This is a genomic window from Pseudomonas sp. Marseille-P9899 (assembly GCF_903166565.1).
Classification (GTDB): Bacteria; Pseudomonadota; Gammaproteobacteria; order Pseudomonadales; family Pseudomonadaceae; genus Aquipseudomonas; species Aquipseudomonas huaxiensis.
In genome coordinates this window covers 1,431,776-1,489,446 of record NZ_CAESCG010000001.1, presented here as the reverse complement: position 1 = coordinate 1,489,446, position 57,671 = coordinate 1,431,776, and the positions used below count along the sequence as shown (strand labels likewise).

The window sequence follows — 57,671 nt, the reverse complement described above, 5'->3', positions numbered from 1 at the left end:
CGCTGGGCATCCACCGCAACAGCCTGCGTTACCGGCTGGAGCGGATTGGCGAGTTGAGCGGCGTGGACCCGTTGCGGCTGGAGGGGATGTTGAGTTTGTATCTGGGGTTGCAGTTGTTGGCGGCGGAGTAAAATCGCGAGCAAGCTCGCTCCTACTTCTCAGGCTGCCCCCTTGTCCAACTGACCAAACAACTCACCCCCAATCTTGTGCACTCGACCGAGGCCCGCCACTGCGGCAACTGGCAGCATGCAGGCATCTGCAAAAGGAGTTCCTCATGAAAATCGTCATCGCCCCTGACTCGTTCAAGGACAGCCTCAGCGCCGAAGGGGTCGCCGCCGCCATTGCCGAGGGCATCGCCGCGGTGCTGCCGGGTTCACAACTGATCTGCTGCCCGATGGCCGACGGCGGCGAAGGCACCATGGAAGCCATCGTTGCCGCCTGCCACGGTGAGCGGCGCGCGCTGAATGTTCGCGGCCCGCTGGGCTTTGAGGTCAGCGCGTACTGGGGCTGGCTGGCCGACAGCCGCACCGCGATCATCGAGATGGCCCAGGCCAGCGGCCTGCAACTGCTGACCCTGGAGCAACGCGACGCTTGCCGCACCAGCACCTTCGGCACCGGCCAGTTGATCGGCGCGGCGCTGGATGCCGGCGCCGAGCGGATCATCCTGGCCATCGGCGGCAGCGCCACCAACGATGCTGGCAGCGGCATGCTCCGCGCCCTCGGCCTGCGCACCTTCGATGCCCAGGGCAGCGAGCTGGAGGAGGGCGGTCTGGCCTTGTCGCAGGTCGCTCGCCTGGACGCCAGCGGTCTTGATTCGCGTCTGGCCGGTGTGCGCCTGGAAGTGGCGGCGGATGTCGATAACCCGCTGTGCGGCAGCAACGGCGCTTCGGCGATCTTCGGTCCGCAAAAGGGCGCGAGTCCCGAACAGGTCGAACTGCTGGACCACGCACTCGGCCATTTCGCCGATCACTGTGCGCAATTGCTGGGTCGCGATGTGCGGGATTTCCCCGGTTGCGGCGCTGCTGGCGGCATGGGTTTCGCCGCCAAGGCCTTTCTCGACGCGCAGTTCCGGCCGGGCATTGAAGTGGTCGCCGAACTGGCGGGCTTGGAGCAGGCGGTGCAGGGCGCCGACCTGGTCATCACCGGTGAAGGCCGTTTCGACGCGCAGACCCTGCGCGGCAAGACGCCGTTCGGCGTGGCCCGCATCGCCCGCCGCCACGGTGTGCCGGTGGTGGTGATCGCCGGGACCCTCGGTGAGGGTTATCAGGAACTGTATGACCACGGCATCGACGCCGCCTTTGCCGTCACCAGCGGTCCGATGACCCTGCAACAAGCTTGCGCCAATGCCGCGCCGCTGCTGGCGGCCCGGGCGGGCGATATCATCCGCTTGTGGAACAGCGCCCGCCGCGGTTGATTCAGTCCGGCAACTGGCTAAGCGCCGGCACCACCGGCGCTGACAGCTCAAGCTCACCGAACGAGGCGCTCGCGTCGATATAACGCAGCGCCGATTTCATGTCCCGCCAGCCCACGTGGCTCATCAGCGCCTTGGTGTCCCAGCCGTTGCTGCTGGCCCAGGTGGCGAAGCCGCGCCGCAACGAGTGGGCGCTGTAGGTTTCGGCGGGCAGCCCGGCGCCTTCGAAGATCCGCCGCAACAGCGCGATCAGGCTGCCGCTGTTCAGCGCCTCTTCGCCGAGGTTGCCCCAGCGGTCGAGCTTGCGGAACACCGGCCCGCGAGCGATCCCCGCCACGCGAATCCATTCCAGGTAAGCCTGCACCGGGCACAGGCTTTTCAGCGCCGGCATGCGGTGGGTCACCCCGCGTCCCTGGCGGTCGCCCTTGCTCTGCGCCAGGTACAACAGCATGCCGCCGCCGGCCTGGGCCTGAATGTGCTCGACGCGCAAGCGGGCCAGCTCATCGCCGCGAAAACCCCGCCAGAAGCCGATCAGCAACAGCGCCGCGTCCCGCCGCGCACGCAGCAGCGCCGGCAACGCCTGCTCGCGCTGGGCCTGTTCGGCGCACTGCTGCAGGTGGCTGATGGTGCGTTGCAGATGGTCCAGGGTCAGCGGCGCGGCCTGGCGCTCCTGCGCCGGGTGCAGGGCACGGATGCCCTTGAGCATCTGCCGCACCAGCGGCGCCTTGGTCGGGTCGGGAAAGCCCTGGCTGACATGCCACTGCCCCAGCGCGGCAAGACGCTGGCGCAGGGTGTTGATGGAGTGCTCGCCGGCGAAGTCCGCCAGGTAGCGGGCGATGCTGTCGGCGGTGGCGGGGAGGAAGCCGCCCCAGGTCACCTCGAAGTGCTCGATGGCCGAGCGGTAGCTGCGACGGGTGTTGTCGCGCACCGCAGCTTGCAGGTACTGGTCGATCGTGTTCATGCGGCAGTCTCGCGGAATTCACGAAGGATAGTCAGGAATGCCTGCAACACCGGCGACAGATCACCCTTGCGGTACAGGCAATTCAACTCGATCAGCGACGGCCGCCGGCAGGCCAGCTCGCGATAGACCACCCCCGGCAAGCGCAGGTTGGTGGCGGCACGCGGCACGATGCTCAGGCCCATGCCGCCGCCGACCAGGGCGATGGCGGTGGTGACGTCGGTGACTTCATGGGCGACGTGCGGCTGCGCGCCGTATTCGCCGAACATGTCGCGGATCTGCAGCGCCAGGCTGCTGCGCACGCCACGCGGGTAGAGAATCATCGGCTGGTCGAGGATCTGCTCCAGGTCGATGCAGCTTTCACCCGCCAGCGGGTGGCCTTCGCCAAGGGCCAACATCAATGGCTCCTGACGTACCTCCTCCTGTTCGATATCCGGCTCGACCGGCACTAGGCGATTGAAACCGATGGTCAGGCGGCGTTCGCGCAGGGCCTGGATCTGCGCGTCCTTGTCCATCGGGTGCAGCGAAATGTGCACGTCCGGGTAGGCCGTGGTGAAGCGCTTGAGCACCTGGGGAATCAGATCGAGGATCGACGAACCGAAGATCCCGATGGCCAGGCTGCCACGCTGGCCGGAGGACAGCAGCCGCGATTCTTCGGCGGCGAACTGCAGATCGCCGAGGATGCGCAAGGCGTGGTGATAGAAGGATTCGCCGGCCTCGGTCAGCGCCACGCGCTTGGAGTTGCGCTCCAGCAACACCGCCGAGACGTCCTCTTCCAGTTGCTGGATCTGCCGGCTCAGGGCCGACTGGGAAATGTGCACGCGCTCGGCCGCACGGTTGAAGTTGAGCGCCTCGGCAACGGCGACGAAGTAACGCAACTGCCTGATTTCCATCGGCAATGTCCCTGACCAACTGAGGTGAAATACAACGATGCGCCAAACGCATCGTTCGGTGACTATACAGTATTGGACTGCATTGTTACCCGGCCGTACCTTGGCTCCACCGCCGCTGACCGCGGCAGGCCCAATACGGCATCCATGGCAGGTACCCATGCAGTCAAATCAATTCGAATCCGTGAGTGACGAGCTGTACCGCGCACTCAAGCACAACCAGCCGATCGAGCCGCTCACCGCGCGCTTCCCGCAGATCACCCTGGAACAGGCCTACGCCCTGCAACTGCGGGTGTTGGCGCGGCGCCAGGAAGAAGATGGCGAGAAGGTCATCGGCAAGAAAATCGGTGTCACCAGCGCGGCCGTGATGGCCCAATTGAAGGTCGATCAGCCGGACTTCGGCCACCTCACCTCGGCGATGCTGCGCGAAGACGGCGCCGCCATCGAAGCCGCCAGCCTGATCGCGCCGAAGGCCGAAGGCGAGATCGCCTTCCTGCTCAAGCACGACCTGTCCGGCCCTGGCCTGACCGTCGCCGATGTCTTGCGCGCCACCGAATGCGTGATGCCGTGCTTCGAGATTGTCGATTCGCGAATCCGTGACTGGAAGATCGCCATCCAGGACACCATCGCCGACAACGCCTCGTCCGGGCTGTTCGTGCTCGGTGACGCGGCGGTGTCGCCCCACGCCATTGACCTGTGCCTGACCGGCATGACCCTGGAACTCAACGGCGAAATCGCCCACACCGGCGCCGGCGCCGCGGCCCTGGGCCATCCGGCCAACGCCGTGGCCTGGCTGGCCAACACCCTCGGGCGCTTCGACATGGGCCTGAAGGCCGGCGAAGTGATCCTCTCCGGCGCGTTGTCGGCCATGGTGCCGGTTAAGGCCGGCGACAACCTGCGCATGAGCCTGGGCGGTATCGGCTCGGCCAGCGTGCGATTCATCTGAGCGACGGGGAACCCTACATGTCACTGAATACCCAGACCATCGAACACCTGGCACGCCACCTGGAAAACGCCGAGCGTTCGGTCAACGCGGTGCACAAGATCACCGACGATTACCCGGACATGGACTGGCAGGACGCCTATGCCATCCAGGACGCCATCCGCGCGATCAAGGAGCAACGCGGCGTGCGCATCGCCGGGCTGAAAATGGGCCTGACCTCCCACGCCAAGATGCGCCAGATGGGCGTGATCGATCCGATCCACGGCTTTATCACCGACTACGGCTCAGTGCCCGAAGGCGGCGTGATCGATACCCGCGAACTGATCCACCCGAAAGTCGAGGCGGAAATCGCCTTCGTCACCAACCGGCCGCTGTCCGGGCCGGGCTGCCATATCGGCACGGTCCTGGCGGCCACCGACTTCGTCCTGCCGGCGGTGGAGGTGATCGACTCGCGCTACGAGAACTTCCGTTTCGACCTCAAGAGCGTGATCGCCGACAACACCTCCTCGGCGCGCTATGTGCTGGGCGGCCAGCCGCTGTCGGTGCAGGCCCTGGACCTGCGCAACCTCGGCGTGGTCATGGAGCGCAACGGGCGCATCGTCGCCACGGCCTCGGCCGCCGCGGTGCTCGGCCATCCGGCGCAGAGCGTGGCGATGCTGGCCAACATGCTCGGCGAACGCGGCCGGGAAATTCCTGCCGGCACCCTGATCCTGACCGGCGGCGTCACCGAAGCGGTAGCGGTGGAAGCCGGCGACAACATCAACGTGCGCTTCCAGCATCTGGGCAGCGTATCCATGCGGTTCGTTTGAATTCACGGGAGAGCATTGACCATGCCCATCATGCAGGTCCACCTCATTGCCGGACGCAGTGAAGAACAGAAGGCGCGCCTGATCGAAGCGCTGTCGGCGGCGGCGGTCGAGGCGCTGGATGCGCCGCTGGAATCGGTGCGGGTGATCATCAACGAGATCCCCGCCAGCGATTTCGGCATCGCCGGGCAGACCGCCAAGCAACGCGGACGCTAGGGTCTGTATGAACAGTCTTGAGACGAAGGTCAGGCAAGGCGAAAACAGCCGAGGAAGCGGAGTTTACGGGTTGTAAATGAGCATTCCGAGGCTGTTTTCAACGCAGCATCACCGAGTATCAAGGCTGTTCATTCAGAGCCTAGGGCTTTGAACTACAGCCTGGCGGCTCCTTAATAATGACAACGACAGGGAATCCCATGAACGCAACCACGACACGCAGCAAAGTGGCGATCATCGGTTCGGGCAATATCGGCACCGACCTGATGATCAAAGTGCTGCGCCACGGGCATCACGTCGAGATGGCCGCGATGGTCGGTATCGATCCGGCCTCCGACGGCCTGGCCCGGGCACGCCGCCTGGGCGTGGCGACCACCGACGGCGGCCTCGACGGGCTGCTGGCGCTGCCGGGTTTCAAGGACATCGACATCGTCTTCGACGCCACCTCGGCCCAGGCCCATGCCCGCCACAATCAGGTGCTGCAGGCCCACGGTGTGCGGGTCATCGACCTGACGCCGGCGGCGCTCGGCCCTTACGTGATCCCGGCGATCAACCTCGACGACCAGCTCGACGCCGGCAACCTGAACATGGTGACCTGCGGCGGCCAGGCGACCATCCCCATCGTCAAGGCGGTGTCGCAGGTGACCCGGGTGCATTACGCCGAAATCGTCGCCTCGATTTCCAGCCGCTCCGCCGGTCCCGGCACCCGGGCCAATATCGATGAATTCACCGAGACCACCAGCCGTGCCATCGAGCAATTGGGCGGAGCGGAGCGGGGCAAGGCGATCATCATCCTCAACCCGGCCGAGCCGCCGCCGATCATGCGCGACAGCGTGTTCGTGCTGTGCGAGCCGGCGGACCGCGAGGCGATCAGCGCCAGTGTCCAGGCCATGGTCGAGCGGGTGCAGGGTTATGTGCCCGGTTACCGGCTCAAGCAGGCGGTGCAGTTCGAGGACCTGGAAGTGCCGGTGAATGTGCCGGGGCAGGGTTGGCGGCAGGGACTGAAAGTTTCAGTTTTCCTCGAAGTGGAGGGGGCGGCGCATTATCTGCCGGCGTATGCCGGGAACCTCGACATCATGACCTCGGCGGCGCTGGCGTGCGCCGAGCGGATTGCCGCCAGTATGTGACGAACCTTGCCCCCCGCTCCTACGGGATTCACAACAATAACGACAACAACAGGTGAAGAAATGAGAAAAGGCGTACTCCGCCCCGGCCACGTGCAGATCCGGGTCATGGACATGACCGAGGCACTCAAGCACTACGTCGAACTGTTGGGCCTGATCGTGACGCATCAGGACAACCTGGGCCGCATCTACCTCAAGGGCTGGACCGAAACCGACCGTTTCTCCGTGGTGCTGGTCCAGGCCGAGGTACCGGGCATGGACTTCATGGGCTTCAAGGTCCGCGACGAGCAGACCCTGCTGTCCCTCACCGAAGACCTCAAGGCCTGGGGCTGCCAGGTCGAGCAGATCCCCGCCGGCGAGCTGGATTTCTGCGGTCGCCGCGTGCGCTTCCTGTGCCCGACCGGCCACTGGATCGAGCTGTACGCCGACAAGGAATACACCGGCAAATGGGGTGTGCGGGAAATCAACCCGGAGGCCTGGCCCCGTGGCCTGCGCGGCATGCGCGTGACCGCCTTCGACCACTGCCAGTTGCACGGCGGCAATCTGCGCGAAAACCGCGAGCTGTTCTGCGAGGTGCTGGGCTTCCACGTCACCGAGCAGGTGGTGGGTGACGACGGCGAGAGCGTGGCCGACTGGCTGTCGCTGTCGATCAAGGCCCACGACATCGCCTTCGTCGGCGACGGCAACACCGGCGCCTTCCACCACGCCGCGTTCCTGCTGGATAGCTGGGAAGGGCTGCTGCGCGCCGGCGACCTGCTGTCGATGACCGACACCTCGCTGGACGTCGGCCCCACCCGCCACGGCATCACCCACGGCCAGTCGATGTATTTCTTCGACCCGTCCGGCAACCGCAACGAAGTGTTCGCCGGGGGCGACGTGCATTACCCGGACCAGAAGCCGGTGATCTGGCGCGAGCAGGATCTGGGCAAGGCGATCTTCTATCACAGCCGCGTGCTCAACGAGCGCTTCCTCACGGTGATGACCTGAGTCGGGAGGCACGGGCATGGACGACGGCTTTCAGGTGCGCCTGGCCAGTGGCGAGAGTTTCCGGGTGCTGCCGCAGGAATCGCTGCTCGGCGCCATGGAGCGCCAGGGCCGGCAGTGCATTGAAGTGGGCTGCCGCGGCGGGGGCTGCGGCGTGTGCAAGATCCGCGTGCTCGAAGGCGAGATCCATCGCGGCCCGACCAGCGCCGCGCGGGTCACCCCCGAAGAACGAGAGCAGGGCTATGCGCTGGCCTGCCGGACTTATCCGCGCAGTGACCTGCTGATTGAAAGAACGGTCGATCCGGTACGTCGGATCGCCGGGTGAATTCATAACAATGACAACAGGTATTCATCATGAAAAAAGGCGTATTGCGTCCCGGCCACGTCCAGTTACGGGTACTGGACATGGCCCAGGCACTGGAGCACTACATCAACCTGCTCGGTCTGATCGAAACCGGGCGTGACGCCCAGGGCCGGGTCTACCTCAAGGCCTGGACCGAGGTGGAGAAATTTTCCGTGGTGCTGGTGGAAGCCGCCGAGGCCGGCATGGACTTCATGGCCTACAAGGTGATCGACGAGCCAACCCTGGAAAGCCTCGAAGGCGAACTGCGCGCCTGGGGCTGCACGGTGCGCAACCTGCCCGCCGGCGACCTGCAGGGCTGCGGGCGGCGGGTGCAGTTCGACCTGCCGTCCGGGCATGTCTTCGAGCTGTACGCAGACAAGGAATACACCGGCAAGTGGGGCGTCTCGGACTTCAACCCGGAAGCCTGGCCGCGTGGCCTGAAAGGCATGCGCGCGGTGCGTTTCGACCACTGCCTGCTGTACGGCGGCGAACTCCAGGCCACTTACGACCTGCTGATCGAGGTGCTCGGTTTCTACCTCGCCGAGCAAGTGGTGGACGACCAGGGCAAGCGCATTGCCCAGTTCATGAGCCTGGCCACCAAGGCCCACGACGTGGCCTTTATCCAGCACGCCGAGCAGGGCCGCCTGCACCACGTGTCGTTCTACCTGGAAACCTGGGACGACGTGCTGCGCGCCGCCGACCTGATTTCCATGACCAACTCCTCGCTGGACATCGGCCCGACCCGTCACGGCCTGACCCACGGCAAGACGGTGTACTTCTTCGACCCGTCCGGCAACCGCAACGAGGTGTTCGCCGGGGGTGACTACAACTACCCGGACCACAAGCCGCAGACCTGGTCGGCGGATGAGCTGGGCAAGGCGATCTTCTACCACGACCGCGCCCTGAACGAACGCTTCCTGACCGTACTGACCTGAGGGCTGTCCCCCATGCAAGAGATCAAGCATTTCATCGACGGCGCCTATGTCGCCTCGGCCAGCGGCCGCACCTTCGACAAGCTCGACCCGAGCACCGGCGAGGTCTTCGCCAAGGTGCATGAAGCCGGCGAGGCGGAAGTCGACGCCGCCGTGCGCGCCGCCCGCGCGGCCCTCAAAGGCCCGTGGGCGCGGATGAGCGTAGCCGAGCGCGGAGCGATCCTGCACAAGGTCGCCGACGGCATCCTCGCCCGTTTCGAAGAATTCCTCGCCGCCGAATGCCGCGACACCGGCAAGCCGCGCTCGCTGGCCAGCCATATCGACATCCCGCGTGGCGCAGCCAACTTCAAGGTATTCGCCGACTCGGTGAAGAACGTCGCCGCCGAGACTTTCGAGATGGACACCCCTGACGGTGCCGGTGCGCTGAACTACGCGGTGCGCCGCCCGCGTGGGGTGATCGGGGTGATCAGCCCGTGGAACCTGCCGCTGTTGCTGATGACCTGGAAAGTCGGCCCGGCGCTGGCCTGCGGCAACACCGTGGTGGTCAAACCGTCGGAAGAAACCCCGAGCACCGCCGCGCTGCTGGGTGAAGTGATGAACGCCGCCGGCGTGCCCAAGGGCGTGTACAACGTGGTCCAGGGCCTGGGCGGCAACTCCGCGGGCGAGTTCCTTACCGCGCATCCGGACGTCGATGCCTTCACCTTCACCGGCGAAACCGGCACCGGCGAAACCATCATGCGCGCTGCCTCCCATGGCGTGCGGCCGGTGTCCCTGGAACTGGGCGGCAAGAACGCCGGCATCGTCTTTGCCGACTGCGACCTGGACAAGGCAGTGGAAGGCACACTGCGTTCGGTGTTTGCCAACAGCGGCCAGGTCTGCCTGGGCACCGAGCGGCTGTATGTGCAGCGGCCGCTGTTCGAAGCCTTTGTTGCGCGCCTCAAGGCCGGCGCCGAAGCGCTGGTGATCGGCGCCCCGGATGATCCGAAAGCCACCCTCGGGCCGTTGGTCAGCCTGACCCACCGAGAGAAGGTTTTGTCCTATTACCAGCAGGCCCGCGACCAGGGCGCGACCGTCGTCACCGGCGGCGGCGTGCCGGACATGCCGAGCGCGCTGGCCGGCGGTGCCTGGGTGCAGCCGACTATCTGGACCGACCTGCCGGACGATTCGTCGGTGGTCACCGAGGAAATCTTCGGTCCGTGCTGCCATATCCGCCCGTTCGACAGCGAAGAAGAAGCTGTCGCCCTGGCCAACGACACCCGCTACGGCCTCTCGGCCACGCTGTGGACGGAGAATCTTGGCCGCGCCCACCGCGTTGCCGGGCAACTGGAGGCGGGGATCATCTGGGTCAACAGCTGGTTCCTGCGGGACCTGCGCACCGCCTTCGGCGGCAGCAAGCAGTCGGGCATCGGCCGCGAAGGCGGGGTCCATTCGCTTGAGTTCTATACCGAGCTCAAGAACATCTGCGTGAAACTCTGAGGCGCCCCATGAACGGCAAGAAACTCTATATCTCCGACGTCACCCTGCGTGACGGCAGCCATGCCATCCGCCACCAGTACACCCTCGACAACGCCCGGGACATCGCCCGGGCGCTGGACACGGCCAAGGTCGATTCCATCGAAGTGGCCCACGGTGACGGCCTGCAAGGCTCCAGCTTCAACTACGGCTTCGGTCGGCATTCTGACCTCGAATACATCGAGGCGGTGGCCGATGTGGTCCGCCACGCGAAGATCGCCACGCTGCTATTGCCGGGGATCGGCACCGTCCACGACCTGAAAGCCGCCTACGACGCTGGTGCGCGGGTGGTCCGCGTCGCCACCCACTGCACCGAGGCGGACGTGTCCCGCCAGCACATCGAATACGCCCGCGAACTGGGCATGGACACCGTCGGTTTCCTGATGATGAGCCACATGATTCCGGCCGAGCAGTTGGCAGCCCAGGGCAAATTGATGGAGAGCTACGGCGCCCAGTGCATCTACATGGCCGACTCGGGCGGCGCGATGAGCATGCAGGACATCCGCGAGCGCATGCGCGCCTTCAAGGCAGTGCTCGACCCGCACACCCAGACCGGCATGCACGCCCACCACAACCTCAGCCTCGGCGTTGCCAACTCCATCGTTGCCGTGGAGGAGGGCTGTGATCGCATCGACGCCAGCCTCGCCGGCATGGGCGCCGGCGCCGGTAATGCGCCGCTGGAAGTGTTTATCGCCGCCGCCGAACGCCTCGGCTGGAACCACGGCACGGACCTCTACACCTTGATGGACGCCGCCGACGATATCGTCCGGCCGCTGCAGGACCGCCCGGTGCGGGTCGACCGGGAAACCCTCGGCCTGGGTTACGCCGGGGTCTATTCCAGCTTCCTCCGGCATGCCGAGGCCGCCGCCGCGCGCCACGGCCTGAAGACCCTGGACATCCTGGTGGAGCTGGGCAAGCGGCGCATGGTGGGCGGTCAGGAAGACATGATCGTCGACGTGGCGCTGGATCTATTGAAAAAGGCCGGTTGAGGCCAACGGGAAACGCACATGAACAACAAGAACAATATCGATGTGGCCGTTGTCGAAAACCCCGGGGCGGCCGCCGTGCCGTCCCGCCAGCCGCTGACCGGCCTGCTCGGTCTGGCGCTGGTGGTGCTGGTGTCGTGGGCGGCGATCGGCAGTGTCAGCGCCAGATTTTTCGCCACCTGGGCGACGTTTTTCCTGGTCTGTTGCGTGCCGCCGCAAATCGTTTTGGCGATGGTCTGGCGCAACCAGTACCCAGGCTGGCTGAACGGGCTGGGCCAGCCGTGGCGGGGGCTCGCGCAACTGGCGTTGACCTTGCTCGCTGCGGCGCTGATCGCCAGCCTGGTATTTGTCACCCAGGCGCAACAGGTCGGGCCGCCGACGCCGTTCACCCTGATGTACGTGATCTTCTGCGTGCTGGTGACTTTCTGGTTGGTGCTTGTCTGGGAATGCTGGCCGCTGGCGGCGTGGGTGCGGCAGCCGTTGGCGTTGGGGCTGGGCATTCTGGCCGTGGCGTACTTGCTGGGCTACGGGCTGTTCAGCCTGCTGTTCGACTTCTCGGCCCTGGCCGGGGCGCCGTTCTACCTTGATCGCCTCGACCCGCACGGCGCGTTGCCGGCGCTGGAGATACTGGCGTTCTCGGTGACCACCGTGGCCGTGACCTTCGCCTGCCTGTTGCTGGATTTCTGGCCGGTGTCGCGGATCAGCGGCCAACCCTGGGCCGGGCTTGCCCGGAGCGCCTGGGTGTTGCTGGTCAGCGCCGTGTTCTACTTCGCCGGCACTCGCGGCCTGGGCATCGAGCCGGTGCCGTTCATGGCCCGCGGGGCGATTGCCTTGCTGTTCGGGGTGCTGGTGCCGCTGCTGATGTTCGAAGGGCAGTTGTTCGCCGGCCGGGCCGGGCGCGGCGTGCTGCAACTGCTGGTGGCGATTGTCGCCGGGGCGCTGCTGTCGTCGCTGTACTGGGTGCTTGCGCCATGGATCAGCGGGCCGATGGACGCCGGCGCGCCGGGATACACCCGGGAGTTCTGGCTGGCCTCGGCCTTGCTGGCGATGACCTTCCCGCTGCTGGTGGTGCTCAGCCAGTTCTTCGATTTCTGGCCGCTGCGCCGCCGCTGATTCCGCGCTTTCCCATTTCCTCCTGAACGCCGTGGTGCACAGCCGCGCGGCTTGCGCGTGGGCGGCGTTCACCCTGAACAAAGGACTTACCTGATGAACAACAAGATCCTGATCGCTGTTTCTGCATCACTGCTGAGCGTCATGACGCCGGGCTGGGCTACCGAGGGCGGTGGTTCGTCGTACCCGATGGGCGCGGAGAACTACATGTCCGGCGCCTTGCCGCCACCGGGCTGGTACGCCCAGGTGTATGCCCAGCACTACGCGGCGGACGACCTGATGGGTAACGACGGCCATGCGCTGCCGCTGGACTTTCGCCTGCGCGCCAACGTCGTTGCGCCGCGCCTGGTGTGGGTGACCCAGCAAACGGTGCTCGGCGGCAGCCTGGCGTTCCAGGCCATCGCCCCGCTGGTGGACCTGAGCGTGACCGTCAACGGCAACCGCGACCACCGTCGCGGCCTCGGCGATGTGATCTTCGGCCCGGCGCTGGGCTACCACTACAGCGACAAGTTCCATGCCGTGTACGCGCTGGACATCATCGCCCCGACCGGCAGCTACGACCGCGACCGCCAGACCAATATCGGCCGCAACTACTGGGCTGCCGAACCGGTGGCAGCGTTCAGCTACGTGGACCCGAACGGGCCGAACCTGGACCTGAAACTGATGTACGACTTCAACGGCCGCAACCGCGATACCGACTACCGCTCCGGGCAGGAGGCGCATGCCGACTATGCACTGGGCTGGGGTTTGGGCAATGGCTGGGTGGTGGGGGTTGGCGGGTATATCTACCAGCAGGTCACCGATGACCGGCAGCACGGTGATCGGGTCGAGGACAACAAGGGCAAGGCGTTCGCGATCGGGCCGTCGATCAAGTACAGCGACGCCTCGGGGTGGTTCATCACCGCCAAGTGGCAGCATGAAACCGATGTGCGCAATCGGCCGGAGGGGGATGCGTACTGGTTGAAGTTGACGATGCCGTTGTAGGGAACCGAGGCTTTCGCGACGGTTCGGAGCGCCGAACCGTCGCGAAGGCGTCAGTGTATGCCAACCGTCCAGGGTGCATATTCCAGCGAAAACATCCCCTGTGCTTTCCCCGGCTCAAACCCCGGCATCTGGCTCAGGTCCAGCTTCATGCAGGCGCTGTTGAGCCGGCTTTGCAGGTCGCCGTCCAGCTTGAAGTCGTTGGGCCGCACTTCAGCGGGGATCAGGTACACCAGGCAACCGGTGGTCTTGCCCTTGGCGTCGGCCTGGTAGCTGGCCACCGCCACGCCAACGCTGTTCACCCGCTCGTTGCCGAGCAATTGCTTGCGGAAGAACGCGCGTTGCGCATTTTGCTGCAACCATGGCGCAGGCTGTGTGCTGCTGAAAGACACGCCTACCGGGGCAACCACTTCGACCTGGCCTTTCTCGTCGTACAGCGCGTCCGGCGCTGGGGGGGAAGATCGCCCGCGAGCATTGCTGCTCGATGAACTGATCAAACGCCGCGCGGTTGGTGAACGGTATTTGCCCGGACATGCCTTGCGCCACTTGGGGACTGGCCGGCAAGGTCTTGCAGGCGACCGCGCGCCCTTCGCGGTTGACGATCAGACGCAGGCGCGTGGTGCCCACCTGATCCTGCAGAACGTTGTTGGCGATGGTCCGGCGCAGCGCGGTCTGGAAATCGCTCTGAAACTGCTGCATGACCTTGGGATCGACCGGAGCCTTGCGTTTCTCGGGAGCGGTGCTGCAAGCGCTGAGCAGGGTCAGGCCAAGAGCGAGGGGAATGAGGGCGGGGCGGTAGAAGCGGGACAGGCTGTTCGACACGAAACGTCCTTGATAAGTGCGCGGAAACGGTTGCGCAGGATACCTGTTTTTGCGGCCCATGGCTGGCCATGGACCGCTGACCGATCCTTCACGCCTCCAGCACCTGCGGGCTGCCGCTTTCCACCACGAAGCGCTTGAGGGTCGAAACGCTGGCATGCGGGTCGAGCCGGTCCGAAATCGCCTGCATCTTCACCTCCAGCCGCTCGCGGTTCAGGTCCAGTGACAGGTAGCCTCGCGGCCGACTGTCGTAGAAGCGAATCTGCGGATTGGCCGGCAGGATCGACTGGATTGCTTCGTAGCTTGGTCCGTTGGAGGTGATGGAGGTGCCGACGAATTCCGCCGCCACCAGCCGCGACGCCGGGTCTTCCGGGCGCTCGTACAGATGGTTGGCCCAGAACGAGTGATAGTCGCCGCTAAGTACCACCGGGTTGGCCACGCGGCTGTCGCGCAGGTTTTCGATCAGGCGGCCACGGGCAGCCTGATAGCCGTCCCAGTTGTCGGTCCAGTAGCGTGCTTCGCCGCTGTCCGGGCGCTGCGCGCGCAATGGCGCCACCAACAGGTTCTGCGCCAGCAGGTTCCAGCGCGCATCGCTGCGCTTGAGGCCGTCGTACAGCCAGCGCTCCTGCTCGAAGCCGAGCAAGGTACGTTTGGGGTCGGCGAGGTCGAGGCAGCTTTCCACTTCCATATGGCCCTTGCCGAAGGCCGGCGCCTGATAGCACGGCTGTTTCGAGCGGTACTGGCGGCCGTCCAGCACCGGCAGGCTGGCCAGGTCGCCCCAGGCGAAGCGGCGGTAGATCAGCGGGCTGCCATTGCTGCCCAGCCGTGGCCGGCGCAGCGGCAGGTTTTCCAGGAACGCCTGATAGGCCGCGGCGCGACGTTGCTGAAAACGCGCGACGTTGATGGCCGGGTCTTTGGAGTAGACCGACGAATAATCGTCCTGCACTTCATGGTCATCCCACGTGGCGATCCACGGCGCGGCCGCGTGCAATTGCTGCAGGTCCGGGTCGCTGTGGTGCAGGGCGTAGCGGTAGCGATAGCCGGCAAGGTCGGTGGCTTCCGGCGCGTTGTACGAGCGGGCCAGCCCCGACGTGCCGGGCGCGTTGCTGTACTCGTAGATGTAGTCGCCGAGAAACAGCACCAGGTCCGGCCGTTCCTCGGCCATGTGCCGGTAGGCGCTGAACAGGCCGCGCTCGTAGTGGGCGCAGGAGGCCACGCCGATGCGCAAGCGCTCGGCCGGCGCACCCAGCGCCGGCAGGGTCAGCGCCCGGCCGCTCGGGCCGCGTTCGCCCAGGGCGATAAAGCGGTACCAGTACTCGCGGCCGGGGGCCAGCCCACGCAGTTCGACATGCACGGCATGGCCGTTTAGCGCCAGGGCGTGAGTGCGACCGCGCTGGGCGATACGGCGGAACTCCGGGTCGAGCGCGACTTCCCAGTCCACTGGAATGCTCGACGGCAGCGCCTGCTCGTTGCCGGGAACGGGCAGCCCCGCACTGAGACGGGTCCAGATGACGAAGCCGTCCGGCCAGGGATCGCCGCTGGCGACCCCCAGGCTGAAAGGCGTGCTCACGCCGGCCAAAGCCCGGCCATAACGCAGCAGCAAAGGCGCCGCGGCGACGCCGGCCAGCAGGCGCAAGGCCTGCCGGCGGTGCAGATCACGGGTCATGAATACTCCTCAGAAGCTGTAGCCGGCCTGGACACCGACCGAGCGCGGATCGCCGGGGGTGGCCATTTGCGCGTTGGAGAGGAACGAGCCGTGGTACAGGTCGTATTTCTTGTCGAACAGGTTGCGTGCCCACAGCGCCACCGACCAGTTGCCGCCCACCGGTTTCAGGCCGAGGCGGGCGTTGGCCAGCCAATACGCCTCGGTGGTGGTGCCGTTACTGCCGGCGATGCTGTCGTGGTACGAGTAATCGCTCTGGGCGCTGAGGATGAAGCCGGGAATTTCCCAGACGTACGCCACCTGTCCGCCGTAGCTGGTTTCAGGGAAGTTGCTCAGGCTGGAGCCGGAAAAGTCGGTGAACACCGGGTAGGCGAAGTTGACCGCGCGGGTGGCGGTGCTGTTGAGCCCTTCGTAATCGATGTACTTGCCTTTCTTGGTGCCGAAGTACTGACCGATGGTCAGGCCCGCCAGCGGTTCCCATTGCAGCTCCAGCTCGTAGCCGTAGATCTTCGACTTGGGAATGTTCACCAGGCGGCCGACGTTACCCACCTGCTGGCTGATCCACACCTGCGACTGGTATTGCTGGTCGCGGTAGTCGTAATAGAAGGCCGCCGCGTTGAGCCGCAGGGTGTTGCTCAGGTCGCTCTTGAAGCCCACTTCATAGGCCAGCAGTTTCTCCGGTTTGACCGGGGCGATCTGCTCGACATAGCTGGAGTTGTAGGCGGTGAAGCCACCGGACTTGATGCCGCGGCTGACGGTGGAATAGACCAGGGTCGAGGGCGTCAGTTGATATTCCAGGCCGAGCTTCCACGAGGTGGAGTTGCTGTCCAGGTCGCTGTCGGCGGCGGGGAAGGTGCTCGGGCCGTAGCTGTAGGCGCCGTTGTTGACCAGGATGCGCCGCGTGCTGAAGTCGTTCAGTTCGCGGTGTTCCTTTTCCTGGCGCAGGCCGACGATGAGCTTGAGGTCCTCGGTCAGGCGGTAGTCGCCTTGGGCGAACACGCCGTAGGTGCGCGAGCGCTGGCCGTAGGAGGTGAAGGTGCCATAGCCGAGGTTGGCGCTGAAGTCGGAGTAGAACTCTTCGTCCAGGCGGTCCTTGGCGAAGTACAGGCCGGTCTGCCAGTTGAAGCGCTCGTTGTCGTGGGAGGCCAGGCGCAGTTCCTGGGAGAACACCTCGACCTGGGAATCGAAGAACTCGTCGGATTGCGGAATCTCCGACGCGTCCCAGTCGATGTACTCGCGGCGGCTGAACCTGTCCGACGCGGTGACGCTGGTGAGGGTCAGGTGGTCGTCAAGGTCGAAGGTGCCGGTCAGGGCGAAGCCGGTGTTGTCGTTGTCGCGGTGCGGCTTGTCTTTCACCGACAGCCCGGTCAGTCCGGCGAACCCCGGGGTCAGGCCCCAGCCGGTTTTCTTGCCATTGTTTTCCGGGGCGATGGTCGCGTAGCGCCCGCCGTAGGTGGCGTTGGGTTTGAGGCCCTGATACAGGTACGAGCCGCGGCTGTCGGATTTGTCCTGGCCGCCGTGCACGCTGAGGTTGAAATTGACGCTGTCACTGGCGTCCCAGTCCAGTTGCCCGCGCAGCGAGGTGGTGTTCTTGTCGCCGAGGCTCTGCCCGGTGACGCGGTTGTCCTGCCAGGCGCCGCCCTGTTCGGTGATGAACGACAGGCGCCCGCGTAGGGTGTCGCTGAACGGCCCGGAAATGAAGCCCTCGACGCTGCCGGCATCGTACGAGCCGTAGTTGCCGGTCAGGCCGCCGTGCAGTTCGCGGGTCGGCTTGTTGGTGATGAAGTTGATCGCCCCGGCGGTGCTGTTGCGGCCGTACAGCGTGCCTTGCGGACCGCGCAGGACTTCCACCCGCTCCAGGTCGAAGAGCTGGCCTTGCGTCTGGATCGGGTAGGGCAGCGCCACTTGGTCGAGGTAAACACCGACGGTGGAGGTGTTGTTGCTGCCGTAGTCCTTGAGGCCGACGCCGCGGATGCGGAACAGCGGGTTGCCGCTGCCGTATTGCGGGGCGATGTCGAGGTTAGGCACGTAGTTCTGCAACTGGTTGACTGCGGTGACGCCCTTGTCCTGCAGGTCCTGGCCGCTGAGGGCGGTCAGGGCGATGCCGATGTCCTGGGCGGATTCTTCGTGGCGCTGGGCGGTGACGGTGACGCTCGGCAAGGCGGTGGTGGTTTCGGCATCAGTCTGCTGGCCGAAGACATCGCTGGCTAGCAGCGACAGCAGCGGCGCGCTGGCGAGCAGCAACGGGCGACGGCCGAGCGGGCGAAGTGGATGACGGTTGCGTAGCAGTGTGGGCATGGCGGGTATCCCTTGAAAAATGCGAGGCGAACGCCGGCTTCAGGGCCGGATCGCGTAAGGGCCGCTCTGTGAAGAGTAAGCAGACGAGCCAATAGCAAGCGCTATGCCATCATCGTTTTGTCATGATTCTGAAAGAATTTTTGCCAATTGGCGGGGCGTGGAGCGGGGCGCGCGGTTGATTAGCAACAGCGCCCGGCGCAGGTTGTTGCGGAATCAGCAGGTTGTTCAAGCGGTTATTTTCTAATGCTTTTTTAATCTTTCTGGCTATAAGCAAGCGCCAGTAGAGTACAGCCCTACCCACCAGACGCTGACACCGGGACGTATTTGCCATGAGCGGTTCTCAGGGACATCTGAACCCCATCCTGACCTTGCCCCAGGGTGAGAAGGACCCGTTGTCGATCCGCGCCAAGGCGCTGGTATTCGCCGATCCGCGCTCGCGCCAGTTGCTGGAATACCTGCAACGAGTCGGCCCGAGCGACGCGCCGGTGCTGATCAATGGCGAGACGGGCACCGGCAAGGAGTTGGTGGCGCGGTATATCCATGCCGCCAGCGGGCGCAAGGGCGCGTTCATTGCCGTCAACTGCGGTGCCATCAGCGAAAACCTGGCCGAGAGCGAGTTCTTCGGCCACGAGGCCGGCTCCTTCTCCGGGGCCACCGGCCGGCGTGCCGGCTGGTTCGAAGAGGCCGATGGCGGCACATTGTTCCTTGATGAAATCGGCGACCTGCCTCTGCCGCTTCAGGTGAAACTGCTGCGGGTGTTGCAGGAGCAGGAAGTGGTGCGGGTCGGCTCGCGCAAGCCGGTGAAGATCGACATCCGCCTGGTGACCGCCACCAACGTCAACCTGGAACAGGCGGTGGAGGCGGGCAACTTCCGTCTCGACCTGTTCTACCGCATCAATGTCGCCCAGGTCGCGGTGCTGGCGCTGCGTGAGCGGCCGCTGGACATCCTGCCGCTGGTGGAGCACTTCCGGAAGCTGTACAGCGCGCGGCTGAAGATCAACGAACCGATGCTGTCGGAATCGGCAGCGCAGGCGCTGCTGGATTATCCATGGCCGGGGAATATTCGCGAGCTGGAGAATGTCGTGCACCTGGCCTTGCTGGTGGCCGGCGACAAACCGATCCGCCCCGAGCACCTGAAATTCTCGGCGGGGCTCAGCGCCCTGCAGGCAGGACCGTCGGGCGCGCCGAAACTGCCGCAGGAAGTGATTCGCGAACAACTGCTGCGCCTGTTCGAAACCCCGGGGGACTCGTTGCTGCACGATATCGAGGACCTGATCGTGCGCGAGGCGTTTGCCCATTGCGGTTTCAACCAATTGCGCACGGCAGAATTGCTAGGGATTACCCGCAATGCCATGCGGACCTTGTTGGTGAATCATGGGATGTTGAAAGGGCGTAATCAGTAGGCCGGGCGTATGCCTGAATCCTTGACCGGGGTTCTTCACGGAATACCGGGGATCATGATCTTTGGGACGTTGGAACGTTGGTTTGGGTGCTGGGGGGCTTATCCATTCGATGTGGCGAGGCTGCCGGCGCCGCATCGAATGGATAAGCTCGCAAAGCCAAAGCCAAAGCCCATAAAAAAAGGCCACCGAGGGAATCCCCCCGGCGGCCTTTCTGTTTACCGCGCTACAACTTACTTGTTGTAAGTCATCACGCCATCTTCACCTTCGACAAAGCCACGGAACGGGCTGACCTGCGAAGCATTCAACAGACCGGTATCGAACAGTTTCTCCGGACCGGTTTGCTGAACCACCGCCGGCTGCAGCAGCGCTTCCATGAAGCGACGGCTTTCAGCCAGGCTGCCACCGATCACGCGGTTGCCCAGGTCCACCTGCGACGAGTCCATGACGTCGCCCATCAGTTCCTGGATCAGCGCGTTGGTGCCGTTGTCCGCCGTGAGCGATACCGACCAGGCACGGACGTTGGCGACGCCCGGCATGTTGTCCAGTACCTGCGGCGCGACGAACACCACGCGACCGCCACCGACATTGTTGGACGTCTGGATCGACGCAACCTTGATGCTGCTACCGCCGGTGTAGCTGACGGTACCGGTATCGGTGCTGGTGGTGGAGGTCGGCGCCATGACCACGTTGCCGCTGCCGTTGACGCTGACGTTGCCGCGACCACTGGTGGTGATGTTGGCGTTCTGGTTGATGTTGCCGCCGTTGAGGGTGATGTTTCCACCGCCGGTGTGCGAAACACCGCCGTTGACGTTCAGGTCACCCGCGCTGTTCAGGACGATATCGCCCTGGCCAGCAGTCAGCGAGGTTAGGTTCAGCGCCGAGGTCGAGGTGCTGTTCAGCACCGCGCCGCCGTTGCCGCCGTTGGACGCCAGGTTACGCACGTTGACGTCGAAGGCATTGCCGACCTGGCCGACGCCATTGGTGGCGGTCAGGTTGACGCTCTGCGCGTTGACGTTGCTCACCGTGTTGTTGTTGACATCACGGATCGCGCCGGTGTTGGCGTTCAGGCTGACGGTGTGGCCATTGGCATTGATCACGTCGACGTTGAGGTTGCCGGTCGCACTGTTGACGGCAACGTCGCCATTGGCGCTGTTGACGGTCAGGCGATCCAGGCCATCCGCTTCGTTGATGGCGATGTTGCCGCTGTTGCTGACCTGGGCGTTGATGCTGCCTGCCTTGGTCTGCAGGGCACCATTGGCGCCGATGCCGTCGGTGGCGGTCAGGTTCAGGGCGTTGCCCTGGATGCGGGTGTTGCTGTTGCCATCGTCGACCAGTTGGCCGTTTTCAGCAGACAGCGCCACCGAACCGGTGCCGCTGACGTTGCCAACCACGGCGTTGCCGTCGGCGACCGCAACCTGCACGTTACCGTTGCCGGTGCTGACGTTTTCCAGGGTGACCGCCTGCGACTGAGCCAGGTTCACGTCGCCGCTGGTGGTGCTGGCGTCGAGGGTGTTGCCGGTCAATTTCAGTGCGCCTTGCGAGCCGTTGCCCAGACCGGTGGCCGCGTCGAGTTCGATGCGATCGCCGGTGATGCCGGTGGCTTGGGCCACGCGAGACAGCATGCGAGCGAAGAAGCTCGGCTGCTGGGTCACGATGGCGCCGCCGGTGGAGGTCAGGCTGACATTCTGGCTGCCGGCGTTCACGGTGTTCACGCCGATGTCGCCGCCAGCGGTCACGCGGATGTTGCCGTCCGCAGTGTTCAGGCGGGTGAGGGTGATGGCGTCGTCTTCGGTCAGCGCGATATTGCCGCTGCCGTTGACCCATACCGTGGCGCTGTCGACAGCGGTGTGCAGGTTGACGCCGGTTTCAGCGTCGACGTTCAGGTCGCCGCCTTTGACCAGACCGCCGGCCAGGGTTTCGACCTTGCCGCTGGAGGTCAGCGCGATGCTGTCGCCCTGCAGTTGCTTGATGGCGATATCGCCCGCGCTCACCCACACCTGGCCGTTGGCGGCCGCGACGTTGTCGAGGGTGATGGCGTTGGCTTCGTCGACCGCGATCGAGCCGTTGGTAGCAGTGGCCACCAGGGTATCAACGTTGGTGCGCAGTGCATCGTTGCTGCCGATGTCACCCGAAGCGGTGGCGGTCAGTTGCTTGGCGGTGACGTTACGCGCCGCGGTGCCCTGGACCTGGATGTCGCCGGCCTTGGCCGTCAGCGTGGCGTTACCGTCGGCGGTGCTGATCTGGTCGATCAGCAGGTTGCCGCCAGCGGTGTAGGCCACGTTGCCCTGGCTATTGACGTTGGTCAGCGCGCCGACGCTCATGGTCAGGTCGCCTTTGGCATCTGCCGAGACGTTGCCGTTGTTGACCCCGATGGTGCCGTTCTGCACCAGGTTGCCCTGGGCGGTCACATTCACGTTGCCGCTGTCGACGCCGATTTCCTGCACGGTGGCGTTGCCTGCCGCGCTGTAGTCGACATTGCCGGTGGTCGTGGTGGTGCTGGCGACGGAGGTCATCAGCAGGTCACGGCCGGCCTTGGCGACGACATTGCCTTGGGTGGCGTTGACCAGTGCGTTCTGGGTCAGGTCGCGACCTGCGGTCAGGTTCACATTGCCGTTGAAGGAGCTGGTCACGCCGTTGAGGGCGATATCGCTGCCCGCGGTGGTGGTGACGTCGCCTGCATTGGTGTGCACCAGCGCATTCTGGGTCAGGTTCTGGCCAGCGCTCAGCTTGATATTGCCTTGGGCGGTGCTGGTTTCGCCGTTGAGGGTGACGTCGCTACCTGCGGAGGTAGTGATGTTGCCCGCGCCGGAGTGAACCAGGCCGTTCTGGGTCAGGTTGCCCTGTGCGGCGTCGAGCGTGATGGTGCCGCTGCCGGTCGACAGGTTTTCCAGGTTGGCGTTGTGCGCCGCGCTGTAGGCGATGTCGCCGTTGCCGGTGACCACGCTGTGAACGCCGGACGCCATCAGCAGGTCACGACCCGCCTTGGCGGTGATGTTGCCAGCACCGGTCTGCACCAGAGCGTTCTGGGTCAGGTTGCCGATGGCCGCCAGGTCGATAGTGCCGTTGCCGGTGGTCACCTGCTGCAGGTTGGCGTTGCCGCCAGCGCTGTAGTTGATGTTGCCGGCGCCGATCACGGTGGTGTCAGCCAGGGTAGTGAGGTCAGCACCGGCCTTGGCGGTGATGTTGCCAGCACCAGTCTGCACCAGAGCGTTCTGGGTCAGGTTGCCGGTGGCTTTCAGGTCGACGTTGCCGTTGCCGGTGGTCACCTGCTGCAGGTCGGCGTTGCCGCCAGCGCTGTAGTCGATGTTGCCGGCGCCGACCACGGTGGTGTCAGCCAGGGTGGTCAGGTCGGCACCGGCCTTGGCGGTGATGTTGCCTGCGCCGGTCTGTACCAGAGCGTTCTGGGTCAGGTTGCCGGTGGCTTTCAGGTCGACGTTGCCGTTGCCGGTGGTCACCTGCTGCAGGTTGGCGTTGCCGCCAGCGCTGTAGTCGATGTTGCCGGTACCCACCACGGTGGTATCACCCTGGGTGGTCAGGTCGCCATCGGCGTGCGCAGTGATGTTGCCCGCTGCCGTCAGCACCTGTTGATGCTGAGTCAGGTCACCGCCTGCGTTCAGTTTGATGTTGCCGCCGTTGGTGCCCACGGTCTGCAGGCTGATGTTGCCGCCAGCGCTGAGGTCGATGTTGCCTGCGAACATTGCGCCTGTCAGGGCCAGGGTGGTCAGGTCGCGGCCGGCGTGAGCGGTGACGTTGCCCGTGCCGGTCAGCAACTGGCCGTTCTGTACCAGGTTGCCCTGTTGCGCGCTCACATTGACGTCGCCAGCGTAGGCGCCCACGTCTTGCAGCGTGGCATTGCCGCCTGCGGCGACGGTGACGTTGCCGGAAACCGACGAGACGGTCTGGGTATCGGCGTCCATCTGGATGTCGCCGTCGGCGGTTACCGCGATGTTGCCGGCCTTGGTCTTGGTATCGGCGTTTTGTTGAATGTTGCCGCCAGCCTTCACCGCAATGTTGCCGGTGTCCGCGACGATCTGCTCGTCCTGCTGGACGTTGCCGCCAGCGCTGACCGAAATATCGCCGTTCTCGGTTTCGATCTGGGCGTTCTGCTGGACGTCACCGCCCGCGCTCAGACGTACCGCGCCAGAGGTAGTGGCCGTCACGGAGTTGTTGACGGTCAGGTTACCGGCGGTGCCGATTTCAATAGCGCCGTCGGTGCTGTTCAGACCGGAGAGCGTGCCGAGGCCCAGGTTCTGGGCGAGGGTGCCGATGACCAGGTCACCGTCCAGATCGTTGAGCTTGATGCTGCCCGTTGTGGTTTTGCCGGCGAGGTTGGCGACCTTGACGTTCAGCGCGTTGGTGGCGCCGATACCGTTCTCTGCACGCAGGGTCAGGTTGGCGGCATCGATGTTGCTGGTGCCGTCGGTCTTGGTGCTGGTGATCTGGTTGCCCGCGACCAGGGTCACGGTGTCGCTGGTGGTGCCGGTGCTCAGGGTGCCGACGTTCAGCGAACCGCCAGTGGTGACGGTGACGTTGCCGTGGTCGGTTTCCAGGGTGCCGATGGTCAGATCATCGACGTCGGCCAGGTTGACCTCGCCGGCGGCGGTGACGTTGACGGTGTTGACCTGGGTGTCCAGTGCGCGGTTGGCGTTGCTGCCGGTGGCACCGACGCTGCCTGCGGCATTGATGTTCAGGGTGTCGGCGACGATCAGGGTGCTGTTGTCCTGGTCATCGTCTACTGCGCCATCGGCCCGCAGGTTGATGGTGCCGGTGCCGGCGTCCAGGCTGCGGACCACCACTGCACCACCGGCCGTCAGGTCGATGTTGCCGCTGGCGGTTTTCAGGCGGTTCGCGGTCACGGCGTTGGCTTCACGCAGGGTGATGTTGCCCGCGTTGGTGACTTCGGCGTTGAGGGTGTCGACTTCGGTGTCCAGGTCGATCGCACCGGTAGCCTTGGCCACCAGGGTACCGCCCTGTACGTTGCGCTCGACGGTGTTGCCGTCAATGATCGAGCCGTTGGTGCTGGTCAGGCTCACGGTGTGGGTGTGAGTGCTGTCTTTTACCAGTTGGTCGATTTTCAGCGAGCCGTCGGTGGTGACGCTGATGTCGCCCGCGCCGGTGATGCCTTTGACTGCGCCTTCGGTGCCGATGGTCAGCAGGGCGCCGCCGTTGGCGTTGACGATGGCCACGCCGCCGTTGCCGGCGTCAGCCGCCACGCGGTCGGTCTTGGTGTTGACCGCTTGCAGTGCGCCGATGCCGTTGCCGGCGACCATTTTCAGGTCTGGCGTTGCCAGCGTGCCGCCCTGGCCGAGGATGGCCTGGCCAGCCTTGAGGCTGATGGAGGTGTCGCTGTTGACGCTGCCGACTACACCGATGTTGTTGTTGGCTTCGGCGACGATTTTCTGGCCGGCGGCGACGGTGATGTTACCCAGGCCCAGGCTGCCCGCGGAGTCCAGGTACAGGCTGGAGTCGATGACGCCGCCGTTGTTGATGTCCAGACGGTTGGCGGTGATGCCCAGCGGCTTGTCGGCGGAGCTGTCGATCTGCTGGTTCAGGTTGTACGCGGCCACGGCTTGTTTGCGCACTTGCAAGGAGGCGTCGCGGGCGGTGTTGGCCTTGAACACAGCCAGGTCGGCGGTGGCCTTGGAGGTGGCGGTGGTGTCGCGGATCGCGGTGGTGGTCGCAAGGTTGGTCGCGGCGGTGTAGACCGCGGCGTTGGCCACGTCCAGGGTGTTGTTCAGCTCGACCAGGAGGTCTTGCTGCGGTGCCAGGCTGTAGCGCTCGTAGCTGTCCAGCGCCAGGGTGGCGGCGGACAACACCAGGTCGACCACGGCGAAGGCTGCATCGGCACCGGCGTCACCGGAGAACGGAATGGCCTGGGCGGCGCCGGCGATGACCGCGGCGGCGTTGCGCACCACGCTGGCAGCGTTGAGTGCGGTGTTCAGGCCGTCGGCGACCTTGGACATGCTGTCCACTTTGTTCGACTGCGCGGTAGCGCTGATATCCGCCAGACGCTGGGTCAGCTCGGCCAGGCTGTTCTGCACGGTGGCAGAGGTGACCAGGGCCTCGTAGTCCTTGAGTTGCTGGATCAGGATGTTCAGTTGCAGCAGCTTGGCCGCGGCCTCGGCATCGCGCGCCGAGTATTCGGCGATGGCGGTGTCGCGGGTCAGCTCGGCGGTGTACTTGCTCGGGGTGCTGGCGGTCAGGCTGACGTTGTTGCCGCGGATGTTCTGCGCGGTACCGTTGCCGTCGAGGATCACGCCGCCGGCCGAAGCGACGGTGACGTTACCGGTGGTGCCGGCATCGAGCATGCCGATGGTGATGTTCGACTGCGCCTGCAGGGTGATGTCGCCGCCGTCGGTCTTCAGGTTGCCGGCGATGATCACACCGTCGTAGCCCGGAACCGAAGAGCTGGCCTTGTTCATCGCGGTCAGGGTGATGCTGCCGCCACCTGGCAGGTAGATGGTGTCGGTCTGGTTGAGGAAGACGATGTTGCCCGAGGTCGCGGTCAGGGTCAGCGAGCCGCCATCCATGGTGATGGTGCCGCCGCTGTTGTCCAGCACGGTAATGGCGGTGGCGACGATGGTGATCGCGCTGGCGCCTTTGCCGGTCAGCGAGCTGCGGTTCACCGCTACAGCGCCGGCGTTGGTGGCGGTCACGCCACCGCTGCCGCCTGCGGCGGAGAGGAAGCTGACGTCCAGGTCCAGTTGACCCTGTTTGCCGATGCCGCCGGGTGCGCTGATGTCCAGCTCGCGGGCGACCACGTTGGCCTTGGTCTTGTTGCTGCGGCCATCTTCGATGGTGCCGCCGGCGCTCAGCTTGACGTTGTTGCCGCCTGCGTCGACGTTGCCCAGCTTGATGCTGCCGTCGGCGGCGATCTGGATGTCGCTGCCGGTGCCGCCGCTGGTGGCTTGCACCAGGGACAGCAGGTTGCCGTTGCTCTGACGGGCGTAGATACCGCCGTTGGCGGCGTCGATCACCAGTTCGTCGACCTGGATTTCAACGGCGTCGCTGCTGCTGCCGAACGACTTCACTGCTGCGGTCAGGCCGCTGGTGATGAAGTTGGCGGCCGAGCCGTTGCCGTCGGTGACGTTGCCGGACACCTTGAAATTGACAGTGCCGCCGGCCTTGACCTGGCCCACGACCACGTCGCCGGAGTTCTGGAAGGCGACCTTGCCGTTGGTGGCCAGGACGTCCAGCAGGCTGATAGCGCCGATGTTGCTGTAGTTGATGTCACCGCTGGTGGCGGTCAGGTTGACCGCGCCGGCGGCTACCTGGCTCGACAGTGCCTTGGTGCTGGTGCCGATCGAGGCGCCAGTGACTTTCAGCGAACCTGCGGAAATGGCAGTGCCTACGGCATTGGCAGAGGTGGTGACAGCACCGCCAGCGCTCAGGTCGGCGGCAGTTTTGGTCACCAGCGAGTTGACCGCCAGGTTGCCGGTCTGAGTCACGGTGACCGCGCCGTTGGTGGAGCTGGCCTTGGCGGTCAGTTCGAGGTCGGCGGAGGTGTTGGCGACGTTGGCGATGCCGTTGCGGCTGGTCAGGTTCAGGCTGCTGGCCTGGGTCTGCAGCGCGGTGTCGGCGGCGCCGATGTTGCCGGAGGCGTCGATGACCACATCTTTACCGATGATGGCGCCGCTGCCCTGGGTGATGTTGCCGGCGGCGGTCAGCGAGACGCTCTTGTCAGCGCCGGCGTTGATGTCGTTGACCTTGAAGCCGCTGGCGGTGTTGGTGAACGACAGGTCAAGGGCCTGGAAGCGGTTCAGGGTCAGGGCGCTGAGGTTGCGGCTGTAGACCAGCGAGCCACCGCTGAAGTTGATGGTGGCGTCGCCGTTCGGCGTGGTCACCGACAGGCCGGTCAGTGCCTTGGTATTGTTCATGTACACGGCGGACTGGGCCGCGGTGGTGGTGGCGGTGATCTTGTTGACGGTGGTCGCCAGCGCTTTGTTTGCTGCGCCAGTGGCCAATTTGCTCGACGTGGTCAGGGTGCCGGCGGTGACGTTGGTGCCGGAACCGGTGGCCGTGATGCCGCCATTGCCGGCCGTCAGGGTGACGTCGGCGCCGGTGGCGGTGATGCTGCCGACGGTGATGTTGCCCTGGGTGGCGTTGAGCACGACGTTGTTGTCGGTGCCCGCAGCGGTGAGGGTGCCGATGGTCAGACCCTGGCTTTCGCTCAGGTACACGCCACCGTTGCCGGCTGCGGCGTTGACGGTGTTGCTCTGGGTGCTCAGGGCCTGGGACGCGTCACCGATTTCGGTGCCGGCGGACAGGTTGACGGTGCGGCCGACCAGCGAGGTACCGGCCTGGGCGGCCAGGATGCTGCCGGTGTCGGAGGTCACGGTCAGGTTGTTGGTGGCCGAAACGGTGCCGGTGAGGACCACACCGTCGGTAGCCTGAACCTTGACGTTCTTGGTGCCGGCGTTGCCGTTGCTCAGGGTGATCGTGCCGCTGTTGTCGATGGCGCCGGAAACCGAAGGCTGGCCATTGATGGTGATCTGCTCGCGCGCAACTACATCGCCGAGAATCACGGCGCCCTGGTTCTTGACGTTGATGCCACCGTTCTGGGTCGAAGCGGAGAGTACGCCGACCTTGGTGTTGACCGCATCGCTGTCGGTGCCCACGGCGCCGTCAGTGACGAACTTGGCCGAGTAGCCGGAAACGTTGGTCTTGCTGGTGTCGGCGGAGGTGATGCTGCCGTTCTGCGCGGTGATCACCACGCTGCCGCCTTCGGTGGCGGTGCCGGCGTTGACTTCACCCAGTGCCACACCGCCGCTGACGTCGGTGACCAGCACGTGGCCGTTGGCGGCATTGGCGTTGAGCACGTCGGCGTCGACGCGCAGGGCTGCACCTTCGGCACCGATGGAGGCACCGGCGCCGGTGACCGACAGGTTCAGGGTGGTGGCGCGGGTGGAGCTGTTGTCGGCGGTGGTGATGGTGTTGGTTGCCGCCAGGGTCGCGGTGGTGGCTGCGACGGCGGTGTCGATACCCTTGATGGTGCCGGCCTGGGCGATATCGCCGGCGTTGATGGTCAGGTCGGTGGCTTCGATGATACCGGTGTTGTTGACCACCGAGCTCATCAGGCCGCTGGCGGAGTTGCCCTGCAGCAGGACGGTATCGCCCTTGACGGTACCGCTGTTGTTGACGCCGGTCAGGTCGTTGCCGGTAGCGGCAGCCAGGGTGTCGGCCGACACGCTGAAGTTGATCAGGTTGCTGCCTTGCAGGTTGACGGTGAAGCGGTCACCGGCAGCCATGGTCACGCGACCGACGTTGGCGATCACGAAGCCAGAGTTGTCGACCTTCGGCGCCACCAGGTAGACGAAGCCACCGGTGTCGGCGGTGATCTGGCCCTGGTTGGAAATGCTCGCCAGGTCCTTGCCGGCAACCTGGGTGAAGTTCAGCTGGCCGCCGTTGAGGAAGCTCTGGTCGGTGACGTCGAAGGTGGTCGCCAGCAGGCCGGCCACGTCGACCTGGGAACCTGCGCCGAAGACGATGCCGTTGGGGTTGATCAGGAAGATGTTGCCGTTGGCCTGCAGGGCGCCCTGGATTTGCGAGACCTGGTTGCCCAGCACCCGGTTCAGGGTGATCGAGTCGTTACCGGCGTTCTGTGCGAAACGCACCAGCTCGCCAGCGTCGATGCTGAAGTCGGTCCAGTTGATGATGCCTTTCTGCAACGCCTGGGTAATGACCAGTTCGTTGTTGTTCATGCTGCCGATGGAGATGCCACCCGACACTGCTACGCCGCCTGTGGGCGCTGCGAATGCAACCGAGCTGCTGGCGCCGATCACGGAAACCGAGACCGCCTTGATGAATGTCTTCGTGCCTTTTTTCTTGCGGGACATGAGTACTTACCTGTGCGAATTGGGTGTGGTTTCCGTGGCTCAGAAGCGATAGCGGGCCTGGGCGTAGACGTAGGTGCTGTCCTCGGTTTTCTCACTGAGGGGCACACCGATGTCTACGCGCAGGTCGACGCTGTCGATCGGACGGGCCAGCAGGCCGATGGCGGCGCCGGTCAGGTCCTGGTGATCGTCCTGGCCAACCAGGGTTTCCTTCAGCCAGACCTGGCCGTGGTCGATACGCGCGGTGGCCTGGTAGCGGTCGTTGTCCTTGAACAACGAGTAGCGACCTTCCAGGCTGGCGGTGAAACCGTGGTCACCCGACCAGGTCGACGGCGCGTGGCCGACCACCGAGTTGAAACCGCCGACACCCCACTGCTCGCTGGATACCAGCGAATCGAGGGAGTACTGGCCGGCGATGCGCGGGATCACCAGGAAACGCGGGGTGATCTGTTGCAGGCGAGCGATGTCGAAGGTGAATTTGGTGAACTTGTTGTCCGCCTTGGCGGCGGCGCGGCTGGACATGAACGACTCGTCGTCCATGCCGCCGAGGGCTTCGCCCAGGCCGTAGTGCATGCCGGCGGTGGCCAGGGTGCGGCCGTACAGGTCGGAGTTGTCCAGGTTCAGACTGAAGCGCAGTTTGCGGATCTTGTCTTCGGCGGTACGCACACCAAGGATGCTTTGCTCCAGGTCCTGCGATTCCAGCCAGGCTTCGGCGGTGATGATGCTGCGCGCCGAGCGCACGAAGTCTTGCGACACGCCCAGGCCCCAGCTCTGGTTGTCACCTTCGATTTCCAGCACGCGGTAGGTGTTGCCGACGTCGACGTTACCTTTCGAGAAGTAGGCGCGGGCTTTGGTGCCTTGAGCGTTGAGCGGCAGGCTGTAGTCGACGTAGCCGTACCAGAGGTCGCCGGCGCCGATCGAGGTCAGCGCCATGACATTGGCTTCGTCGCCGTGGCCGGTCAGGTTGGCGAACTTCAGGCTCGGGATCACGCGGGTTTCGCCGGTGTCCTTGCTGCCGTAGTTGTTGACTTCCAGGGCGCCCTGAACACGGGCTGCCTCGGTGACATCGACCACCAGGTCGGTGGAACCGGTTTCCACGCCTGGCTGCAAGGTCGAGCTGACCTCGATGCCGGACAGGCGGTTGAGGGGGGTCAGCGAACGCTCGACCTGTTCCAGGGTGAACGGCTTGCCGGCGACCACGCCGCCCGCAGTCAGGGCGTCAAGCACCTGCTCGTTGGAGAAACGTTTGGCACCCGTGACTTGCACGTTGCCCAGCCAGCCTTCGAGAACCACCAGCTTGAGAGCGTTCTGGTCGGCGAAGTTCTGGGCGGGCACCACCACCTTGACCAGGCGGTAGCCGGAGGCCTGGTAGTAGGCCTCGACCTTGGCGGCCAGGGCTTTCATTTCGACCAGGCTCATCGGGCGGCCGATATCGCCGGCGATCTGCGCGGAGAGCTGCTCGGTGGTGAAGGTGCGGTTACCGCTGAATTCCACGGCCTTGACCATCACCTGGGCTTGCGAAGCCTGGGATTGTGGGGCTTGGGTGGCGGATTCGTTGGCCAATGCTGCGTTGGCGGTCATCACGGCAAAACCGAGGGCGCACAGCAGCGCCTTCGCCGGTACGTGGGAATAGAGCATGGGAACCTTGCTGTCAGTGATTGGCGAGGAGGTTTTTAGAGGCAGGTCATTGGGTCGTCGGGATACATCCAGCATCTTTGTTTCTCTAAGCGATTGAGCACACTCGAGCCGGCGTCCTGACGGAGCCGAACATCCTTGGTAAACCGTTGGCATTTTTCAGGCGCAAGGGCGCCCGGGCCGAAAAAAGATCAGCCAAAAAAGTTTTACGCAGGCACAGACAAGCTGCCTCGGTTGAGGCGCATGCGCAGGCGTGTAATTAGTTTGATTCGCGGAAAAATAGAACAGCATTCAGCGGCGTGATGCCGAAGTGCTTAGTCGAGCAGATGAACTGCGTCAACACCCCATCGCGCCTGTTCTTCGCCAGGCTGCAGAATGGATGGTTTTCTATTTTTTCTTGATATCTGCTCCTCTGCTCGAAGGAGCGCTCCCCTATATCTGCTGGGCTTGAAAAGCCCCCCCGGTCTGCGTGGCGCGTTTTAAAAAACGGATTCTGTAATGGTGGAAAACCATCGTCCGTTTGATTTTATGCTCCCCCCCGCATTCCGTCGCAGCGATGACCCATAGTAGGGTCAGAGGTAGTACGACCGCATTAATAGCGCTGTTGCGATCAACGGTCAATGGCAATGTGACATCATTTTTTTTGACGCGGTTTAATTGACGTCAATAGATGTAAGTTTTGTAAGTGCACAAACGTTAAGGGGTGGGGGCGGTGCTTGCCTGATTGCCTGCAGAGCAGGGGTGGCGTGCCGTGCGTGCGATTTGTTAACGCGCTAACTATTTGTAAAGCGTCAACTTTTCTGTGGTCATGGGCTGGTTGGGGGGGATTGGGGGAGCACAAAAAGTTTGCGCGATTGTCTTTTGTTTGCAAGAAATAATCTGTAGAGGCGGAAGAGTTATTGCGGGGTTATTGTTTGGAATGGGTGGGTTAGTTGGGTTATTGTTTTTGTAAGTTGTTTTTAGTTGGCGGGATCTTGTGAGGGCTTCTTGGGGTTGTTGTTCGGTGTATTTGGTCGTAGTTAATTTTATGAGTTTTAAGTTTTATGGGGTTTATTTGTTTTTACTTTGATTGATTTGTTTCTGGTCACGAAAGGGAGTGCGATAGCCGTCGTAGTGCACTTATTTGAAATGCCTTGCCTGAGTAAGTTGCGAGAGAGTATTCCGTTAAAGTGCGTGAGAAATACCCGTCGTAGGAATGGCTATTTCAGGCTCTTAATAGTCGCGAAAAGGCGAAAGCCCCGAAAATACGGAGTGGCGTTGGGGTGTGGTAGCGGTGCGAGTGCATATCTCCGAACGGAATAAAGTACTCGTACTTCAGCGGGAAGTGAGCGGTGAGCAGCTCATGAAAAATGAAGACTAAAGGTCGTTTATCAGCCCGCGATCGCGCCCAAATGGACCTTGGAATAGTGGCCGGTCAACCGTTCAAATGAGGTGGCTGGCATCTAAATGAGTGACAAGTTATTACCGCTTATGACTACGCTGACAAGCGCCCGGATATTTCTTTTCCTGCCTGCGAGTCCATCAGAAAAAATGTGACATGGTCGACATTTTACAACTGCGTGGGATGTATACCGTATGCACCGGATTTCAACAGGAGAGTCATTACACAGGCTGACAGATAATACGTTTTGTGTGTTTCAACCTGCCGCCGAGCGACGTCTTTTTACCTGGTACATCTCGCTGTCCGCATGGCTGAGCAGCGTATCGGCATCCTCGCCGTCGGCGGGATAACAGGCCACACCGATGCTGCAGGATGGCATGTCCAGCCCGTCGAACTCGTCACCCAGCGGCTCGGCCATGATCGCGAGAATCTGCGCCACTTTCTCGGCAACCGCTTCTTCCGACGCGATATCGCTCAACAGCATGGTGAACTCGTCACCGCCCATCCGCGCCACCGTGTCCGTGTCGCGCACGCAGCGTTCCAGGCGTCGGGCAATGGCGCACAGCACGCGATCGCCCGCGGCATGGCCGTGGACATCGTTGATCAGCTTGAAGTCATTGATGTCGAGGAACAGCAACGCAACTTTGGTGTTATGCCGCCGCGCCGAGTGCAGCGCCGATTCCAGGCGGTCGTTGAACACTGAGCGATTGGTCAGTTTGGTCAGCGGGTCGTGGTGGGCAAGGAAGCGCAGCTCGTCCTCGGCCCGGGTCAGGGCCGTCACATTGCGCGCAACACCGATGCGCGCCCCCACCTCGTCGGACCAGAAGGCCGCCCACAGGATGTTCACCACGCCGCCGTCCTTGCGGATATAGCGGTTGCGGAAGTCGAAGTGGGGTTGCCCGTTCATGACCCGAATGATCGAAGCCCGCGTGGCCGGCAGGTCATCAGGGTGCATGTAGTGGGTGATCAAGGTGCCGGTCAGCTCGTCGGCACGGTAGCCCAACAGGGCTTCGCAGGCGTCGCTGACAAAAACGATCTGGTTGTCGCTGTCGACCACGAAGACCGTGTCCAGCATCAGGTGGATCAGTTTGGGGTACAGCGTTTTCAGGTCAACGGGCATGGTTCGTGGCGTCCGGTGGATACAACTTGATCATGGCCCGGCCGTGCAATCAGGCCCCGAGCGGTGTTGCAGACGTCCATGAAGTGGGGAGTGTCGCCTATCGGCTGGCCATTTGGAATGGGTCGCGTTTTGGCGGTTATGGCCTGTGATCAACGATAAACCACCACCGGACATTTGAAATACCCGGCATTGCTCGACAGAATTGCGCCCCGAACCGGCCAAGCGCGCCGGACGCTTGTGCTGAAAAAGGGGCTGTAGGTGAACAAACAGACATTGTCCAGGCGCCTGGAACGTGTGGCGGCGCAGGTGCCTGCCGGGGCGCGGCTGGCGGATATCGGCTCGGATCACGCGTACCTGCCGGTCGCCTTGATGCGCCGTGGCATCATTGTGGCGGCGGTGGCCGGCGAGGTGGCGTTGACGCCGTTCCGCGCAGCCGAGCGCACGGTTCGCGAGAACGACCTGGCGCATTGCATCACCGTGCGCCTGGCCGATGGCCTGGCGGCGATCGAGGCGGGGGACGGGATTACGGTGGTCAGCCTGTGCGGCATGGGCGGCGAGACGATTCGCGGCATCCTCGACAGCGGCAAGGCCCACCTGAGCGGCGAGGAACGCCTGGTCCTGCAGCCCAACGGCGGCGAACAGCCCCTGCGCCACTGGTTGATGGACAACGGCTACCGAATCCTCAGCGAAGAAGTCCTGCGGGAAAACCGCTTCGACTACGAAATCATCGTCGCCGAGCGCAGCGGGCCGGTGCGGTACAGCGCCGAGGAACTGTACTTCGGGCCCTTGCAGATGCAGGCGCGCAGCCCGGCGTTCCTGGCCAAGTGGCAGCGGTTGTTGCGGCTGAAGCAGCGCACCTTGGTCAACTTCGCCCAGGCCCGGCAAGCCGTGCCGGAAGACAAGGTGCGGGATCTGGCCCGGCAGGTGCAGTGGATTACTGAATTACTGAGGTGAAACCAAGGGCGGTGTATACGCTGCTCACACCGTGACCAACTGCACAAATGCCGTAAAAGCATTGCGCACTAATTGCCGTCCTTGCGTTCCAAAACGGCTACTCCACCTGCAAAGGCACCCGGTAATGAATGCAACGATGGACCGTCTCGATCAGTGGCTTGAAACCCATCTTCCCGAGCTGTACGCAGACCTGGCCCCTGGCGCGACGGATGCCGCGATTGCCGAGTTCGAGCAACAAGTGGGCCGGGCGTTTCCGGAAAGTCTGAAGGCGCTTTACCGCTGGCACGACGGCCAGCGGGTGGAGGTCAACACCGGGCCGTTCTATGGCCTGATCTTTCTGTCCCTGGCCGATGCCCGGAAACACTGGGCGTCGTGGCTTGAGATCATCGAAGAGTCGTCGGCCGAGGACCTGGCGGACCTGAGCGCCTTTTCCAAATCGGTGAAACCGGGGATGGTCAAAGCGCTTTATGCGAGCCGGTACTGGATTCCGTTTGCCTACGATTACGGCGGCAACCACCTCGGTGTGGATCTGGACCCGGGGGAGCACGGAACGGTAGGGCAGGTGATCAATTTCGGCCGGGATGAGGACGACAAATTCGTGCTGGCGGATTCTCTGGCGGCGTTTCTGGAGTGGCTGGTCGATCAGCTCGAGTCCGGCAACGTCGTGATCAGAGAGGAAGATGATGGCGGGCGCAGCCTGAACACCCGGGAGCCGGATGCGTTTCATTTCCTCGATGCCGCGAAGGTGCTGTTCGCGTCGTAGGGGGGGAGGCGAACCCACAGGCAAGACGCGGAACTTGTGGGAGCGGCCGGTTAGCCGCGATGGGCCGCAAAGCGGCCCCAAAACCATCCCGCACGAGGTGGCTGTCTATTTCCGTCCTTTCTGTCGACGCTCAGGCTCCCTGAATGTGAGATCCCAATCCGCCAGAAACAATGTGCTGGATGGACTTAGGGCCGCTTTGCGGCCCATCGCGGCTAATGGCCGCTCCTACAGGACCGCAAGGGGCAGACATTTTGCGAATGCCTTCGAGATTTCAAACCTCTAGCGAATCTTCGACGTATCGGATTCCAGCCCCCAGTCACTGCGCTTCGACGCCAACTGTGCTTCGAGAATCGAAACCCCGCGATCCCTCAACGACGCCCGTTCCTGAGTGAACGCGTCATTGAGCAGACCCAGCAGGTTACGCGACTCGGACGTCGAGGTCGGCGTGCTCACATCCGCTTCCACCGCACCATTGATAAAGGTACGAACACGCTCGTTCTGGCTAGCCTGCTGAGTCGCGCTAGCCTCGATCAGCCGGTCTTTCTTGTCGTAGGCCAGGCGAGTGCTGCTGCTCGATTGATCGTTGATCTCGTGATAGCGGTAGTTCTGCGAGGCGTTATCAGCGCTGAGCGCGAGCGCCACTTCCGGGTTGAGGCTTGCGTGGTAGGCGGCTTTCAGGCTGGCCTGCTGGTCCTGCTGTACCGAGCGGGCGGCCTCGGCAGTGCCACGAACCGTGGTCGACTGGGAAACCTTGTAGTCGAAGTAGTCAGTCTCCGACAGCCGCATCGGGTTGACCTGCTTGACTTCCTGGCTGATCGACGCGCTGAAGTCGGCCAGGCCGCTGAGGAGCACGCGGTCGTTCTTGCCCAGCACCGAGGTGCGTTCGGTGGAGGTCTTGCTGCCATCGTCGGCGCTGTTGAGCTGAACGAAGGCGTCCTTGAACAGGTTCGTCAGGTTTTCGTCACCCTTGCCCCGACGCTGCGCAGCGTCGAACTGGGTCAGGTAGTTCTGGATCGCCGCCTGGCGCTGGGCGTCGTTACCCAGCAGCGTTTTGTCGCGGGTATCGAGGTTCAACTGCACGTTGCCGGACGGGCCTTGCAGGCTCAGGGTGCGAGCGCTGTCGTCCAGGCTCAGGTTGAAGCGCTGCGCTTCGCCGCTGGCGGTTTCCAGTTGGGCGCTCATCTGCAATGAGCTGAACAGGTTCGGGTCGAGCTTGACCAGGTTGCCGAGGTCCAGACGCGGCGGCTCTTCGGTCAGGCCGTTGATGGCGCCCTGGAAACTTTCAGCCAGGGCTGCCAGGCCCTTGAGTTCATTGTCAGTGAGCTGGCCGCCCTCAACCTGGGCGCTGACCGCCAGGCCTTTCTCGTTGCTGGCCAGGGACAGGGTGATGGTGGCACCGGAGGCGCTGGTCAGGGTCAGGCTGACGGCGTTGGCCGGGTTCTCGCGCAGGCCGTTGCCTTGCAGCTTCAGCGCCTCGGCGCTGGGCTGGGTGCCTTCGGTAAAGGTGAACACCGATTGCGAAACGGATTGCCCACCGTTGGCCGCCAGTTGCTCCAACAAGGCCGCGCCGATGCCCTGGAAGCGGGCGCCGATGGAGGATGACTGGATGCTGCTGATCAGGCTGATGCTGAGTTTGTCGAGGTTGTCTTGCTCCAGCGCGTAGCGGACCTGCGACGCGCCGAGGGTGCCTCGCGAGGTGTAGAGGCGTGCGTCCTCGTTGCTGTTGGGACTTTGCCCAAGGCTGACAGTGGTGCTGGGGATGGCCGTGACCGCCTCGACCGCGTTGATGCTCTCGGTACTGACGGGTGCCGGCTGGGGCGCAATGTACACGGGGGAAATGCGCAATCCCGCGATGGTTGGGCTCATGATCGGTAGCCTTTAGTTTCCATACTGGTTCAGGCTGTATCGGCGGCGATCCCCAGAGCTTGAAGAAATTCGTCGATCTGCCGGTTGCCGCGCAGGTGCACCACCGGCACCTGCGGGCCGACGGCCAGGCGCACGCGTTCGATGCCGGGCCGGTAGCCGCGATCGAATTGCCAGATGAACTTGAGGAAAGTGAGGAATTCCCGGTCGAGCTTTTCGCTGCAGCCTTTCGGAAGGTCGGGGCGCGGACGATTCATCAGGCTGCGCAGGAGCACTCGCGGCAAGCAGGTGAGGCGCGGCGTATCGAGCCAGATGATCAGGTCGGCGCGGGGCAGACGCAGGTCGAAGGTGCGTCGGGCGTAGTTGCCTTCGCAGACCCAGCTATCGGATGCGACGGCGTTGCGCACCCGCTCGCGGAACTGCTCGGCATCGGGCTCGACCCAGCCGGGCTCCCAGAACAGTTTGTCCAGGTGCACCACCGGCAGGTCGAGGCGTTTGCCCAGGGCGCGGGCGAGGGTGGATTTGCCACTGCCGGCATTGCCGAGAATCACAATCCGTTGCATGGGAGCCGTCCTGTCACGAAAAAGGCCGGCGATTCTGCCGTTTTCTGCGGGACTGTCAACGGCGCTGAACGTTATTAGCGCATGGCCGCCAGCTTGATCCCGAACCCCACCAGGCAGGCGCCCGCCGCGCGTTCGAACAGGTTGCTGATGCGCGGGTTGGCGCGCATGCGTTCGGCCAGTTTGTGGGTCAGGACCACGGCGATCAGGCCGTAGAGGAAGGTCACCACCGCGACGGTCGCGGCGAGGAAGCCGAAGGTCACCAGGCCCTGGTGTTTCACCGGGTCGACGAACAGCGGGAAGAACGCCATGTAGAACATGATCGCCTTGGGGTTGAGCAGGGTGATCATCATGGTCTGGCGCAGGTAGTGGCCGTTGTCCATGCGGCTCTTGCGCGGCGCGCCGCCGGGTTTGCTCAGCAGCATGCGCAGGCCCAGGTACGCCAGATAGGCGGCGCCCACCCATTGCACCAGGTGGAACGCGGCCGGATACGCGGCCAGCAGCGTCGCGACGCCGGCGACCGCCAGCCACAACAGCACCTGATCGCCGAGAATCACCCCGCAGGTCGCCGCCATGCCCGCCTTGATCCCGCCCTTGCCGGTGGCTGTGATCAGCGCGAAGTTGCCGGGGCCGGGAATGGCCAGGACGATGATGAACGCGATCACGAAAGCGCCGTAGTCGGTCACGCCGAGCATGGGGGAATCTCCTGTAGCGGATGGAAAAAGCCGAGTGGGGCGTAGCCTATCATCCGCTGCAGGTATCGAGGGGGCCCAGTGTGTGTGGCACGCCACTGGCGATATACTCCGCGCCCTTCATTCACCTTCGAGGGCCGTCCATGCGCCAGGTGCTACTCATCGTCGACATCCAGTCCACCTTCAGCCCGCCCGAGTGGCTGGTCGACCGGGCGCGCTGGCTGTCGGCACGGTTGCCGGCGATCGCCTCGGTCGAACTGCATGATGAGCAGGTCACGCCATTTCAACGCCAGCTTGGCTGGCACCCGGCAGTGGAAGACGAGTGCCTGGTCGAGGTTGACCGGGTGTTCGTCAAGCATGGCTACGGCCAGACCGCCGAAACCCTCGACTACATCAAGCAGCTTGGGGTGGAGCGGGTGCTGGTCTGCGGCATGCAGACCGAAACCTGCGTGCTCGCTGCCGGCTTCGCGCTGTTCGATGCCGGCTTGAGCCCGACGCTGGTCACCGACCTGACCGTGGGTTCCTCGCTGGACCGCTCGGGACGGTTAGGGATTGACCTTTGGACGCATCATTTTCGTGAGGTCACCACGACCGAAGAGGTGATGGCGGAATTGGGTGGCTGAGGCAGCTCAGGCGATATTGATCAATGCCCCACAACCACCCCGGCCTCAGCCCGCCTTGGCCCCGGCGTAAACCCATGGGCCCGGGCCCCGCGGGCGATGGCGAAGCTCAGCCCGATCAGTACCAGCATCGCCCAGGGAAACGCCTCGACACCCCAGCGATCCAGCAACACCCCGCCCACCACGCCACTCCCGGCAATGGCGCTGTTCCACGCCACCACATTGAGTGACAACGCCACATCCGCGCCGTCGCCCGCAGCATCCGCCAGGGCGGTTTGCAGTAGTGTCGCCGCGCCGCCGAAGCTCAGGCCCCAGACCGCCACGCCGATGTAGATCACTTCCGGCACATTGCCGAGCACACCAAACACCAGCGACACCAGCGCGAAAGTCGCCAGGCTGGCCAGGGTAGTCACCCGCAGCAGCGGCTCGACCAGCCGGGCGGTCATCCAGATGCCGGCGAGCGCGGCGACGCCAAACACCAGCAACACCAGGTCCACGCGCTCCGCCAGTCCTGCCGGTGCCACGAACGGGGCGATGTAGGTGTAGAGAATGTTGTGCGCGAGCATCCAGCTGATCACCACCGCCAGCACCGGCCGTACCCCTGGCGTGGTCAGCACGGCGCGTAGCGACTGGCGCTGGTGCGCCGGCTGCGGCGGATAGTCGGGGACTTTCACCAGCACCCAGACGATCAGCGCCAGGGTCAATGCCGAAATCAGGCCGAAGGTGCTGCGCCAGCCCACCAGCCCGCCGAGCCAGGTGCCAAGCGGCACGCCCAGCGACAAGGCGATCGGCGTGCCGACCATCGCTAGCGCCAGCGCCTTGCCCTGTTGCTGCGGCGCAACCATGCGCCGGGCATAACCGGCCAGCAGGCTCCAGGCCAGGCCCGCCGAGACACCGGCGAAGAAGCGCGCCACCAGGGTCACGCCATAGTGGGACGACAGCGCGGTGATCGAGTTGAACAGCAGAAAGCCAACGATGGTCAGCAACAGCACATTGCGCCGGCGCCAGCCACGGGTGGCGATGGTCATGGGGATGACCGCCAGCACCGAACCCAGTGCGTAGGCGGTGACCATCTGCCCGGCCATCGACGGGGAAATCGCCAGGCCCTCGCTGATCAGCGGCAACAGGCCGGCGGGCAAGGTTTCGGTGACGATACAGAGGAAGCCGGGCATGGCCAGGGCGAGCAGGGCGCCGATGGGCAAGCGTTCGGGCGCTGCCGATGAGGAAAGTGAGGTGGTCACGCAGGACTCCTTGAGCAAGAAAGTTTGATTTAGATACCAATCGATACAAATGTTGGCGTCCGCGCCTGCTCGTTGTCAACGATTTATGTATCGAATAGTATCTATCTCGTTTTCCAGAGGATTTCCGACATGGCGAAAATGGGCCGACCCCGCACCTTCGATCGCGATCAGGCGGTGGAGCAGGCGCTGCACCTGTTCTGGCAGCACGGCTATGACGCCACCTCGCTCACCCAGTTGAAGGCCGGGCTCGGCGGCGGCATTTCTGCACCAAGCTTCTACGCGGCGTTCGGTTCCAAGGAGGCGTTGTTCAACGAGTGCGTGCAGCGTTACCTGACCACCTTCGCCCGGGTCACCGAATGCCTGTGGGATGAATGCCCGCCGCCACGCGAGGCCATCGAGACGGCGCTGCGCCGCTCGGCGTGCATGCAGTGCGAGGACGGTCACCCCAAGGGCTGCATGGTGGCGCTCGGCGTGATGAGTGCGCCGAGCCCGGAAAATGCGCGGGTGGCGGATGCGCTGACGCAGTCGCGGGTACGCACGCGGGCGGGGTTCGTGGCCTGTGTCGAACGAGGGATTCGCGCCGGGGAGCTGCCGGAGGGTACTGACGCGAGGGTGATGGCGGCGGTGTTCGACAGTTTTCTGCAGGGCGTTTCGATCCTCGCCCGGGACGAGGTGCCGCATGCGGTGATCGACGCGGCGATCACCCAGGTGATGACCACCTGGGACGCGGCGGCGGGTTCCGGTCAGGGCCTGCAAGGCAGGCCCCGCCCAGCCTGACTTCAGCGCCGGTCAGCCATCTCGTCCACCAGCTGCCGCTGGAATGCCGTCACGGTGGCGCTCGGCTGCTGCAACTGCACGAACTCCAGCATCGGGTCGTTGACCTCGGTCCTGATGCCCGCCAGTTCCTCGATCGTCGCCAGTCCGCAGAACGGCACATAGGCTTCCGAATACCCCCCTTCATGCACCAGCACCAGCCGCCCGTGGCACAGCCGCTCGGCGGCTTCGCGCACTTGCCGGGTCATCTCGCGGAACGAGTCGCTGTGCAGCAGCATCCGCGCCAGCGGGTCGACGGCGTTGGCGTCATAGCCGCAGGCGACGATGATCAGTTCCGGCTCGAAACGCTCCAGTGCCGGGATCACCATGCGCTGCATGGCATGCAGGTAGGCGTCATGGCCGCTGCCCGGTGGCAGCGGGATGTTGATGTTCGCTCCCAGCCCGGCGCCGCGACCGCGGTCTTCTTCGCCGCTGTAGCCGGCTGGGAAGCAGCCGTCCTGATGCAGGGAAATGGTCAGCACATCGCCGCGGTCCTCGAAGATGGACTGGGTGCCGTTGCCGTGGTGCACGTCCCAGTCGATCACCGCGACCTTGCCCAGCCCGCGCCGGGCTTTGGCCGCCTCGACGGCGATGGCGATGTTCGCCAGGAAGCAGAAGCCCATGGCGCTGTCGGCCAGGCAGTGGTGCCCCGGTGGCCGCGACAGCGAGTAAGCGTTGTTCGCTTCACCGGCCAGCACGGCGTCGACCGCGGCCATGGCCAGGCCGGCGGACAGTTGGGCGATCTCGTAGCTGCCCGGGCCAATGGGCGCATGCGGCCCGAGTTCGCCGCCACCGGCGTCGCTCATGGCTTTGAAGCGTTGCAGGTACTCGGCGCTGTGGACGCGCAAAAGATCCTCGTCGGTGGCGCTGGCGGCGCTGCGCACCTGCAACTGGCGGGTCAGGCCGGAGACGTCCAGCAGGCTTTTCAGGCGGCGCTTGGTTTCCGGTGATTCGGCATGGCCCGCAGCGGCGGGCGGCTGCACCCAGCCGCCGACCGGCAGGGTCAGGGCGTGCAGGCCGGCGCTGTGCCAGAGGCTGAGTTCATCGGAGAAAAAAGCAGTGGTTCGGCTCATGGTCTTTCCGTTCTTTCAGGGTAATGGGGCGGCTCAGGCGCTGGTGCGGCAGCCGAGAATCAGCAACAGGGAGGCGAGGGTGACAACGGCGGCGCTGATCAGCAGCGGCTGGAAACCGCCGCTGCTTTCGATCAGGCGTCCGGCGATGGCCGGGCCTATCGCCAGGCCGCCGCCGATCACCAGGTTGGAGGCGTTCATCAGTTTTCCGGAGCGGTCCAGGTCCGCCAGGCAGGCGAGGATCAGCGGCAGGATGAAGGTCCAGGTGAACTTGAAGGCCAACGCGGCCAGGGCGAGCCGGGCCAGCGGTGGCTGACCGAGCAGCAACAGCACCGAACCTGCCATCAGGCCGTAACCCAGCAGCAACAGCAGCACGCGCGGCAGGCGGTCGCCGATCAGCGAGGCGCAGCCGGCGCCGACGATGCCCATCACGGTGGCGATGGCGAGCACTTCGCCGCTCGCTTCGGCGGAGATGCCGGCGTTGGCGCTGATGGCGCCGATAAAGGTCCAGACTCCGCTCAGGCTGATGTAGAAGCTGAGGATGCCGAGAATGCCCAGCGCGACCTTCCACTTCGCCGCCCGTGGACGCTCATCGACGTTCTGCTGCGCGCCCGGCGCCCCCTGCGGGAAGAAGCGCGCCAGCGGCAGGAACAGCGTCATCAGTACGGCCAGGATCAGGTAGCAGGCCGCCAGACCGTAGTGTTCGAACAGCCGTGGCAGCACGCTAAGGCCGATGGCGCCGACCACCAGTTGGCCCATCACCCACAAGCCATAGACCCGGCTCGGATTGGCCGTGGACGCGGCGCTCGACAGGCAGATGATCATCAGCGAGCCGCCGGCCAGCGCACTGCAGAAACGCAGCGCCAGCAGGGTGCTGTAGTCCTGGGCCCAGATCGACAGCAGGTTGGCGCCGATGAACAACAGGCCGGCGAGCACCGCCGCCGTGCGCCAGTTGACCCGTTTCAGCCACCAGAACGCGGGCAGGGTGGCCAGGCTCATGGCGCCCAGTTCGGTGGAAAACAGGTCGCCGATCTGTGACGGGCTCAGTTGCCATTGCGTGGCCAGTTGCGCGGCGACGGCCGGCGCGGTCATGAGGATGGTCGGGGTGATCGCGGCAAACAGCACGATGGCCGCGAGCAGCGCCAATTGCGAGGAGGCGAACAGGTTGCCGCCGGACAGCGGCCGGGTCTGGGTAGTCATGGGCAAGCTCCGGGACAGTCGATCAGAACACATGGACCAGACGCAGCAAGGCGTCCGCACCGTGGTAGCCGTTATCGGTGGCGACGTTCTGCGAGAGGCTGAACATCAGTTGGTTCTGTTGGTCGAGCCAGTGGCCGACTTCGAAACCGACCTGGGTGTAGCGCTTGTGGGTGTCGTCGATGCGCTGGTCGTTGATCCGCAGTTCGCCGCCATCGGCATGGATCAGGCGCAGCGCGCCGTAGGTGGCGGGGGTGAAGTCGTAGGAGGCGAAGGCTTGCAGGCGGTAGAGCGGATCCTGTTTCAGCTCGGCGCCGAAATAGTCGTCGTTCTTGCCGTAGAGCTGGGCTTCGAGGTTGGCTTCCAGCACCCACTTTTCGCCGATGCCCTGGGTGTAGTTGTAAACGAAGGTGGTGCCCCAGCGGTTGGCGCCGGGCGAGACATCGGGGTTCTGCCCGTGGTACTCGCCCACCGGCAGGGTGACCAAGGTCAGCAGGCCGCTGTAGGTGCGCGAGGCCGGGTCATTGATGAAAAACAGCGTGCCGCCCACTTGCGGGTCGCCGAAACCGCTTTCACCGGTATGACCGCTGGCGCCGGGCAGGCGGGCGTCGATATCGGCGAAGGGCACGATGAACTGCGGTGTGCACAGGGTGCCGCAGAGGTCGGTGAAGAACACCTGACGATAAGCCACGGCGTTGACCTTCAGCTCGGCCTTGCCGGTGCTGTCGGCCGGGCCGTGGAAGTCATTGGCGCGGGTCGCCGGCAGGTACAGCACGCCCAGCGTGGTGCCCGAGGGCGCACCGAAAAAGTCCCGGGCGTTGAGGTCGGCGGCGCTGGCCTGAAGGCTCAACAGGCCGCCGGTGACAGCGGCGAGGGTGCGGTGAAGGTGGTTGCTCATGCTCTTTTCGTCTCTTCTTCGAGTTGTTGTGTGGCGAACGGCTCGCCGGTACCGGGCAGTGGCAAAAAAAAGGCAAAGGGATCCCGTCGCCGGTAAAACCGGCGAATCGGTCAGTGCGGGTCAGCGCTGGGGATCAGTCAGGCGGCGTGTGCAGCAGGTGGGCGATGCGGGTTTTGTCGTTGACCCCGAGCTTGCTGTAGATGGCGCGGATGTGATGGCGCACGGTGTTGGGCGACATGCCCAGGTCGCGGGCGATTTCCTTGTAGGTCTTGCCCTCGCCGAAGCCCAGGGCCACGGCGTTTTCCCGCGGGCTGAGCTGATCGAAGGCATTGCGCCCGCGCGCGGCCAGCAGAAACAGATCACCGACCGCCGAGGCTTCGACCTGCAAGCGCTTGCCGTCATAGCCGCGGGCGTCCATCGGCACCGGCAGCAAGGGGCCGGTCCAGTCCGGCCACTCGTTGAGCAGCAGGTCGACAAAGCCGCGTTCGGCGCAGTGCAAGGTGCCGCGCTGGTCGCACACGGCCAGCGCGAGGTTGCGCGAGGGCGTGAGCATTTCGCGTTTGGCGACCAGCGTGCGGATATGGTTGGCCGACACCGCCGCCACCAGGTGCAGCATGAGGTTGTCGAGGATTCGGCAGTCCTGTTCGGTGAAACGCGGCGCGCCAGGGGCGCGGTACAGGGCGAGATGGTCGCTGAGGTGGGTTTGCGGGTCGATGTAGACCACGCACAGCAGCTCGCCGATGCCGTAGGTCTCCCCGAGCCAGTTGAGCCCGGCGCCGTTGGCCGGGTCGCGCATGTCGACGATGACGGTTTGCCCCGGGCGTTCGTGGACGCGGTGGATGGTCACGTCGGTGTGGCGAATGGATTGCCAGTCCGGCAGGTAGCTGGGCGCCAGATTGTAGAGGTACGAGCTGTGCTCTTCCGGCATCCCGTCGATCAGCGCCGCGCGGCCCCACCAGGCGCTGGTGAAGGGCAGTACCTGGCTGATGCTCGCCAGGGCGGGCTGGTGGAAATGTTCGATGTCGTTGTTTTGCGCAAGGCGCTGCAGTTCAAGGGTCGTGGCGCTGAACGCCGCGAGAAGGCTGGCAAGGCTGTGTTCATGACCGCTCATGGGTTGGATACCTCTGTGCGACTTTTCTTATTGGTTTCGTCACGGGTTCAACAAGGACCGGAGCGTCGTGGCGACGTTGGCAGGGCCTGGGGGAGAGTGTCGGTGGATTGGGGCGGGATCACTATCCTACAGATGCAGGATGGAGGGGGAAGGTTGTTGGTCGGGGCGGGGATTGTTGTGGGGCGGAGGGCCTCATCGCTGCATGGGTATTCACACATCTCGTCGGCAATCGCAAACCGTCAGCCGCCTGCGATCCTGTGGGAGCGGATTCACCGGACGCCGGACCGCCGCGAAGGGCCGGCGTCCGGTGAATCCCCACATTTTGCGATGACCTGAAGCTCTGGGCTTGCCGTCGAGATATGCAGATACCGATGCAGCGATGAGGCCCTTCAGCCCATCACCAACGCTGAATCACAACACCGAAAGCGGATAACTCACAATCACCCGATGCTCATCGAACTCATTGCTGCTGAAGTCCCGGCGCAAGGTCGAGCTGCGCCATTTGATGGTCAGGTCGCGCAGGGACCCGCTCTGGAGGGTGTAGGCCAGCTCGGTTTCCCGGCCCCATTCCTTGCCGTCGCGCACCGCGCCGATGTGCACGTTGTCGCCGCTGATGTAGCGGGTCATCAGTTGCAGCCCCGGCAAGCCTTCGGCAGCGAAGTCGTGGTCGTAGCGCAGCTGCCAAGAGCGCTCGCGGGCGTTGTCGTAGCTGGAGTTGAAGCTGTCGTTGGCCAGGCTGGTGCCCGCCGTGCCGTTGACCCGCATCCAGCCGGTATCGCCGCTGACCCGTTGCAGGCCGACATAAAAGGTGTGCGCGCCGGTCCGTGCCGACAACATGAGCGAGCCGGTGCGGTTGTCCATGTCGCCGGCCAGTGAGCGACCGCTGTCCTTGCCGACGAACCAGCCGAGGTTGGCGCCCAGGGTCCAGTTGCCCACGGCCTGGCGGTAAATCAGGTTGTAGTACTGCTGGCGGTAGATGTCTTCAAGGTCCGAGTGCCAGACCCCGACCTGGGTCGCCTTGTCGTTGAACAGGTATTCCGCACCGACAATGTCCAGCTGGTCCGAGGTCGCGCCCGGCCGGCCGCCCATGAACATGTCGTCCATGCTCGCGTCGTTGCGCGGGCTGTTGCCGCGGAAACGCGCGCCGTACAGCGTCAGGTCGGTGATCTCGCGGGAGGTGATCTGCGCGCCCTGGAAGGTCTGCGGCAGCGAGCGGCCGTCGTCGGAGCGCAGCACCGGCAGCATCGGCGACCATTCGCCGACCTTCAGTTCAGTCGCGGAAACCTTGGCCTTGAGCGCCACGCCCAGGCGGCCGAAGTCATCGGCCGGGCGGCCATCGTCATGCACTGGCAGCAATTGCGTATTGGCCGTGCCGCGGCCGCCGTCCAGCTTGACCGAATACAGCCCCAGCACGTCCACGCCGAAGCCGACGGTGCCCTGGGTGAAGCCGGACTTGGCGTCGAGGATGAAGCTCTGGGTCCATTCCTCGGCCTTGCCTTGCGGGAACGCCGGGTCGACGAAGTTACGGTTGATGTAGAAGTTGCGCAGGGTGAGGCCGGCCTTGGCGTCTTCGACGAAGCCCTGGGCCTGGACGGCGCCGGTAGTCAGCAGCAGGCAGGCGCAGGCAGCCGGCACGCGGCGAGGGGTGCAAAGGATATTCATTGTTGTTGTTCCTTTTTTGCGGGCGAGTGAAACCACGCAGCCGGCCCGGGCTGCGTGGGGTAACGAGGGAAAATCAGGTCAGGCGAACAGTGCGACGATGGCCGGCACGCTGAGCACGGCGGTGTAGTAGCCCATGAACTGCACACCGATGTTGAAGCCGATAAAGCGGTAGAGGAATCCGCCCAGCAGGCCGATGGTGAGGATCACCAGCAAGCCGAGCAGGCCGCCTTCCCACAAGCCGATCACCAGGATCAGGCCGACGAAGGTGGCGATCACCGCCTCGTGGCTGATGCGCCGCGACACGAACGAGGCGGCGCGGTGGGCGAAGTTCATCGAGAACGGGTAGGCGATGAGGATGGCGATGACCACCGCAAGCATGCCGAAGGCGAGGAATTCGCCCGCGCTGAGCAGGTTGTGCAGGTTGTTCACCTGGCCGGTGGCGGTGTCCACGGTGAACCGCGGTGGTGCGTTGAACAGCGGCGCCGCAGGGCCGGCGGCCACCGGGCTCAGCGGTAGACCGAAGGCGATCAGCGGGATCAGCGCCTCGGCGATGTAGGTGGATTCGGTGACGCCGTTGCGCACGGTGATTACCGAGGTCAGGCGGTGATAGGCGTGCTTGATGCGCGCACCGACCACTTCACCGAGGATCACCGTCATCGCTACCGGGCTGAACACGAAGGTGGCGCTCGACACGGTGGCGGTGGCCAGGGTCCAGCCGGCCTGACGGCGGTCGAGGACTTTCAGCGGGTTGGGGAACCAGCCGCCCCAGCCTTTCACGTCCGGCGACAGCGAAAAAGTCCGTGGTTCGTTGCGCTTCATCCGCGCCCGTTCCGCCGGGGCGAGCATGGCGAACAGCGCCGCAATCAACGGGCCGATGGCGATGCCGAGGAAGTAGCTGACGCTGAGTTTGACCCCGTGCTGACCGGTGAGGGTCTGCAGGGCGATGATCACCAGCACGAACGGTAGCAGCGCCAGCACCGAGGCCCAGCGGCCCGCCGAGAAGTAGGCAATGGTGGTGGCGGCAGCGAGGAACACCCAGGGCGCGGCCTGTTTGATCGCGCTGCCGAACGGCGCCAGCAGCACGGCGAACAGCACCGCCAACGGCACCGCGACCAGTGCGGCGATCACCGCGCCGGAAATCATCTTGCGCAGGGCAATGTGCGGCACACCCAGGTTGCGCAGGAAATTCGCCTCGCGCATCAGCGGCGTGGCCATGGTGTCGCCAGGAATCCCCAGCAACGCCGTCGGCACCGCGTGGGTCATGTGCTTGGCCACCGCGCCGGCAAGGAAGAAGGTGAACACCCCGGCGGCGGGCACGCCCAGCAGCACTACAAGCAAGGTCAGCGGTGCCAGAGTGGTGGTTTCGTCGCTGCCGGAAATCAGGCCGATGGCGGAGAACACCACGGCGCCAATCACGCCCATCAGGGCGGCAATCAGGATCTGGTCGAACAGGGCGTCCATCAGGCGACACCTCCCTTCAGGGTCGCGCCGTGCGGGCGCGATTGGGGTTGCTGCGGCGCAGGGGTTTCGGCGTCTGCGAAGAGGCGATCCAGGCCCAGTTCACGCAACTCGGCGAGCACTTCCGGGGGCAGGTCGGACATCTGGCCGAGGCCGCCGTATTCGGCGCGCAGTTCTTCGATGACCTGCAGGCGCCACGCCGGGTCGGTGACGTGTTCCACCACATTGCGTTTGGGCTTGAACAGGCAGGCGCTGACGGCGCCGCCGACGAGCGAGCCGAGGATGCCCAGCAACATGGCGTAGGCGCGGGCCATCTGGTCGGACTCGACCCAGCCGGTCAGCAGGTGCTCAGCCAGAAAGAACGCACCCAGGCTGCACGCGGCGCCGACGGCGATGGACGCCATCAGGTGGCGGCTGTCGACGGTGTCGCCCCAGACTTCATAGAGGTTGTCGTCAGCCATGGTTGGCCTCCGGGCGGAGGCGGTGCAGGCGGCATTCAGGTTTCATTGGAATTCTCCTGCCCTTGCGGGCTTGTTGTTTTTGTTCGGGAGCAACGTCGGTTCAGGGCTGGCGAGCGCTCCTCGCAGCCAGGGCCAGGCCGACACGGGAGCGCGACGGCTGGCCCAGTTCGGCGCTGATCCGCGCGCCAACCCGGGCCACGGCATCCAGGTCGATGCCGGTTTCAAAGCCCATGCCGTGCAGCAGGTACAGCACGTCTTCGGTGGCCACGTTGCCGCTGGCGCCGGGTGAGTAGGGGCAACCGCCAAGGCCTGCCACCGAGCTGTCGAAGGTGCGCATGCCCAGGCTCAATGCCGTGTGGATATTGGCGATGGCCATGCCATAGGTGTCATGGAAATGGCCGGCCAGCGCGGTTATCGGCAGCGCCTGGGCGCAGTGTTCGATCAGTCGCGCCGTCTCGTCCGGCCGGCCCGCACCGATGGTGTCGCCCAGGCTGATTTCATGGCAGCCCATCTGGTACAGGCGGCTGGCGACCCGCACCACGGCATCCGTGGCGACCGGGCCGCTGAACGGGCAGCCGAGCACGCAGGATACATAGCCGCGCACGTGCACGCCCGCTTCACGCGCGGTGTGCAGCACCGGCGCGAAGCGTTCGAAACTCTCGTCGATGGAGCAATTGATGTTGCTGCGCGAGAACGCCTCGGAGGCGGCGGCGAACACCGCCACCTCGCGACAGCCCGCCCGCAGCGCGGCTTCCAGGCCCTGGAGGTTAGGCACCAGGGCGGAATAGGTGACGCCATCGTCGCTCGGCAACTGCCGGAACAGTTCCTCGGCGCCGGCCATTTGCGGCACCCAGCGCGGCGACACGAAGGCGCCGCCCTCGATGTGCCGCAGGCCGGTGGTCGCCAGCTCGCGGATCAGGCTCAGGCGAGCCGCCACCGACAGGTGCCGGGGCTCGTTCTGCAGACCGTCGCGGGCCGCCATTTCGACGATTTTCACCTTCTCGGACGCGGCCATGATCACTCGCCGCGCTTTTCTTTTAGCAGCTCGACGGCGCGGTCGGTGCGCACGTCATGGGCCTGCACCAGGCGTTGCGCGACCCAGTCCACTTCGTCACCGCGCGCGCCGGCCACCAGGGCGATATTGCGCGCGTGCAGCGCCATGTGGCCGCGCTGGATGCCTTCGGTCGCCAGGGCGCGCATGGCCCCGAGGTTCTGCGCCAGGCCCACGGCCACGGCAATTTCCGCCAGTTCCTGGGCGGTCTTGACGCCGAGGATGCGCAGCGACAGTTGGGCCAGCGGGTGAGTCTTGGTGGCGCCGCCGACCAGACCCACCGGCATCGGCATTTCCAGGGTGCCGACCAGATGGCCGTTGCCGTCTTTTTCCCAGGTGGTCAGCGAACCGTAATGGCCGCTGCGGCAGGCGTAGGCGTGGGCGCCGGCTTCCACGGCGCGCCAGTCGTTGCCGGTGGCGACGATCAGCGGGTCGATGCCGTTCATGATCCCTTTGTTGTGGGTGGCGGCGCGGTAGGGGTCGATGGCGGCGAAGGAGTAGGCGTCGAGGATACCTTCGATCACCTCTTCACCGCTAAACGCGGCGGATTTCAACTGCTCCGGGGTAATCCGCACCTGGGCACGGGCCAGACGCAGGTCGGCGAGGTTGGAGAGGATGCGCAGGCGTACCTTGCCGCCGGTGATCTCTTCCATCAGCGGCGCCACGGCTTCGGCCATGGTGTTGACCGTGTTGGCGCCCATTGCGTCGCGCACGTCGACGATCAGGTGGGCCACCAGCATCGGGCCGCGCGGGGTGTCGGCGAAAGTGTGCACTTCAATATCGCGGCAGCCGCCACCGAGCTTGTTCAGCACCTGATCCTTGCGGTTGGCCAGTTCGATGATTTCGTCTTTGCGGCGCAGCAGGCTAAGGCGCGCATTGAGCGGGTCCTGCACGCCGACAATCTGCACCTGGGCGCGCATCAGCGGGGCGCTGCTGGAGGTGATGAAGCCGCCGTTGGCTCGGGCCAGCTTGGCCATGTACGACGCGGCGGCGACGATCGAGGGTTCTTCCACCACCAGCGGCACCAGTACGTCGCGGCCGTTGAGCTGAAAATTGCTGGCCACGGCATAGGGCAGTTCGAATTTGCCGATGACGTTTTCAATCATGCCGTTGGCGATATCCATCGGCAGGGCGCCGGTTTCGGCGAGCAGGCGCACGTCGTCGCTGCTCAGGTTCAACAGTTTGCCGATATGGTCCAGGCGGGCTTCAGGGGACAGGTTGCGGAAATCGGGCAGGCGCGAGTCGAGGCTCATGGGGGCTCCGTTGGAGTCATTGTTGTTGGGGCGGCGGCTTGAGCGCGTCGCCGGCGTGGTGCTAAATGTGCAGCCACTGTGCCCTTGAATAAAGGTACAGTTTCACCCAACAGTACCCAGACTGTACCCAAGACAGGAGCGCGACGATGGCCCGTATCACCCTTGCCCAGCAGGTCGCCGACGCGGTGGAACAGCAGATCCGCGCCGGCGTGCTCAAGGCCGGCGAGCGTTTGCCGTCGCTGCGCGAGTACATGCGCCTGCACGGGCATTCGAAAAACACGGTGATCACTGCCTACGAAATTCTTGCCTCCAAGGGCCTGGTGGAAGCGCGCCACGGCCAGGGCTTTTTTGTCGGCGCCTTGCTCCAGACGGCGGAAGTGGATGAAACCCCGCCCTACACCCGGGCCATGGACACCATCTGGATGATGCGCCAGCAGTTCGTCCGCGAGCCTGGCCTGGCACCGCTGGGCGAAGGCTTTGCGCCGGTGTCGTGGCTGCAGGACATGCGCCTCGACAAATTCACCCGGCAAGTGATGCGCAGCGGCGCCGGCAACCTGTTCCGCTACGGCAACCGCCTGGGCAACCCGGCGCTGCGCCAGAGCCTGGTGCGCAAGCTGGCCAGCTACGCGATCAGTGCCACGCCGCGGCAGATCGTCACCACCCATGGCGCCAACCACGCGCTGGATTTGATCATCCGCCGCTTCGTCGTCCCCGGTGACGCGGTGCTGGTGGAAAACCCCGGTTACTACCCACTGTTCGGCAAGCTGCAATTGCAGGGTGCGCGCCTGCTCAGCGTGCCGCGCCTGGCTGACGGCCCGGACATGGTCGCCCTCGAAGCGCTTTTGCGCAGCGAGCGGCCCAGGCTGTTCTTCATCCAGTCCATCAGCCACAACCCCACCGGCTCCGATATCTCACCGGCCAAGGCCCACCAGTTGCTGCAACTGGCCGAGCGCCACGACCTGATCCTGGTGGAAGACGACGCCCTGGCCGACTTCAAGCCCAGCTCCGCGCTCAAGGTCGCGGCGCTCGATCAACTGCGCCGCTCGCTGTATATCGGCAGCTTCTCCAAATCGGTGTCGGCGGCGCTGCGGGTCGGCTACATCGCCGGCAGCAAGGACATGATCGATGAGCTGGCCGACCTGAAAATGATGCTGCACACCAGTTGCTCCGAACTCTGCGAGCGCACCGTGGACGTGATTCTCGGCGAGGGGCATTTCCTGCGGCACCTGATGCGCCTGCAGGACCGGGCCCGCGAAGCGACGTTCCGTGGCCTGGAGGTGCTCGATGAGCTGGGCGCCGAGGTGTTCTGCCGGCCCGAGCAGAGCTTGTATCTGTGGGCGCGTTTTCCGGGGATCGACGACACGGCGTCGTTCACCCGCGAGGTGCAAGGCAAGGGCGTGATGCTCGCGCCGGGGGCGATCTTCCAGACCAACCAGAAAGGCGTGACGCCGTGGACGCGGTTGAATGTGGCGTATCTGCAAGATCCGGTGTTTGCCGACTGCATTCGCCGTGGGATCGACGCCGCCAGGAATTAAGGGAGTTGCGCCGCGCTTGGGCGAATCGCTAAGATTGCGAATCGTTATCATCTACTCAGGCATTCTGTCCCATGGGCACCCACAACTCATTCGAGCAGGATGTCGAAGTCCTTTATCTGCAGCATCACAGTTGGCTCAAAGGCTGGTTGCAGCGGCGCCTCGGCGAGGCGGCGGATGCCGATGACCTGGCTCACGACACCTTCGTGCGCATCATCCGCGCCCGCAGCCCGGTCAATGAGCTCAAGCAGCCCCTGGCGTACCTCGCCACCATCGCCAACAGCCTGCTGATCAACCGCTGGCGCCGCCTCGCGGTGGAGCGGGCCTACGCCGAGGCCCTGGCCGCGCAGCCGGAGCACGTCGAGCTGTCTGCCGAGGCGCGTTACCTGCTGATCGAAACCCTGACCGAAATCGACGCGCTGCTTCACGGGCTGTCGCCGCGGGTGCGGGAGATCTTCTTGCTCTCGCAGCTCGATGGCCTGACCTACAAACAGATCGCCGTCCAGTTGGGCTTGAGCGTCAATCAGGTGCAGAAGGCCATGCTCAAGGCCTTCAGCCGCTGCTACGCCAGCCTGTTCGAGTGATCGCCATGTCCTCCGCCAAACACGCCGAACCCCCGATCAGCGCCCGCGTCCGCGACCAGGCGCTGGCCTGGCTGAGCCTGACGCAGTCCGGCGAGATCAGCGAGGCCGAGTTGCAGCAATTGCAGCGCTGGCGCCAGAGCGACAGCGAGCACGAGCGCGCCTGGCAACGCATGGCCCGGCTGCCGGGAATGCTGCACAACCACGCGCAGGTGCTGGACAACCCGGTGGCCCGCAGCGCCTTGCAGCACACCCGTTACGTCAGCGGCGACCGCCGCCAGGTGTTGAAACTGCTGTTCGGCGTCGGCGTGCTCGGCGCCGCGGCCTGGCACGGCAAGGACAGTCATTGGGTCCAGAGTGAACTGGCCGACCTCAGCACCGCCACCGGTGAACGCCTGTACCAGACCCTGGCGGACGGCACCCAGGTGTGGCTAAACACCGGCAGCGCGGTGGACATCCGCTTCAGTGCCAATGAGCGGCTGATCGTGCTGCGCTTTGGCGAAGTGGACATCCTCACCGGCAACGATCCTGCGCACCGGCCACTTCGGGTGCAGACCCACGACGCGCTGTTGCAGCCGCTGGGCACGCGTTTCTGCGTGCGCTGCGACGAGGCCGGCAGCGGCACGCGGCTGTCGGTGAGCAGCGGGCGGGTGGCGGTGTCGGTGCCGGGCCGCCCGGCACAGCAGGTGGTCGAGGCGGGGACCCAGGCGTTTATCGACGCCCGGGGCGTGTCACGGGTGCGCCCGGCGAATCCCGGCAGCACCGCGTGGATCGACGGCTTCATCGTTGCCGAGCGCATGCGCCTGGGGGATTTCGTCGCGCAACTGGCGCGTTATCGCCGCGGCATTTTGCGCTGCGACCCGGCGGTGGCCGACCTGCAACTGACTGGCTCCTACCCGCTGGACGACCCCGAACGGATCTTCTCGCTGCTCCAGGACAGCCTGCCGGTGAGCGTCCAGCGCCGTACCCGCTACTGGGTCACGGTGACGCCGCGCCGGGTCGGATAATTATTTTTTCGCCTGGCCGGCAGATTTTTCACGCTCGATTGGCTTAGGGGTAATCCCGCTGCTGACGCGGCCCCTTGACCCTCTCGGAAGTTGCTCATGACGTATCGCCTCCACCCACTGGCCCGTGCCATTCACGACACGCGCGCCTCGGCCTTGCACCTCACCCTCGCGGGCAGCCTGCTGCTCGGCTTCAACCTGACTGCGCAGGCCGAGAGCACGGTGCAGGCGGCCAGCGCGGTGCGCGCGTTCAGCGTAGCCGCCGGGCCGCTGGACCAGGCGCTCAGCCAGTTTGGCCGGCAGGCGGCGATCCCGCTGTCCACCGACGCGCGACTGACCACCGGCAAGACCAGCGCCGGCCTGCAAGGCCAGTACAGCGTGGAACAGGGTTTCGTGCGGATCCTCGCCGGCACCGGCCTGAGCGTGGTGAAAAACGCCCAGAGCAACTACTTGCTGGTGCCCGTCGCCGACAAAAGCGACGCCCTGCAACTGGCGCCCACCAGCATCAACGGCGAGAACCTCGGGGTTAACACCGAATACACCCGTTCCTACACCACCGGCGCGGTGACCATCGGCAAGAGCGAGCGCAGCCTCAAGGAAATCCCGCAGACGGTGACGGTGCTCACCGCCCAGCGCCTCAAGGACCAGAACATCACCACCCTCAACGACGTCTACAACAACGTCCAGGGTGTGGTCGCCTACGGCGCGCTGAACGGCGACAACCAGCCCTATGCCCGCGGCTTCGAAATCGACAACTTCCAGATCAACAGCATCCCGATTCCTGCGGGCACCAGCACCGGCATCACCTCGCTGAACTGGACGGACCTGATCGCCTACGAGCGGGTAGAAGTGCTCAAGGGCTCGGCTGGCCTGTTCCAGGGTGCGGGCTCGCCCGGTGGCGCGATCAATCTGGTGCGCAAGCGCGCCGGCGCCGACTTCCAGTTCAACACCACGACCCAGGCCGGCACCTGGGACAACTACCGCCAGGAAGTGGACGTGCAGGGCGCGCTGAACGACGCCAGGACCGTGCGCGGACGTCTGGCCACCGCCTATGGCTCGCGCCACTACTTCTACGACGAAGGCAAGAGCGAGCGTGCCTCCACCTACGGCGTGCTCGAGTTCGACCTGACGCCGGACACGCTGCTCAGCGTCGGCTTCAACTACCAGAACGCCAATAACCACGCGACCATGGACTGGGGCCTGCCGAGCTACAGCAACGGCTCGAAGATCGACTTCAAACGCTCCACCAACCTCAGCTCGCCGTCGGACTACAACGATGTCGAATCGACGCAGTTCTTCGTCGAAGCCAGGCATCAGCTCAATGACGACTGGAAAATCACCCTCGCCAGCAACTACACCCGGCTCAACCTGGATGCGCTGTACAGCAACACCGGCGGCCTGATCGACCCGGCGGACAATTCCGGCGCCTACAACTGGGCCGAAGGGCGGGGCGAGAACAACTACCAGTACAACACCGACCTGTTCGTCACCGGCAACTTCGACCTGCTGGGCCGGCGCAGCGAAGTCATCCTCGGCGGCAACATCTCCCACAGCAAACGGGTGGCGGGGCGCTATGACGTGACCTGGTACGACGGCGCCTACGACTTCATTCCCGACATCACCCAGTTCCACCCGCCGAAGTACGACACCACCGACAAATACCGCACCACCACCGCGACCCTCGACCAGCAGGGCGTGTATGGCTCGTTGCGGGTCAACGTCATCGATCCGCTGGACGTCATCGTCGGCGCCCGCGCCAGTTGGTGGGACTACGCCCAGGACCAGCTCAACGAACTCAATGGCCGCCACACCCTCACCGGCCAGCAGACCAACGCCAAGGTGGTGCCGTTCTATGGCCTGGTCTACGCGCTGACGCCGGAATGGTCGGCGTACACCAGCTACTCGGAAATCTTCACTCCGCAGCTCAGCTACGAAACGGCGGCCGGCAACCCGCTGCCGCCGCGTTCCGGCGAGAGCTACGAGCTGGGCCTCAAGGGCGAGCTGTATGACGGCGCGCTGAACACCGCCTTTGCCATCTTCCGCACCAACTACTCCGGCCGCGCCCAGACCGACCAGAGCCAGCCGGCCACCTGCCGCTGCTACATCGCGGGCGGCAAGGTGCGCTCGGAAGGCTTCGAGGCGGAAGTGTCGGGCAAGGTCCTGCCCGGCCTGGAACTGAGCGCCGGCTACACCTACAACCGCAGCCAATACGTGCGCAACCCCGACAACGTCGCCCTGGAAGGCACCTCGTTCCTGACCTCGATGCCGGAACACATGCTGCGCCTGTGGGCCAATTACCAGTTGCCGGGCGAGTTCTCCAAGTGGCAGATCGGTGCGGGCGGCAATATCCAGAGTGGCGTCTATGGCCGCTACATCGACAGCACCCCCGGCAAGGGCGTGAAAAACGAAACCGGCGGCTACGCCGTCTACAACGCCCGGGTCGGCTATGACCTGAGCCAGAACGTCAACCTGTCGCTGAACCTGGAAAACCTCTTCGACCGTACCTACTACTCGCAGACCGGCACCGTCGAAAACAGCACCTACTTCGGCAACCCGCGCAACCTGATGTTCACCGTGCGCACGCGCTTCTGAGGCAAGGGCGGTGCCGGCGTCTACACCGGCACCGCAGTCGAGTATTTGACTCGCGACAGGGCGAACTGCGAGCTGGCGGTCGCCACCGACGGGTGGCGCAGCAGCGTGCGCATGAGAAAGGCTTCGTAGTCGCGGATATCCGCCGCGACGATGCGCAACAGGTAGTCCCACTCGCCGGACACGGTGTAGCACTCGAGGATGTTGTCCTGCAGCGCGACGAAGCGCTCGAAGGCTTCGGCGTCCTGCTCGCCGTGGCTTTTCAGGCGCAGCGAGCACATCACATCGACATCCCGGTTTACCGCGCGGCGGTCCACCAGGCGCACCGTGCCCTGGAGGATGCCGCGCTCCTCCAGCGAGCGCACCCGCCGCCAGCACGAGGCCGGCGAACTGTCCACGGCTTCGGCCAGCGCCGTGCCGTTGAGGCTGGCATCCGTCTGCAGGGCGCGGAGGATGCGGCGGTCGAGGGAATCCAGTTGATTCGAATTTTCCATGAAATGGTGCCTGATGAAATCCGGGTTTCAGAGTATGCCCTGATGCCTTGGAACTTGATCAGACCTTTTCTGCGCCGAGTGTCACACTGAGCGCCTTCCAACCGCTCTGGCACAGGCCCCTCCATGATCCGAACCCTTCCCCGTGCCGCTGGCATCGCCATGCTGTCGGGCGTCATCGCGGCTGGCCACCTGGGCAAAGTGTCGCCAGCGATCACCGCGTTGCAGGATGAACTGCAGTTATCACTGGTAGCGGCGGGCTTTCTGCTGTCGCTGATGCAGGGCGCGGGCATGCTTTTGGGCTTGCTGATGGGCTTCTATTGCGACCGGCTCGGCGCGCGCAACAGCATCGTCCTTGGCCAGGCGCTGCTGACCGCGGCCAGCCTGGCCGGGGCCACGGCCCACAACGCCGAAACGCTGCTGGCGTTGCGCGCGGTGGAGAGCCTTGGCCTGTTGATGGTG

The 57,671-nt window shown here is 64.7% G+C and carries 45 protein-coding genes (2 of these 45 running past the window's edge); 23 read left to right on the top strand and 22 right to left on the bottom strand.

Annotated features, from left to right (window positions below; translation table 11 throughout):
• A protein-coding gene (locus HWV67_RS06585; protein WP_175650458.1) for a sugar diacid recognition domain-containing protein crosses the window boundary here: on the top strand, positions 1 to 131 show its 3' portion. Its footprint begins 967 nt before the window's first position; the window shows 131 of its 1,098 coding nt (coding positions 968-1,098); its start codon lies beyond the left edge, outside the window; the stop codon is at positions 129 to 131.
• Positions 132 to 274: 143 nt separating this feature from the next.
• Complete coding sequence (locus HWV67_RS06580) at positions 275 to 1,414, top strand: glycerate kinase (RefSeq protein WP_175650457.1); 1,140 nt, start codon at positions 275 to 277, stop codon at positions 1,412 to 1,414.
• 1 nt (position 1,415) lies between these two features.
• On the opposite strand, the gene HWV67_RS06575 is transcribed toward HWV67_RS06580, so the two are convergent.
• Both HWV67_RS06575 and HWV67_RS06570 read right to left on the bottom strand, forming a co-directional pair.
• Complete coding sequence (locus HWV67_RS06575; protein WP_175650456.1) at positions 1,416 to 2,372, bottom strand: site-specific integrase; 957 nt, start codon at positions 2,370 to 2,372, stop codon at positions 1,416 to 1,418.
• On the bottom strand, positions 2,369 to 3,262 hold the full coding sequence (locus tag HWV67_RS06570) for a LysR family transcriptional regulator (protein WP_175650455.1): 894 nt from the start codon (positions 3,260 to 3,262) through the stop codon (positions 2,369 to 2,371). Before HWV67_RS06570 ends, HWV67_RS06575 begins: the two co-directional genes overlap by 4 nt.
• A gap of 157 nt (positions 3,263 to 3,419) precedes the next feature.
• Between HWV67_RS06570 and HWV67_RS06565 the strand changes: the two genes are divergently transcribed.
• From HWV67_RS06565 to HWV67_RS06515, 11 genes are all read left to right on the top strand, one after another.
• The gene (locus HWV67_RS06565) at positions 3,420 to 4,205 is read left to right on the top strand and encodes a fumarylacetoacetate hydrolase family protein (protein WP_110970583.1); all 786 of its coding nucleotides are present in this window, start codon (positions 3,420 to 3,422) and stop codon (positions 4,203 to 4,205) included.
• 17 nt (positions 4,206 to 4,222) lie between these two features.
• Positions 4,223 to 5,011, top strand: a complete 789-nt coding sequence (gene dmpH, locus HWV67_RS06560; RefSeq protein ID WP_175650454.1) for a 2-oxo-3-hexenedioate decarboxylase — start codon at positions 4,223 to 4,225, stop codon at positions 5,009 to 5,011.
• Between the two features lie 21 nt (positions 5,012 to 5,032).
• Positions 5,033 to 5,224, top strand: a complete 192-nt coding sequence (locus HWV67_RS06555; protein WP_110970585.1) for a tautomerase family protein — start codon at positions 5,033 to 5,035, stop codon at positions 5,222 to 5,224.
• A 197-nt stretch (positions 5,225 to 5,421) separates the two neighbouring features.
• The gene (locus HWV67_RS06550) at positions 5,422 to 6,348 is read left to right on the top strand and encodes an acetaldehyde dehydrogenase (acetylating) (protein ID WP_175650453.1); all 927 of its coding nucleotides are present in this window, start codon (positions 5,422 to 5,424) and stop codon (positions 6,346 to 6,348) included.
• Positions 6,349 to 6,408: 60 nt separating this feature from the next.
• Positions 6,409 to 7,332, top strand: a complete 924-nt coding sequence (locus HWV67_RS06545; protein WP_175650452.1) for a catechol 2,3-dioxygenase — start codon at positions 6,409 to 6,411, stop codon at positions 7,330 to 7,332.
• Between the two features lie 16 nt (positions 7,333 to 7,348).
• Positions 7,349 to 7,654: a 2Fe-2S iron-sulfur cluster-binding protein gene (locus tag HWV67_RS06540; protein WP_175650451.1), complete on the top strand. Its 306-nt coding sequence runs from the start codon at positions 7,349 to 7,351 to the stop codon at positions 7,652 to 7,654.
• Between the two features lie 29 nt (positions 7,655 to 7,683).
• Positions 7,684 to 8,607 carry a catechol 2,3-dioxygenase gene (locus HWV67_RS06535; protein WP_175650450.1) on the top strand — a complete coding sequence of 308 codons (924 nt, stop codon included), beginning with the start codon at positions 7,684 to 7,686 and terminating at the stop codon, positions 8,605 to 8,607.
• 12 nt (positions 8,608 to 8,619) lie between these two features.
• Positions 8,620 to 10,080, top strand: a complete 1,461-nt coding sequence (locus tag HWV67_RS06530; protein ID WP_175650449.1) for a 2-hydroxymuconic semialdehyde dehydrogenase — start codon at positions 8,620 to 8,622, stop codon at positions 10,078 to 10,080.
• An 8-nt stretch (positions 10,081 to 10,088) separates the two neighbouring features.
• Complete coding sequence (dmpG, locus tag HWV67_RS06525) at positions 10,089 to 11,105, top strand: 4-hydroxy-2-oxovalerate aldolase (RefSeq protein ID WP_110970591.1); 1,017 nt, start codon at positions 10,089 to 10,091, stop codon at positions 11,103 to 11,105.
• Positions 11,106 to 11,123: 18 nt separating this feature from the next.
• Positions 11,124 to 12,215 (top strand): hypothetical protein, encoded by a 1,092-nt coding sequence (locus HWV67_RS06520; RefSeq protein ID WP_175650448.1) that lies wholly within the window; start codon positions 11,124 to 11,126, stop codon positions 12,213 to 12,215.
• A gap of 93 nt (positions 12,216 to 12,308) precedes the next feature.
• Positions 12,309 to 13,196: a SphA family protein gene (locus tag HWV67_RS06515; protein ID WP_175650447.1), complete on the top strand. Its 888-nt coding sequence runs from the start codon at positions 12,309 to 12,311 to the stop codon at positions 13,194 to 13,196.
• 50 nt (positions 13,197 to 13,246) lie between these two features.
• Here the strand turns inward: HWV67_RS06515 and HWV67_RS06510 are convergent, their stop codons facing one another.
• The 3 genes from HWV67_RS06510 to HWV67_RS06500 all read right to left on the bottom strand — a co-directional run bounded on the left by HWV67_RS06510 (position 13,247) and on the right by HWV67_RS06500 (position 17,973).
• Positions 13,247 to 13,690 (bottom strand): hypothetical protein, encoded by a 444-nt coding sequence (locus HWV67_RS06510; RefSeq protein WP_175650446.1) that lies wholly within the window; start codon positions 13,688 to 13,690, stop codon positions 13,247 to 13,249.
• A 413-nt stretch (positions 13,691 to 14,103) separates the two neighbouring features.
• Positions 14,104 to 15,678, bottom strand: coding sequence for an alkaline phosphatase D family protein (locus tag HWV67_RS06505; RefSeq protein WP_175650445.1), 1,575 nt, complete (start codon positions 15,676 to 15,678; stop codon positions 14,104 to 14,106).
• A 9-nt stretch (positions 15,679 to 15,687) separates the two neighbouring features.
• On the bottom strand, positions 15,688 to 17,973 hold the full coding sequence (locus HWV67_RS06500) for a TonB-dependent receptor (RefSeq protein ID WP_175650444.1): 2,286 nt from the start codon (positions 17,971 to 17,973) through the stop codon (positions 15,688 to 15,690).
• A 329-nt stretch (positions 17,974 to 18,302) separates the two neighbouring features.
• On the opposite strand from HWV67_RS06500, the gene HWV67_RS06495 reads away from it, so the two are divergent.
• Positions 18,303 to 19,376 (top strand): sigma-54 interaction domain-containing protein, encoded by a 1,074-nt coding sequence (locus HWV67_RS06495; RefSeq protein WP_175650443.1) that lies wholly within the window; start codon positions 18,303 to 18,305, stop codon positions 19,374 to 19,376.
• A 230-nt stretch (positions 19,377 to 19,606) separates the two neighbouring features.
• Here the strand turns inward: HWV67_RS06495 and HWV67_RS06490 are convergent, their stop codons facing one another.
• From HWV67_RS06490 to HWV67_RS06480, 3 genes are all read right to left on the bottom strand, one after another.
• Complete coding sequence (locus tag HWV67_RS06490) at positions 19,607 to 29,212, bottom strand: two-partner secretion domain-containing protein (protein ID WP_175650442.1); 9,606 nt, start codon at positions 29,210 to 29,212, stop codon at positions 19,607 to 19,609.
• A 39-nt stretch (positions 29,213 to 29,251) separates the two neighbouring features.
• Positions 29,252 to 30,847 (bottom strand): ShlB/FhaC/HecB family hemolysin secretion/activation protein, encoded by a 1,596-nt coding sequence (locus tag HWV67_RS06485; RefSeq protein ID WP_175650441.1) that lies wholly within the window; start codon positions 30,845 to 30,847, stop codon positions 29,252 to 29,254.
• A gap of 1,634 nt (positions 30,848 to 32,481) precedes the next feature.
• A complete protein-coding gene (locus HWV67_RS06480) occupies positions 32,482 to 33,345 on the bottom strand; it encodes a GGDEF domain-containing protein (RefSeq protein WP_175650440.1) in 864 nt (287 codons plus the stop codon).
• 258 nt (positions 33,346 to 33,603) lie between these two features.
• Between HWV67_RS06480 and HWV67_RS06475 the strand changes: the two genes are divergently transcribed.
• The gene (locus tag HWV67_RS06475) at positions 33,604 to 34,299 is read left to right on the top strand and encodes a tRNA (adenine(22)-N(1))-methyltransferase (RefSeq protein ID WP_175650439.1); all 696 of its coding nucleotides are present in this window, start codon (positions 33,604 to 33,606) and stop codon (positions 34,297 to 34,299) included.
• A gap of 136 nt (positions 34,300 to 34,435) precedes the next feature.
• Positions 34,436 to 35,062, top strand: coding sequence for an SMI1/KNR4 family protein (locus HWV67_RS06470; RefSeq protein WP_256680027.1), 627 nt, complete (start codon positions 34,436 to 34,438; stop codon positions 35,060 to 35,062).
• Between the two features lie 279 nt (positions 35,063 to 35,341).
• Here the strand turns inward: HWV67_RS06470 and HWV67_RS06465 are convergent, their stop codons facing one another.
• The 3 genes from HWV67_RS06465 to HWV67_RS06455 all read right to left on the bottom strand — a co-directional run bounded on the left by HWV67_RS06465 (position 35,342) and on the right by HWV67_RS06455 (position 38,180).
• A complete protein-coding gene (locus HWV67_RS06465) occupies positions 35,342 to 36,928 on the bottom strand; it encodes a hypothetical protein (RefSeq protein ID WP_175650437.1) in 1,587 nt (528 codons plus the stop codon).
• Positions 36,929 to 36,957: 29 nt separating this feature from the next.
• Positions 36,958 to 37,488 (bottom strand): AAA family ATPase, encoded by a 531-nt coding sequence (locus HWV67_RS06460; RefSeq protein WP_175650436.1) that lies wholly within the window; start codon positions 37,486 to 37,488, stop codon positions 36,958 to 36,960.
• Between the two features lie 74 nt (positions 37,489 to 37,562).
• Positions 37,563 to 38,180, bottom strand: a complete 618-nt coding sequence (locus HWV67_RS06455) for a LysE family transporter (RefSeq protein WP_175650435.1) — start codon at positions 38,178 to 38,180, stop codon at positions 37,563 to 37,565.
• 140 nt (positions 38,181 to 38,320) lie between these two features.
• Here HWV67_RS06455 and HWV67_RS06450 point away from each other — a divergent pair, with 140 nt between their 5' ends.
• Positions 38,321 to 38,800, top strand: a complete 480-nt coding sequence (locus HWV67_RS06450; RefSeq protein ID WP_175650434.1) for an isochorismatase family protein — start codon at positions 38,321 to 38,323, stop codon at positions 38,798 to 38,800.
• Between the two features lie 20 nt (positions 38,801 to 38,820).
• Here the strand turns inward: HWV67_RS06450 and HWV67_RS06445 are convergent, their stop codons facing one another.
• On the bottom strand, positions 38,821 to 40,038 hold the full coding sequence (locus HWV67_RS06445; protein WP_175650433.1) for an MFS transporter: 1,218 nt from the start codon (positions 40,036 to 40,038) through the stop codon (positions 38,821 to 38,823).
• Positions 40,039 to 40,167: 129 nt separating this feature from the next.
• Between HWV67_RS06445 and HWV67_RS06440 the strand changes: the two genes are divergently transcribed.
• A complete protein-coding gene (locus tag HWV67_RS06440) occupies positions 40,168 to 40,815 on the top strand; it encodes a TetR/AcrR family transcriptional regulator (RefSeq protein WP_175650432.1) in 648 nt (215 codons plus the stop codon).
• 2 nt (positions 40,816 to 40,817) lie between these two features.
• On the opposite strand, the gene HWV67_RS06435 is transcribed toward HWV67_RS06440, so the two are convergent.
• The 9 genes from HWV67_RS06435 to HWV67_RS06395 form a co-directional block, all read right to left on the bottom strand.
• On the bottom strand, positions 40,818 to 41,924 hold the full coding sequence (locus tag HWV67_RS06435; protein WP_175650431.1) for a class II histone deacetylase: 1,107 nt from the start codon (positions 41,922 to 41,924) through the stop codon (positions 40,818 to 40,820).
• A 33-nt stretch (positions 41,925 to 41,957) separates the two neighbouring features.
• Positions 41,958 to 43,121: an MFS transporter gene (locus HWV67_RS06430; RefSeq protein ID WP_175650430.1), complete on the bottom strand. Its 1,164-nt coding sequence runs from the start codon at positions 43,119 to 43,121 to the stop codon at positions 41,958 to 41,960.
• 22 nt (positions 43,122 to 43,143) lie between these two features.
• Positions 43,144 to 44,016: a transporter gene (locus HWV67_RS06425; protein WP_175650429.1), complete on the bottom strand. Its 873-nt coding sequence runs from the start codon at positions 44,014 to 44,016 to the stop codon at positions 43,144 to 43,146.
• 133 nt (positions 44,017 to 44,149) lie between these two features.
• Entirely contained in the window at positions 44,150 to 45,127 is a 978-nt protein-coding gene (locus tag HWV67_RS06420; protein WP_110973444.1) for a helix-turn-helix transcriptional regulator, read from the bottom strand.
• A 411-nt stretch (positions 45,128 to 45,538) separates the two neighbouring features.
• Positions 45,539 to 46,789: an OprD family porin gene (locus tag HWV67_RS06415; RefSeq protein WP_175650428.1), complete on the bottom strand. Its 1,251-nt coding sequence runs from the start codon at positions 46,787 to 46,789 to the stop codon at positions 45,539 to 45,541.
• 78 nt (positions 46,790 to 46,867) lie between these two features.
• Positions 46,868 to 48,250 carry a tripartite tricarboxylate transporter permease gene (locus tag HWV67_RS06410; protein WP_175650427.1) on the bottom strand — a complete coding sequence of 461 codons (1,383 nt, stop codon included), beginning with the start codon at positions 48,248 to 48,250 and terminating at the stop codon, positions 46,868 to 46,870.
• Positions 48,250 to 48,708: a hypothetical protein gene (locus HWV67_RS06405; protein WP_175650426.1), complete on the bottom strand. Its 459-nt coding sequence runs from the start codon at positions 48,706 to 48,708 to the stop codon at positions 48,250 to 48,252. The genes HWV67_RS06410 and HWV67_RS06405 overlap by 1 nt, the downstream gene beginning before the upstream one ends.
• A gap of 100 nt (positions 48,709 to 48,808) precedes the next feature.
• Positions 48,809 to 49,723, bottom strand: a complete 915-nt coding sequence (locus HWV67_RS06400; protein ID WP_175650425.1) for a hydroxymethylglutaryl-CoA lyase — start codon at positions 49,721 to 49,723, stop codon at positions 48,809 to 48,811.
• A gap of 2 nt (positions 49,724 to 49,725) precedes the next feature.
• The gene (locus tag HWV67_RS06395) at positions 49,726 to 51,012 is read right to left on the bottom strand and encodes a hydroxymethylglutaryl-CoA reductase, degradative (protein ID WP_110973255.1); all 1,287 of its coding nucleotides are present in this window, start codon (positions 51,010 to 51,012) and stop codon (positions 49,726 to 49,728) included.
• Between the two features lie 146 nt (positions 51,013 to 51,158).
• Between HWV67_RS06395 and HWV67_RS06390 the strand changes: the two genes are divergently transcribed.
• The 4 genes from HWV67_RS06390 to HWV67_RS06375 all read left to right on the top strand — a co-directional run bounded on the left by HWV67_RS06390 (position 51,159) and on the right by HWV67_RS06375 (position 56,721).
• Positions 51,159 to 52,547 (top strand): aminotransferase-like domain-containing protein, encoded by a 1,389-nt coding sequence (locus tag HWV67_RS06390; protein ID WP_175650424.1) that lies wholly within the window; start codon positions 51,159 to 51,161, stop codon positions 52,545 to 52,547.
• A 71-nt stretch (positions 52,548 to 52,618) separates the two neighbouring features.
• Positions 52,619 to 53,128, top strand: coding sequence for a sigma-70 family RNA polymerase sigma factor (locus HWV67_RS06385; protein ID WP_095156726.1), 510 nt, complete (start codon positions 52,619 to 52,621; stop codon positions 53,126 to 53,128).
• 5 nt (positions 53,129 to 53,133) lie between these two features.
• Positions 53,134 to 54,132, top strand: coding sequence for a FecR domain-containing protein (locus HWV67_RS06380; RefSeq protein ID WP_175650423.1), 999 nt, complete (start codon positions 53,134 to 53,136; stop codon positions 54,130 to 54,132).
• 96 nt (positions 54,133 to 54,228) lie between these two features.
• Complete coding sequence (locus HWV67_RS06375) at positions 54,229 to 56,721, top strand: TonB-dependent siderophore receptor (RefSeq protein ID WP_175650422.1); 2,493 nt, start codon at positions 54,229 to 54,231, stop codon at positions 56,719 to 56,721.
• A 20-nt stretch (positions 56,722 to 56,741) separates the two neighbouring features.
• Here the strand turns inward: HWV67_RS06375 and HWV67_RS06370 are convergent, their stop codons facing one another.
• The gene (locus HWV67_RS06370; protein ID WP_175650421.1) at positions 56,742 to 57,212 is read right to left on the bottom strand and encodes an Lrp/AsnC family transcriptional regulator; all 471 of its coding nucleotides are present in this window, start codon (positions 57,210 to 57,212) and stop codon (positions 56,742 to 56,744) included.
• Between the two features lie 123 nt (positions 57,213 to 57,335).
• On the opposite strand from HWV67_RS06370, the gene HWV67_RS06365 reads away from it, so the two are divergent.
• Positions 57,336 to 57,671: the 5' portion of an MFS transporter gene (locus HWV67_RS06365; protein ID WP_175650420.1), read on the top strand. The gene runs 837 nt beyond the window's last position; the window shows 336 of its 1,173 coding nt (coding positions 1-336); it begins with the start codon at positions 57,336 to 57,338; the stop codon falls past the right edge of the window.

Bases quoted from the DNA above. Each gene is read 5' to 3' on its own strand.
- HWV67_RS06570 (WP_175650455.1), bottom strand. From the start codon at position 3,262: ATGGAAATCAGGCAGTTGCGTTACTTCGTCGCCGTTGCCGAGGCGCTC.
- HWV67_RS06470 (WP_256680027.1), top strand. From the start codon at position 34,436: ATGGACCGTCTCGATCAGTGGCTTGAAACCCATCTTCCCGAGCTGTAC.
- HWV67_RS06580 (WP_175650457.1), top strand. From the start codon at position 275: ATGAAAATCGTCATCGCCCCTGACTCGTTCAAGGACAGCCTCAGCGCC.
- HWV67_RS06495 (WP_175650443.1), top strand. From the start codon at position 18,303: ATGAGCGGTTCTCAGGGACATCTGAACCCCATCCTGACCTTGCCCCAG.
- dmpG (WP_110970591.1), top strand. From the start codon at position 10,089: ATGAACGGCAAGAAACTCTATATCTCCGACGTCACCCTGCGTGACGGC.
- HWV67_RS06520 (WP_175650448.1), top strand. From the start codon at position 11,124: ATGAACAACAAGAACAATATCGATGTGGCCGTTGTCGAAAACCCCGGG.
- HWV67_RS06460 (WP_175650436.1), bottom strand. From the start codon at position 37,488: ATGCAACGGATTGTGATTCTCGGCAATGCCGGCAGTGGCAAATCCACC.
- HWV67_RS06540 (WP_175650451.1), top strand. From the start codon at position 7,349: ATGGACGACGGCTTTCAGGTGCGCCTGGCCAGTGGCGAGAGTTTCCGG.
- HWV67_RS06425 (WP_175650429.1), bottom strand. From the start codon at position 44,016: ATGAGCAACCACCTTCACCGCACCCTCGCCGCTGTCACCGGCGGCCTG.
- HWV67_RS06500 (WP_175650444.1), bottom strand. From the start codon at position 17,973: ATGCCCACACTGCTACGCAACCGTCATCCACTTCGCCCGCTCGGCCGT.
- HWV67_RS06530 (WP_175650449.1), top strand. From the start codon at position 8,620: ATGCAAGAGATCAAGCATTTCATCGACGGCGCCTATGTCGCCTCGGCC.
- HWV67_RS06380 (WP_175650423.1), top strand. From the start codon at position 53,134: ATGTCCTCCGCCAAACACGCCGAACCCCCGATCAGCGCCCGCGTCCGC.
- HWV67_RS06420 (WP_110973444.1), bottom strand. From the start codon at position 45,127: ATGAGCGGTCATGAACACAGCCTTGCCAGCCTTCTCGCGGCGTTCAGC.
- HWV67_RS06385 (WP_095156726.1), top strand. From the start codon at position 52,619: ATGGGCACCCACAACTCATTCGAGCAGGATGTCGAAGTCCTTTATCTG.
- HWV67_RS06415 (WP_175650428.1), bottom strand. From the start codon at position 46,789: ATGAATATCCTTTGCACCCCTCGCCGCGTGCCGGCTGCCTGCGCCTGC.
- HWV67_RS06555 (WP_110970585.1), top strand. From the start codon at position 5,033: ATGCCCATCATGCAGGTCCACCTCATTGCCGGACGCAGTGAAGAACAG.
- HWV67_RS06550 (WP_175650453.1), top strand. From the start codon at position 5,422: ATGAACGCAACCACGACACGCAGCAAAGTGGCGATCATCGGTTCGGGC.
- HWV67_RS06440 (WP_175650432.1), top strand. From the start codon at position 40,168: ATGGCGAAAATGGGCCGACCCCGCACCTTCGATCGCGATCAGGCGGTG.
- HWV67_RS06370 (WP_175650421.1), bottom strand. From the start codon at position 57,212: ATGGAAAATTCGAATCAACTGGATTCCCTCGACCGCCGCATCCTCCGC.
- HWV67_RS06405 (WP_175650426.1), bottom strand. From the start codon at position 48,708: ATGGCTGACGACAACCTCTATGAAGTCTGGGGCGACACCGTCGACAGC.
- HWV67_RS06485 (WP_175650441.1), bottom strand. From the start codon at position 30,847: ATGCTCTATTCCCACGTACCGGCGAAGGCGCTGCTGTGCGCCCTCGGT.
- dmpH (WP_175650454.1), top strand. From the start codon at position 4,223: ATGTCACTGAATACCCAGACCATCGAACACCTGGCACGCCACCTGGAA.
- HWV67_RS06410 (WP_175650427.1), bottom strand. From the start codon at position 48,250: ATGGACGCCCTGTTCGACCAGATCCTGATTGCCGCCCTGATGGGCGTG.
- HWV67_RS06575 (WP_175650456.1), bottom strand. From the start codon at position 2,372: ATGAACACGATCGACCAGTACCTGCAAGCTGCGGTGCGCGACAACACC.
- HWV67_RS06490 (WP_175650442.1), bottom strand. From the start codon at position 29,212: ATGTCCCGCAAGAAAAAAGGCACGAAGACATTCATCAAGGCGGTCTCG.
- HWV67_RS06505 (WP_175650445.1), bottom strand. From the start codon at position 15,678: ATGACCCGTGATCTGCACCGCCGGCAGGCCTTGCGCCTGCTGGCCGGC.
- HWV67_RS06390 (WP_175650424.1), top strand. From the start codon at position 51,159: ATGGCCCGTATCACCCTTGCCCAGCAGGTCGCCGACGCGGTGGAACAG.
- HWV67_RS06545 (WP_175650452.1), top strand. From the start codon at position 6,409: ATGAGAAAAGGCGTACTCCGCCCCGGCCACGTGCAGATCCGGGTCATG.
- HWV67_RS06465 (WP_175650437.1), bottom strand. From the start codon at position 36,928: ATGAGCCCAACCATCGCGGGATTGCGCATTTCCCCCGTGTACATTGCG.
- HWV67_RS06450 (WP_175650434.1), top strand. From the start codon at position 38,321: ATGCGCCAGGTGCTACTCATCGTCGACATCCAGTCCACCTTCAGCCCG.
- HWV67_RS06515 (WP_175650447.1), top strand. From the start codon at position 12,309: ATGAACAACAAGATCCTGATCGCTGTTTCTGCATCACTGCTGAGCGTC.
- HWV67_RS06565 (WP_110970583.1), top strand. From the start codon at position 3,420: ATGCAGTCAAATCAATTCGAATCCGTGAGTGACGAGCTGTACCGCGCA.
- HWV67_RS06375 (WP_175650422.1), top strand. From the start codon at position 54,229: ATGACGTATCGCCTCCACCCACTGGCCCGTGCCATTCACGACACGCGC.
- HWV67_RS06395 (WP_110973255.1), bottom strand. From the start codon at position 51,012: ATGAGCCTCGACTCGCGCCTGCCCGATTTCCGCAACCTGTCCCCTGAA.
- HWV67_RS06400 (WP_175650425.1), bottom strand. From the start codon at position 49,723: ATGGCCGCGTCCGAGAAGGTGAAAATCGTCGAAATGGCGGCCCGCGAC.
- HWV67_RS06430 (WP_175650430.1), bottom strand. From the start codon at position 43,121: ATGACTACCCAGACCCGGCCGCTGTCCGGCGGCAACCTGTTCGCCTCC.
- HWV67_RS06435 (WP_175650431.1), bottom strand. From the start codon at position 41,924: ATGAGCCGAACCACTGCTTTTTTCTCCGATGAACTCAGCCTCTGGCAC.
- HWV67_RS06455 (WP_175650435.1), bottom strand. From the start codon at position 38,180: ATGCTCGGCGTGACCGACTACGGCGCTTTCGTGATCGCGTTCATCATC.
- HWV67_RS06480 (WP_175650440.1), bottom strand. From the start codon at position 33,345: ATGCCCGTTGACCTGAAAACGCTGTACCCCAAACTGATCCACCTGATG.
- HWV67_RS06535 (WP_175650450.1), top strand. From the start codon at position 7,684: ATGAAAAAAGGCGTATTGCGTCCCGGCCACGTCCAGTTACGGGTACTG.